General features: G+C 44.9%; 51 protein-coding genes and 1 tRNA gene (2 of these 52 cut by a window edge). 30 read left to right on the forward strand and 22 right to left on the reverse strand.

From position 1 onward, the window contains the following. Together B2P60_RS04450 and B2P60_RS04455 are read right to left on the reverse strand one after the other, a co-directional pair. Window positions 1–994 carry the 5' portion of an anthranilate synthase component I family protein gene (locus B2P60_RS04450; RefSeq protein WP_286739663.1) on the reverse strand. Its footprint begins 425 nt before the window's first position, so the window shows 994 of its 1,419 coding nt (coding positions 1–994); it begins with the start codon at window positions 992–994; its stop codon lies beyond the left edge, outside the window. A 72-nt stretch (window positions 995–1,066) separates the two neighbouring features. Next, window positions 1,067–1,342: a Trp family transcriptional regulator gene (locus B2P60_RS04455; RefSeq protein WP_198333957.1), complete on the reverse strand. Its 276-nt coding sequence runs from the start codon at window positions 1,340–1,342 to the stop codon at window positions 1,067–1,069. Window positions 1,343–1,798: 456 nt separating this feature from the next. On the opposite strand from B2P60_RS04455, the gene B2P60_RS04460 reads away from it, so the two are divergent. Together B2P60_RS04460 and B2P60_RS04465 are read left to right on the forward strand one after the other, a co-directional pair. After that, window positions 1,799–3,889 (forward strand): TonB-dependent receptor domain-containing protein, encoded by a 2,091-nt coding sequence (locus B2P60_RS04460; protein ID WP_286739666.1) that lies wholly within the window; start codon window positions 1,799–1,801, stop codon window positions 3,887–3,889. A gap of 169 nt (window positions 3,890–4,058) precedes the next feature. Beyond that, on the forward strand, window positions 4,059–5,342 hold the full coding sequence (locus tag B2P60_RS04465) for a PepSY-associated TM helix domain-containing protein (RefSeq protein WP_286739667.1): 1,284 nt from the start codon (window positions 4,059–4,061) through the stop codon (window positions 5,340–5,342). A gap of 42 nt (window positions 5,343–5,384) precedes the next feature. Here B2P60_RS04465 and B2P60_RS04470 read toward each other — a convergent pair whose 3' ends face one another. The 4 genes from B2P60_RS04470 to B2P60_RS04485 all read right to left on the reverse strand — a co-directional run bounded on the left by B2P60_RS04470 (window position 5,385) and on the right by B2P60_RS04485 (window position 9,603). Next, entirely contained in the window at window positions 5,385–6,143 is a 759-nt protein-coding gene (locus B2P60_RS04470; protein ID WP_286739668.1) for an ABC transporter ATP-binding protein, read from the reverse strand. A gap of 91 nt (window positions 6,144–6,234) precedes the next feature. After that, window positions 6,235–7,299, reverse strand: a complete 1,065-nt coding sequence (locus tag B2P60_RS04475; RefSeq protein WP_286739669.1) for an iron chelate uptake ABC transporter family permease subunit — start codon at window positions 7,297–7,299, stop codon at window positions 6,235–6,237. An 80-nt stretch (window positions 7,300–7,379) separates the two neighbouring features. Beyond that, a complete protein-coding gene (locus B2P60_RS04480) occupies window positions 7,380–8,342 on the reverse strand; it encodes an ABC transporter permease (RefSeq protein WP_414706625.1) in 963 nt (320 codons plus the stop codon). A 208-nt stretch (window positions 8,343–8,550) separates the two neighbouring features. Beyond that, window positions 8,551–9,603, reverse strand: coding sequence for a siderophore ABC transporter substrate-binding protein (locus tag B2P60_RS04485; protein ID WP_198333963.1), 1,053 nt, complete (start codon window positions 9,601–9,603; stop codon window positions 8,551–8,553). A gap of 476 nt (window positions 9,604–10,079) precedes the next feature. Between B2P60_RS04485 and B2P60_RS04490 the strand changes: the two genes are divergently transcribed. From B2P60_RS04490 to B2P60_RS04500, 3 genes are all read left to right on the forward strand, one after another. After that, window positions 10,080–11,066, forward strand: a complete 987-nt coding sequence (locus B2P60_RS04490) for an energy transducer TonB (protein WP_286739674.1) — start codon at window positions 10,080–10,082, stop codon at window positions 11,064–11,066. 98 nt (window positions 11,067–11,164) lie between these two features. Beyond that, a complete protein-coding gene (locus B2P60_RS04495; RefSeq protein WP_286739675.1) occupies window positions 11,165–11,854 on the forward strand; it encodes a MotA/TolQ/ExbB proton channel family protein in 690 nt (229 codons plus the stop codon). A gap of 88 nt (window positions 11,855–11,942) precedes the next feature. Then, complete coding sequence (locus tag B2P60_RS04500) at window positions 11,943–12,344, forward strand: ExbD/TolR family protein (protein WP_198333966.1); 402 nt, start codon at window positions 11,943–11,945, stop codon at window positions 12,342–12,344. A 332-nt stretch (window positions 12,345–12,676) separates the two neighbouring features. Here B2P60_RS04500 and B2P60_RS04505 read toward each other — a convergent pair whose 3' ends face one another. Continuing rightward, window positions 12,677–13,216 (reverse strand): DUF2799 domain-containing protein, encoded by a 540-nt coding sequence (locus B2P60_RS04505; protein WP_286739677.1) that lies wholly within the window; start codon window positions 13,214–13,216, stop codon window positions 12,677–12,679. 308 nt (window positions 13,217–13,524) lie between these two features. On the opposite strand from B2P60_RS04505, the gene B2P60_RS04510 reads away from it, so the two are divergent. Together B2P60_RS04510 and topA are read left to right on the forward strand one after the other, a co-directional pair. Further along, window positions 13,525–14,127 (forward strand): hypothetical protein, encoded by a 603-nt coding sequence (locus B2P60_RS04510; RefSeq protein WP_286739678.1) that lies wholly within the window; start codon window positions 13,525–13,527, stop codon window positions 14,125–14,127. A gap of 267 nt (window positions 14,128–14,394) precedes the next feature. After that, window positions 14,395–17,061, forward strand: coding sequence for a type I DNA topoisomerase (gene topA / locus B2P60_RS04515; protein WP_286739679.1), 2,667 nt, complete (start codon window positions 14,395–14,397; stop codon window positions 17,059–17,061). Between the two features lie 191 nt (window positions 17,062–17,252). Here the strand turns inward: topA and B2P60_RS04520 are convergent, their stop codons facing one another. The 4 genes from B2P60_RS04520 to lon all read right to left on the reverse strand — a co-directional run bounded on the left by B2P60_RS04520 (window position 17,253) and on the right by lon (window position 22,981). Further along, a complete protein-coding gene (locus B2P60_RS04520) occupies window positions 17,253–17,810 on the reverse strand; it encodes a superoxide dismutase family protein (protein ID WP_193005397.1) in 558 nt (185 codons plus the stop codon). A gap of 227 nt (window positions 17,811–18,037) precedes the next feature. Then, window positions 18,038–19,096, reverse strand: coding sequence for an META domain-containing protein (locus B2P60_RS04525; RefSeq protein ID WP_198333970.1), 1,059 nt, complete (start codon window positions 19,094–19,096; stop codon window positions 18,038–18,040). Between the two features lie 37 nt (window positions 19,097–19,133). Then, window positions 19,134–20,252 carry an META domain-containing protein gene (locus B2P60_RS04530; RefSeq protein WP_286739681.1) on the reverse strand — a complete coding sequence of 373 codons (1,119 nt, stop codon included), beginning with the start codon at window positions 20,250–20,252 and terminating at the stop codon, window positions 19,134–19,136. Between the two features lie 143 nt (window positions 20,253–20,395). Further along, complete coding sequence (gene lon, locus B2P60_RS04535; RefSeq protein WP_286739682.1) at window positions 20,396–22,981, reverse strand: endopeptidase La; 2,586 nt, start codon at window positions 22,979–22,981, stop codon at window positions 20,396–20,398. Window positions 22,982–23,500: 519 nt separating this feature from the next. Between lon and B2P60_RS04540 the strand changes: the two genes are divergently transcribed. Next, window positions 23,501–24,862 (forward strand): Na+/H+ antiporter family protein, encoded by a 1,362-nt coding sequence (locus B2P60_RS04540; protein WP_286739684.1) that lies wholly within the window; start codon window positions 23,501–23,503, stop codon window positions 24,860–24,862. A 111-nt stretch (window positions 24,863–24,973) separates the two neighbouring features. Here the strand turns inward: B2P60_RS04540 and B2P60_RS04545 are convergent, their stop codons facing one another. Continuing rightward, window positions 24,974–25,228 (reverse strand): hypothetical protein, encoded by a 255-nt coding sequence (locus tag B2P60_RS04545; protein ID WP_193005395.1) that lies wholly within the window; start codon window positions 25,226–25,228, stop codon window positions 24,974–24,976. Next, a complete protein-coding gene (locus B2P60_RS04550) occupies window positions 25,228–25,887 on the reverse strand; it encodes a 5-formyltetrahydrofolate cyclo-ligase (RefSeq protein ID WP_286739685.1) in 660 nt (219 codons plus the stop codon). The genes B2P60_RS04545 and B2P60_RS04550 overlap by 1 nt, the downstream gene beginning before the upstream one ends. A gap of 195 nt (window positions 25,888–26,082) precedes the next feature. Here B2P60_RS04550 and fumC point away from each other — a divergent pair, with 195 nt between their 5' ends. The 3 genes from fumC to B2P60_RS04565 all read left to right on the forward strand — a co-directional run bounded on the left by fumC (window position 26,083) and on the right by B2P60_RS04565 (window position 28,400). Beyond that, window positions 26,083–27,486, forward strand: coding sequence for a class II fumarate hydratase (gene fumC / locus B2P60_RS04555; protein ID WP_286739687.1), 1,404 nt, complete (start codon window positions 26,083–26,085; stop codon window positions 27,484–27,486). 210 nt (window positions 27,487–27,696) lie between these two features. Next, the gene (locus B2P60_RS04560) at window positions 27,697–27,930 is read left to right on the forward strand and encodes a hypothetical protein (protein WP_286739689.1); all 234 of its coding nucleotides are present in this window, start codon (window positions 27,697–27,699) and stop codon (window positions 27,928–27,930) included. After that, window positions 27,927–28,400, forward strand: coding sequence for a hypothetical protein (locus tag B2P60_RS04565; protein WP_286739690.1), 474 nt, complete (start codon window positions 27,927–27,929; stop codon window positions 28,398–28,400). Before B2P60_RS04560 ends, B2P60_RS04565 begins: the two co-directional genes overlap by 4 nt. 208 nt (window positions 28,401–28,608) lie before the next feature. Here B2P60_RS04565 and B2P60_RS04570 read toward each other — a convergent pair whose 3' ends face one another. The 4 genes from B2P60_RS04570 to B2P60_RS04585 form a co-directional block, all read right to left on the reverse strand. Then, complete coding sequence (locus B2P60_RS04570) at window positions 28,609–29,418, reverse strand: MipA/OmpV family protein (protein ID WP_286739691.1); 810 nt, start codon at window positions 29,416–29,418, stop codon at window positions 28,609–28,611. Window positions 29,419–29,541: 123 nt separating this feature from the next. After that, window positions 29,542–30,510, reverse strand: a complete 969-nt coding sequence (locus B2P60_RS04575; protein WP_286739692.1) for a rhomboid family intramembrane serine protease — start codon at window positions 30,508–30,510, stop codon at window positions 29,542–29,544. A 100-nt stretch (window positions 30,511–30,610) separates the two neighbouring features. Then, the gene (locus B2P60_RS04580) at window positions 30,611–31,798 is read right to left on the reverse strand and encodes an alpha-hydroxy acid oxidase (protein ID WP_230710748.1); all 1,188 of its coding nucleotides are present in this window, start codon (window positions 31,796–31,798) and stop codon (window positions 30,611–30,613) included. Between the two features lie 38 nt (window positions 31,799–31,836). After that, window positions 31,837–32,163 (reverse strand): glutaredoxin family protein, encoded by a 327-nt coding sequence (locus tag B2P60_RS04585; protein WP_286739694.1) that lies wholly within the window; start codon window positions 32,161–32,163, stop codon window positions 31,837–31,839. Between the two features lie 232 nt (window positions 32,164–32,395). On the opposite strand from B2P60_RS04585, the gene mtgA reads away from it, so the two are divergent. The 6 genes from mtgA to B2P60_RS04615 all read left to right on the forward strand — a co-directional run bounded on the left by mtgA (window position 32,396) and on the right by B2P60_RS04615 (window position 37,070). Continuing rightward, complete coding sequence (mtgA, locus tag B2P60_RS04590) at window positions 32,396–33,082, forward strand: monofunctional biosynthetic peptidoglycan transglycosylase (protein WP_193006095.1); 687 nt, start codon at window positions 32,396–32,398, stop codon at window positions 33,080–33,082. A 208-nt stretch (window positions 33,083–33,290) separates the two neighbouring features. Beyond that, window positions 33,291–35,441 carry a polyphosphate kinase 1 gene (gene ppk1 / locus B2P60_RS04595; protein WP_286739722.1) on the forward strand — a complete coding sequence of 717 codons (2,151 nt, stop codon included), beginning with the start codon at window positions 33,291–33,293 and terminating at the stop codon, window positions 35,439–35,441. 393 nt (window positions 35,442–35,834) lie between these two features. After that, window positions 35,835–36,005 (forward strand): hypothetical protein, encoded by a 171-nt coding sequence (locus B2P60_RS04600; RefSeq protein ID WP_193006096.1) that lies wholly within the window; start codon window positions 35,835–35,837, stop codon window positions 36,003–36,005. An 80-nt stretch (window positions 36,006–36,085) separates the two neighbouring features. Beyond that, window positions 36,086–36,352, forward strand: coding sequence for a hypothetical protein (locus B2P60_RS04605; protein ID WP_198333982.1), 267 nt, complete (start codon window positions 36,086–36,088; stop codon window positions 36,350–36,352). 75 nt (window positions 36,353–36,427) lie between these two features. Continuing rightward, complete coding sequence (locus tag B2P60_RS04610; RefSeq protein ID WP_286739695.1) at window positions 36,428–36,808, forward strand: hypothetical protein; 381 nt, start codon at window positions 36,428–36,430, stop codon at window positions 36,806–36,808. A gap of 58 nt (window positions 36,809–36,866) precedes the next feature. Then, a complete protein-coding gene (locus tag B2P60_RS04615) occupies window positions 36,867–37,070 on the forward strand; it encodes a hypothetical protein (RefSeq protein WP_193006099.1) in 204 nt (67 codons plus the stop codon). 168 nt (window positions 37,071–37,238) lie between these two features. On the opposite strand, the gene B2P60_RS04620 is transcribed toward B2P60_RS04615, so the two are convergent. Beyond that, window positions 37,239–37,889 carry a tRNA-(ms[2]io[6]A)-hydroxylase gene (locus B2P60_RS04620; RefSeq protein WP_286739723.1) on the reverse strand — a complete coding sequence of 217 codons (651 nt, stop codon included), beginning with the start codon at window positions 37,887–37,889 and terminating at the stop codon, window positions 37,239–37,241. A 747-nt stretch (window positions 37,890–38,636) separates the two neighbouring features. Between B2P60_RS04620 and B2P60_RS04625 the strand changes: the two genes are divergently transcribed. The 12 genes from B2P60_RS04625 (at window position 38,637) to B2P60_RS04680 (ending at window position 54,086) form a co-directional block, all read left to right on the forward strand. Beyond that, window positions 38,637–40,835: a malate synthase G gene (locus tag B2P60_RS04625; RefSeq protein ID WP_286739696.1), complete on the forward strand. Its 2,199-nt coding sequence runs from the start codon at window positions 38,637–38,639 to the stop codon at window positions 40,833–40,835. Window positions 40,836–41,423: 588 nt separating this feature from the next. Then, complete coding sequence (locus B2P60_RS04630; protein WP_230710523.1) at window positions 41,424–42,533, forward strand: porin; 1,110 nt, start codon at window positions 41,424–41,426, stop codon at window positions 42,531–42,533. 301 nt (window positions 42,534–42,834) lie between these two features. Continuing rightward, a complete protein-coding gene (locus tag B2P60_RS04635; protein WP_068036869.1) occupies window positions 42,835–43,971 on the forward strand; it encodes a porin in 1,137 nt (378 codons plus the stop codon). Between the two features lie 230 nt (window positions 43,972–44,201). Beyond that, window positions 44,202–45,836 (forward strand): CTP synthase, encoded by a 1,635-nt coding sequence (locus tag B2P60_RS04640; RefSeq protein WP_286739699.1) that lies wholly within the window; start codon window positions 44,202–44,204, stop codon window positions 45,834–45,836. 232 nt (window positions 45,837–46,068) lie between these two features. Then, window positions 46,069–46,944: a 3-deoxy-8-phosphooctulonate synthase gene (kdsA, locus tag B2P60_RS04645; RefSeq protein WP_286739700.1), complete on the forward strand. Its 876-nt coding sequence runs from the start codon at window positions 46,069–46,071 to the stop codon at window positions 46,942–46,944. 37 nt (window positions 46,945–46,981) lie between these two features. After that, entirely contained in the window at window positions 46,982–47,236 is a 255-nt protein-coding gene (locus B2P60_RS04650) for a heavy-metal-associated domain-containing protein (RefSeq protein ID WP_286739702.1), read from the forward strand. 167 nt (window positions 47,237–47,403) lie between these two features. Next, window positions 47,404–47,628: a heavy-metal-associated domain-containing protein gene (locus tag B2P60_RS04655; protein WP_193006105.1), complete on the forward strand. Its 225-nt coding sequence runs from the start codon at window positions 47,404–47,406 to the stop codon at window positions 47,626–47,628. Window positions 47,629–47,849: 221 nt separating this feature from the next. Further along, on the forward strand, window positions 47,850–50,210 hold the full coding sequence (locus tag B2P60_RS04660) for a heavy metal translocating P-type ATPase (protein WP_286739703.1): 2,361 nt from the start codon (window positions 47,850–47,852) through the stop codon (window positions 50,208–50,210). Between the two features lie 333 nt (window positions 50,211–50,543). Then, on the forward strand, window positions 50,544–51,860 hold the full coding sequence (gene eno / locus B2P60_RS04665; protein ID WP_286739704.1) for a phosphopyruvate hydratase: 1,317 nt from the start codon (window positions 50,544–50,546) through the stop codon (window positions 51,858–51,860). Window positions 51,861–51,966: 106 nt separating this feature from the next. Beyond that, complete coding sequence (locus B2P60_RS04670) at window positions 51,967–52,275, forward strand: FtsB family cell division protein (RefSeq protein ID WP_193006129.1); 309 nt, start codon at window positions 51,967–51,969, stop codon at window positions 52,273–52,275. Window positions 52,276–52,398: 123 nt separating this feature from the next. Beyond that, window positions 52,399–53,172, forward strand: a complete 774-nt coding sequence (gene ispD / locus B2P60_RS04675) for a 2-C-methyl-D-erythritol 4-phosphate cytidylyltransferase (RefSeq protein WP_286739705.1) — start codon at window positions 52,399–52,401, stop codon at window positions 53,170–53,172. A gap of 305 nt (window positions 53,173–53,477) precedes the next feature. After that, on the forward strand, window positions 53,478–54,086 hold the full coding sequence (locus B2P60_RS04680; RefSeq protein WP_286739707.1) for a BLUF domain-containing protein: 609 nt from the start codon (window positions 53,478–53,480) through the stop codon (window positions 54,084–54,086). A gap of 290 nt (window positions 54,087–54,376) precedes the next feature. Here the strand turns inward: B2P60_RS04680 and B2P60_RS04685 are convergent. The 4 genes from B2P60_RS04685 to pyrC form a co-directional block, all read right to left on the reverse strand. Next, window positions 54,377–54,452, reverse strand: a tRNA-Glu gene (locus tag B2P60_RS04685). A 52-nt stretch (window positions 54,453–54,504) separates the two neighbouring features. After that, window positions 54,505–54,702: a hypothetical protein gene (locus B2P60_RS04690; protein WP_193006109.1), complete on the reverse strand. Its 198-nt coding sequence runs from the start codon at window positions 54,700–54,702 to the stop codon at window positions 54,505–54,507. A 308-nt stretch (window positions 54,703–55,010) separates the two neighbouring features. After that, window positions 55,011–55,802, reverse strand: a complete 792-nt coding sequence (rnt, locus tag B2P60_RS04695; RefSeq protein ID WP_414706623.1) for a ribonuclease T — start codon at window positions 55,800–55,802, stop codon at window positions 55,011–55,013. A 139-nt stretch (window positions 55,803–55,941) separates the two neighbouring features. Beyond that, on the reverse strand, window positions 55,942–57,012 hold the full coding sequence (gene pyrC / locus B2P60_RS04700) for a dihydroorotase (RefSeq protein WP_286739710.1): 1,071 nt from the start codon (window positions 57,010–57,012) through the stop codon (window positions 55,942–55,944). A 327-nt stretch (window positions 57,013–57,339) separates the two neighbouring features. Here pyrC and B2P60_RS04705 point away from each other — a divergent pair, with 327 nt between their 5' ends. After that, window positions 57,340–57,671: the start of an argininosuccinate synthase gene (locus B2P60_RS04705; RefSeq protein WP_193006111.1), read on the forward strand. 907 nt of this gene lie beyond the right edge of the window; 332 of the gene's 1,239 nt are visible here — the first part of the coding sequence; its start codon is at window positions 57,340–57,342; its stop codon lies beyond the right edge, outside the window.

Genomic DNA, 57,671 nt, shown 5'->3' on the forward strand with positions numbered 1-57,671 from the left:
CGCGGCCAATATCGTTGCGATGCAGGTCGACCAACATATTGTGCTCAGCAATCTCTTTAGCATCATTAAGTAAGGCGCGGGCGAGCTGACGATCTTCGACCACATCAACGCCGCGCTTGGCAGTACCAGCTAGGGGATAGGTTTCCATCTCACCTTGACGCAAGCGAAAAAGCAGCTCAGGGGAGGCTCCGATGATGCACTGCTGGGCAAATTTCATAAAGTACATATGCGGTGATGGATTGACCGTTCGCAGTTTTTCATAAATGGGCATCTTGTCACCAGTAATACGGTATTTAGATTTAAAACCCACCTCGCATTGAAATATACGTCCAGAGATAATGTCTTCTTTTACTTGCATGACGGCCCGGGCATGCTCCTCTTGACTCATGCCATCACCCAAAAATTCAACCATGGGTGGCTCATAGTTTGGTGTTGGCGCATCAAGTAAGGCTTTGATTTGCTCGATACGGTTGTCTTGCTGAGCGGTGGGATAATAAAAATAGAAAATCTCACCGGTCATCTTATCAAGCGTTAAGCCATCCAAATACACGCCAAATTTAAATGGCTCAAAGTCATCGCTGGCTTTGGCATTGAGACTCGGCTCAAAAAAATTCACACTGTCGTAACCCAAATAACCGACCAGACCGCCACTTTGGTCACGAGCAATGACGTGCTGCGGCGTAATCTTGCGCAGTAATTGATAAGGATTTTCGGTTTGATAGTGGCGTGTTTCAGCCGTTTTATTGTCAGTGATGGCAAGGGTGGTGCGATCTAGAGCGGCAACGGTCATGACAGGATCAAAACCAATGGCGTGGTGACGTGATATGTGACTCTCTTCGCCTAGTGATTCGAGCAAATAACACGTCTCAAAAGCCCGCTCAATACGTTTAAACAAAGCAAAAAAATCAATGTCTTGCGTGAGTTTAATGCGCTTCGGTTTGCTGGGAATATCAATAGGCGCAGGTTGGCTGTGCTGGGGCGTCGTAGAAATCATAACAAAATCCGAAATCATGTAAATGGGTGTCAGCTAAAAAGAAGAAAAATGTAGACAGAGTGCTTGCGTGCTTCAAGAGCCTTGCCTATGGGTCGCGAGCAAGGCACTGACGTCATGACTTTGCATGGCTTTAGCGCCTCGCGAGACCGTGGCAATACCGACGCCTAACTGCTCAGCTATATCACGCTGGGTTGCACCGCACTCTAACAAGTCAAAAATACGGATACGATTGGCAATCTCGTGTTGCTCTTTGTCCGTCAATAGCGCCCTGAATAGCACTTCGATATCGGTGCTGTCATGACAATTTGCTAAATGTTTTAATAAACTGTGATAGGGGTTAGTACTCATAATAGGTGTTCTTCATAAAAGAAAAAAATAGAGCGCTAGTCATTAGCTTGTTTCAGTATTCTAGTACAATAGTACATAAAAAACAAGTCATGAAAAAGGACACTCGTAATCTACCATAATAAAACCGCTTATCCCTCACAAATGAGTGCCACTCTACAGCTTCAAAAACAAAAATCATCACGCCCCTAACGCTAACTAGCTTCTGCATCCGTGCTTCTATCTTTATCGTCTTAAGAGTTAAGTAAGACAAGGTAGGAAATTTCTCACATTAATTATTGCCATATTGTTAATACTTCGTTATTATGCCTCTCTTTATTGAATGCTAACAATTATCATTAACATTGCTATTTGTGTGCAAAGTTTGGTTGTTATCAAGACGCCAAACTGTCTAAAAGACAGTTCTCAAAAATAAACAGACCTCAAAAATTCTAATCCTGATAATAAAGCGAGTGTGTGATGCGTGAAGTAAAGCTAGCTAATCAATTGACGGTATTGTCCATGGGCGTGGCAGCGGTACTATGGTCACAAGCAGCCAGTGCCGCCACGGTAGAAAACCTACCAAATACCACCTTACAGACCATCACCGTGACTGCCAATAGCTCGGTACGTGACAATGTGCAAGAGGGCTCTGTTTACATAGATGATTACACTCCAGCTGCTCAAGCAAGCCATTTGAGTGATTTTTTAGAGGTAGTGCCAGGCGTTAGTGTCGGTGGCACGTCGTCGGTTAACCAGCGTATACGGGTGCGCGGACTTGATGACACCAATCTAAAAGTAACGATTGATGGCGCTCGTCAAGAGGGTGCTTTGTTTTATCATATGGGCGATGTCACGATTGATCCAGATTTGTTAAAACAAGCCGAGGTCGCGGTTGGTAATAACTCAGTGACACTTGGTAACGATGCCATCGGTGGTGCCGTGGCTTTTGAGACAGTGGATGCCGCAGACTTGCTTAAGCCGGGTCAAAAAATTGGCGCCAAATTGCACGCAGGCTATGGCAGTAACAATGATGAGCTATTGACCTCTGCCACCGTCTATGGTGCACCAGCAGAGAACGTCGATTTACTCGCGTATTATGGTAAGCGTGATGCCGAGGCGGGCGAAGACGGTGAAGGTCGCAAGATTCAAACCGAAGACAGTGAAGGCGAAAACATCCTATTAAAAGCTGGTGCTCATATTGCCAATGATCATCGTGTTGGTGCTAGCTTTAGCCGTACTGAGAACAAAGGAAAGTTCCCCCTACGTCCTGATTTTCCTGCCGGTGGTTGGAACCCCATTATTCCGCAAGAAGTCAAGCGTGATACTTATGCACTCGATTATACCTATAACCCAAGTAATCGCTTAATCGATGTTGATACCAATGTGTATCAGTCAAAGACTCAGATTTTACGTGATTCTGATTATCTGAAAAATCCTGGCTTTGAGTTTGATGCACAGGTGAAAACCACAGGCGCTAAGGTACAAAACACCAGTGTGATAGACAGCAGTATTATTGATGGTATCACTGGTACACATAAGCTGATTGCTGGTATCGAGCACTATAAAAAAGAGTCTGACATGTCTCGAGATTTTGTCAAAAGCGGTAGTGATGAGGCAACTAACACGTCAGTGTATCTAGAAGATCAATGGCAGGTGGGCAAACTGAGCCTAACGCCGGGCGTGCGTTATGACCGCTATGAGTCACCAGAGTTTGTCTCTGGCGGTAAGACTTATGACAATGTCGTCGGCGCGCTCGCTGCCAGTTACGAAATTGCGCCCCGTACACAAGTTTTTGCCAGCTATACCGAGCTGTTTAATGGCCCAGACTTAAGCCAAGCTATTTTTAACTCAAATGGTGCCGGCACCTATGTCAACAGTGACCTAAAAGCAGAAGAAGGCGCTAACGCGGAAGTGGGTGTCACCACGACGCTACGCGACTTGACCATCGCTGATGACGCGCTCCAACTAAGTGCTAAGTACTTTGAGACCGATATTGAAAATTATATTGAGTTTGTGCGCGCAGGGGACGGTAGAGTTGGTTTAGATTGTGCGACAGGTCAATTAAACGGTAGCTGCCAAGGCGTCATCAATAAAGACGAAGATTATAAGATTAAGGGCGTAGAGCTTGCTGCTGACTATAGAACAAATAATTTTAGCATGGGTCTAAGCTATGAACGTGCCCGTAGTGAAGGTGAAGATACGGGTTATAGCATCTCCTCAGTAAGCGGTAGCAGCTCTGAATCAGGTGACAAATACATGGTCAACCTTGGTTACGCACCAACAGACACGACAGAGCTTGGCTGGCGCAGTACCTATGTTGCTTCATTGACGCCTAACACTGGTGGTGATGATATTAAAAAACCCAACTATGATGTGCATGACATTTTTATGAGTTATTCCCCAAAACAAGTTGAGGGCTTAAAAGCGACGGTTGGGGTGTATAACCTCTTTGATGAAACCTATGCCAGCCATGCATCACGCATCGTTAAGCCTCGGGAAGATGGGGCTTTAAGAACTGACTTTGAGATGGGTCGTAACATCAAAACCTCTTTAACGTATCAGTTTTAGTACTACGGTAACCTAATGGTAGTTAAAAAGTCAGCTGTCTTTATAGGAGAGCTGGCTTTTTTATTGCCAGTGAGTTTTTAACGAGGGGATAGCCGTTATAAAAACCATTTTTAACAGCCCATTAAAATAATCACTTAATAAAGAACCAAGATCAATGATTTCATTTCATATGCGCCAAAGCTGCCTTTGGATTCATCGTTATACCGGGCTTGCTATGGCAGCCTTTTTAATTGTCACTGGTATCACAGGTACGCTCTTGGCATTTCATGACGAGCTGGATGAGGTGTTTAATCATAAGCTTGCTCACATCGAAGCGCAGCCAAAGCCGCTGCTACCGATAGCTGTACTGCATGATGGTGTGATCAGCGCCTATCCAGACTATAAGTTTTCTAGCATGCCAACCTCACTATCGACCACCCAATCAGCAGTGTTTTCGGTAGATAGGATGCGAGGGCAGGCCGCCAAAAACACTGCTAAAGCGCCATTTCAGGAAGTGTATGTCAATCCTTACGACGGCCATATCATTGGTACACGTAATAAGGATGAGTGGGCATGGCAAAACACCATGTGGAAAGTGTTTTGGTTGCATCGGGACTTATTGCTTGGCGATATTGGCAAATTGGTACTGGGTATTGTGGCACTGGTTTGGACAATTAACTGTTTTATCGGCTTTTATCTCACCTTTCCAAGAGCGGTTAAATCACATAAGTCCAAGCAAGATGCGCGTCAGACTTTATCTGGCAAAAAGCGTGCTTCTTTACTGAAGCGCTGGCTGCCTGCATGGAAAATCCGGCGTAAGACCAATACCTTTAAGCTAAATTATGATTTGCATCATGCGTTTGGTTTATGGCTGTGGCTCATGCTATTTGTCATCGCTTGGTCGAGCGTTGGTTTTAACTTAAAGTCGGTGTATCAGCCAGTCATGCAAGCAGTGGTAGGACTAGAGGGGAGAGAAGGGAGAGCACCCCAACCAAGCGCCCCCGTACCAACAGTCAAGTCGCCCAGCAGGGCGATGGTCGCTGGTACGAATGTGGTGAGCAAGGCCGATAGTATCGCGTATCTCAGTGCCCAGGCTGAGATTGCCGCTCACCGTCATGGGGCCCGCGTACAAGAACTACTGGGTATACGCTGGATGGAAGAAGACAACCAGTGGCAGATGCGTTTTAAAACGGATAAAGACATCGGTACGCACGGCGGGGCCTCATCAATTACGGTGAATGCAGCAACCGGTAAGGTTGAGCGCGTTCATTTTGGTAATCAAAGCGCATTTGGCAATAAAGTAGACCAATGGTTAGGGGCGCTGCACATGGGCCACATTGGTCAAGGGTGGGGACACCGATTGTATCAAGTGTTTTTAGCGATGATAGGTTTGGCCGTGACGGTGTTATCAGGTACTGGGGTTTATCTGTGGTGGAAAGGTCGACAGCAACGGGCAAAGCGTTGCAAAAGGTGACGAGATAAATGCAAACAGGGCTGGTGCCAGATACGCCAGTCCTTACACGGTATCGACAATCACCGGACGATCTTGATGACTCAATACAGTCACATCGACGTTATACAGCGCTTTCATGGTTTCTTTGGTCAGGACATCGGCGGGCTTACCAACCGCCATCACTTGACCGTCTTTCATAGTAACGACGGTATCCGCGAATTGCGCGGCTTGATTGATATCATGTAGGACGATCACAACAGTTTTTTGTTGACTGTGGCTCAACTCGCGTAGCTCACGCATCAGACGGCCAGCATGGTACATGTCCAAGTTATTTAGCGGTTCATCGAGCAATAGATAAGGCGTGTCTTGACAGACAATCATCGCAATCAATACCCGTTGGCGTTGCCCACCCGACAAAGTCGATAAAAACCGCTCGGCTAGGGGCTCAAGCTCAAAGCGTTCGATCACTTCCTGTACTTTTTGCTGATCCTCACTTGTTGGTTGTCCTTGATGATAAGGATATCGCCCAAACATCAATAGTTCATGCACCCGCAAGCGTCCTTGTACTTGGTTGTCTTGTCCGAGCATGGCGACGGTTTTAGCCAACACTCTTGCATGACAGCTTGCAATATCATGCTCACCGAAACTCACTTGTCCCGTCTGTAGTGGTTGCAAGCGTGACATGACTGAAAATAAGGTAGATTTTCCCGCACCGTTGGGGCCGATTAGGGCAATGATTTGGGCACTTGGTAAAGATAACGTCACGTTATGTAGGATTTGCTGTTTACCAATGTGGTGCGAGATATTATCTATTTTAATCATAACGTTTCTTGTGTTTATCGAATGGTAAATGGTCTTATTTTTAAGGCAGTCACTAAAGACGAGCGGCGCTGTTTATTAACGAGGCTGTTTATTAATGACGCTGAGTCATAAAAATCAATAATAAAAATACTATCCCGCCTGCTAACTCAATGACGACCGATAGTACCCCGGCCATGCTCAGTACTTGCTCAAATACAGTCTGACCGAGCACTAAGCATATCATTGCCACCAAGCTGACCAATATCAGGCGCTCACTATGATACATATGGCGAGCGATACGGTTGGTCAACGCGCAGACTAATAAACCAAAAAAGGTCACAGGTCCGACCAGTGCGGTGGCAGTGGCGACCAACACCGCGATGACGGTTAGTAGCCCAAATGCTAAGCGTTGATAGTTGATGCCAAGGTTGGTGGCTTGTGCCTTACCTAACATCAATACATCGCACTGATAGCGCCAACGCCAAATAAACCACCCACTAATGAGACAAATAAATAGGCTGATCCCAAGCAGTTGTGGATTCACCGTATTAAATTGGGCGTAACTGGCAGACTGTACCACGACGAAATCATCGGGATTAATCAATCGCGCAATCAAGGCCGATAAGCTGCGAAATAACACCCCAAAGATCACGCCTACCAATATCAATCGGGTCAAATCTTGACTGCTTTTGGCAAACAACAACTGAAACAACAGCAATGACGCGCCAAACATCAGGACAATTTCAAGCGTAAATTTGGCAATGGGATTGATACTGGTAAAGCTAATCGCACCCAAAAAGAAAACCAACAAGCTTTGCAGCAAAACATACAGCGAGTCAAAACCCAATAAAGAGGGGGTTAAGATGGGGTTGTGCGTCAAGGTTTGAAACAGTAATGTTGAGACGCCAATCGCATATCCGACCACCATCAATGCCAGTAGTTTTTTGCCTCGAAGCGGCAGAGCAAAGTCCCAATGCCCATTGACATTGAGCGTTAAAAATAGCGTCATTGAGATAAGCAGTATAACGGCTGCAATTGATTTTGGATGGTTGGCGATAAATGCCCAAAACTGGGTTAAGTGACTTTGTCCAGTAGCCGATGAGTATTGATCATTTATCGCTGGGCTGGTATGGGTAGAGTCAGACTTTGTAGAGCTAGGCCTAGACGGTGAAAGCATGTTAAATCCTATGGTGCCAAGCTTATCTAATCAAACAAAATAACGATAAAATAAAAAACATAATAAGCGGTAATAAGTGCTTATCGTTCAGAGGGGGCGCGCAGCAATAGCCATAAGAACAGCACCGTACCGACCACACCAAAAACGGTGGCGACAGGCACTTCAAATGGATAGCGAATAGTACGCCCAATAATATCGCACAATAAGACTGCCGATGCCCCTAACAGCGCAACTGCTGGCAGGCTACGGCGTAATTTATCCCCCATCACGCGGCTAACGATATTGGGAACGACCAAGCCAATAAAAGGGATCATACCAACCGTCACGACCACCACAGCGCTCATCATCGCCACCATGCCGACCCCAAGCCACGTGACCTGTCTTTTGCTAATGCCTAAGTTTAGCGCGATATTATCACCCAGACCTACGATGGTCAGCTTGTCAGCAATAATGTAAGCTAGGATGCACAGTCCGCCCGTCAGCCACAAAAGCTCGTAACGCCCTGCCAAGACCCCAGAAAAATCACCAAATTGCCAAACACTGAGCATCTGTAACGACTCGGTTTGATAAGCGATAAACGTGGTTACCGCCTCAATGATACCGCCAAAGACAATACCAATCAGTGGGATCATCAAAAAATCAGTCGGTGGAATACGGTGAATCAGCAGCATAAATAACATCATGCCAAACACGGCTGCGATGGTGGCCACGCCCATTTTTATAATGAGTGCGCTGGCTGGGAACAGCAAACTGACCACCAACAGTCCAAGCGCCGCGCTTTGGGTCGCACCGACCATCGATGGTTCAACGAAGCGGTTTTTTAGTACCACTTGAATGATCATGCCTGCCACTGCCATAGCGACACCAGTCAAGATAATGGCAATGGTACGTGGCATGCGGCTGACAAGCATGAGTGAGCTATCAGAGTTCGCACTATGGCTGATAACGCTTTGCAACATACCTGCCCACGAAAAATCCGCCACACCAATAGACAAACTTAATAACACCAAAAGCCCCATAATAATGAGGCTACCCGTGTTCATTAACCACGGCGGTATCGCCGCACGTCGATGTGTAAGGCTCAGGCCGTTACTCGCTCTTTTTTGCCAACTTGATGAGGCTGTTGCCAAAGAAGAGCTCTCTTTAACGCTGGTATGAGCACGATGTGAAAATAACGACATAGTGGCTACTGGCTTAGAAAGTGAAATTTATAACGGAAGTTCAGAGCAGTGGCTCGAACAGTGACAGTCTTTATTTAGCGCCAGCAAACGCGTTCTTAATAGTGGTCAAGTCTTGTATCCACTGATAATAGCCACCGAATGCTAGGTAAGAGTCTGGGCTAAGGTATACCACTTGATCTTTACTCCAAGCATTGGTTTGTGCGACCAGTGGATTGTCTAACACCGCTTTGGCACCGACGCCATCTTCGCCAATTGCCGCACTACGATCGAGGACAAATAACCAGTCTGGATTGGTCTTTTGTATATACTCAAAAGAGACGGGTTGACCGTGGCGGGCGTCTTTAATTTGATCATCGGCCATGGGGACACCAAGGACAGAATGGATAAAGCCATAGCGTGATTTATCACCATACGCCGACATTTTATTGCCATTGACCATAATGACCAAACCTGTACCTTTGTTTTTGGTCACGGTTTTAGTGTCGTCAATAAGGGTATCAATATTCCCTTGCAGTTTTGCCGCTTGATCACTTTTACCAAATAGCGCCCCCAAATCATGTAAGCGCTGCTTGCTTGATTCATAAATGTTCGCTGTATCAATCGTCATATCTAGCGTTGGCGCGATATTCGATAACTCATCATATTTTTCTGCCATACGTGAGCCGATCAAGATAGCTTGTGGCTGCATCGCATTTAGGGCTTCAAGATCTGGCTCAAACACGGTGCCAACGCCTTTTGGTTCAGGCTGAGTTTTTGCATGTAAGTTGTCTAACACCAGATTACTTGGGGCGCCATCGACAGCCACATCAAGTGCGGCCAAATCTTGCATCAAAGTCATGTCATAAACGACTAGCGGCGAGGGATTGATTGCTAAATCAACATCCCCTTTCACCGTATTGACCGCGATGGTCTCAGCAGAGACGGCGTCATTGTTGGCAACATTTGAGGCGGCATCAGCGGTTTGGTTTTCAGCCTTGCTTTCTGCTGGCTCAGAGTCGTTCGACTCAGGCGAGCTACAGCCTGTCACACTAATGGTGGCCACAAGCGCTGTCATGATTGCAGTCAAGAGCGGGCGTTTAAAGAGAGGGGCAGTAGAGCGATTAGAAAATAAAGTCGTAGACATAAATAACTCGGTACATTAGATGATTAGGAGAGATGTGAATAAAACAGTGACCATGTAAAATAAAAAGCGTTTGCTTGGTGCAGCTGTCCACACCATGGAGAGCTTGTTGTTACAGTATTAAAAACTCTCCACTTTAAAAACTATCCACTTTTATGACTTGGTTTTTTTGTACTTATGTTTTTGGCGCTTGTGTTTTTATCACCGTAAGAATTTTTAACATTATAAGATGAGTATCCAAGAGGCGTTTATGATAAATTAATTGAGACTCATTATCAATACAAATGATAATGATTTTTATTAACGCTGTTGTTGCATCGAAAGTGAGTCAATACAAAAAAGCTGCGCGCACTTGTATTAGCAGTCATTGGCTTTATGACACTGGCTAAACAAAATTTTTATAATTTATTATTGATAATAATTATCGTTTGCATTATTATCTACGCCATTCTATTTCAGTTAATTAATATTAGGGTGTTATGAGTTCAACGGATTTAGGGGCGCCACCACTTAGACTGATACTTACGGCTATTATTATAGTTGTGGGGTTGCACTTATTGACGGCAATAGCACTAGTGGCGATCAAAACACCTGAACTAAAAATCGAGTCAGAAAAGAGCCCGTCGCCTATCGAGATAGAGCTGGTCACGTTGCCTACTAAAGAGGCCACCTCTGAGGTGGAGGTGAAAGAGGTAACTCCTATAGAGGAGCCCGCCCCTCAGGTTATAGAGCCAAAACCAAAGACCGTACCAGAAGTAAAACCCCAACCAAAAAAACCAGTCGTGCCAGTAGTAAAAGAAGAGAAAGTTAAGCCTAAAACACCACCGGTAGTGCCAGTAAAAAAACCAAAGGCTGAAGAGCGGCCAAAAGAAACCTTGGTAGAACCCAAAGCTGATGCGAATGAACAACGTAAAATCATAGCAGCACAGGCTAAAGCGGCGCAAGAAGCGCAAGCTAGGGCCGCACAAGAAGCGCAAGCGAGAGCTGCTCAAGAAGCACAAGCCAGAGCCGCTCAAGAAGCGGCAGCCAAAGCGGCTCGTGACGCTCAAGCCGCCGCTGATGCCAAAGCAGCAAGAGAAGCCGCCGAGTCGGCTGCTCGAGCCAAAGCAGCAAAAGAGGCCCAAGCGGCTGCTCAAGCAAAAACCCAAGCGGCTGCCGCTGCCAGTAATACGCCTGTGAATTTTACAGCGAGCGCCGCAAATTGGGCCTCTGCGCCAAACTTTAGCTTTCCGGATCGCGCTGCCCGTAGAGCTCGATCAGGCGATGTGTTAGAGGTGGTGCTGGTATTAAGAGTGAATAAGCAGGGCGGTATTGATAGCGTACGTGTGGCTCAATCCTCAGGCAATACTCTGTTAGACAAAGAAGCCCAGCGTCAGGTCCGTTCTGGTACATTTAGACCTTTTACAAAAAATGGTGCACCCGTTGTGGGCAATGTCACCTTACCTATCGCTTATAAGGTGCCGTAATACATAGCTGCATTACTTTAAGTAATGCCACTTTAAATAACGTCACCGCGATAGACAATCAAGTAACAGCAATGAAATAACAACTCAAGGAGTCTGACATGGACTTTACAGCGTATTGGCAATACAGCGACATGGTGACCAAAAGCCTGTTCTTTGTACTTTTGGCCCTATCCGTCATTTCATGGGTAACTGGCATCATTCGTGTGTTGCAAAGCCGCAAATTGGCTGCCAATGTTGCAGACGATTTGAGTCAGCAGATTCAGCCAAAACAAGCCGAGCTCACAGAGTCGGACGCTGCTACGCGGCGTTTGGTCACTGAGCAGACCTTGCTCAAGCACATTGGTCGCTACCGTTTTGCCAGTGAGCGCGGGCTGCCTATCCTTGGTACAACAGCAGCGATTGCGCCATTTATTGGTTTGTTTGGCACGGTGTGGGGTATTTTTCACGCACTGCACAATATTGGTATGAGTGGACAGGCAGGATTGGGACAGGTGGCAGCACCAGTAGGTGAGGCACTTATTATGACTGGGCTTGGTATCGCGGTTGCTATTCCAGCTGTGGTGTTTTACAACCTTGCGGTACGCATCAATCGCCGTGTGATGTACCACGCCAACGACAGAGCGCACGATCTATTAGCAAACTCTGCAAAATTGGCCGCTAGCCCCCAGTCTCGAGCAAACAGTACGCCCGTCGCTACTCAAACTCAGTCAGCCAAAGGTCAGCATATAATGGCAGAGGCAGAGAGTGTGCAGCAAGCCGGACACTATAGTCGCTCAGCTTCATCATAATCATGGCAAGAAGCGATTGATCAGGTTGTCAGTCAAGAGAGAAAACAGCTAGCAGTATTGTGAATAACGAATTGTATTGAGAGTAACTATGGCATTTCAATTGGGTGATGATGACGTACAAAGTATGAATGAGATGAACCTCATTCCGCTTATCGATATCATGCTGGTATTGATGATTATATTTCTACTGACTGCGACCGTACTAAATCCGACGGTGCCATTAGACTTGCCGAAGACCAGTGCGGCGGTGAATGAGACCCCACCAGAAGCCATTCAAATTAGTATTGATAAGGACGCAGGAATATTTTGGGACAGCGATCCGATTAGTATGGAGGAGCTAGAAGCACGGCTACAAGAGCAAAGTGTGGCTGGTAAAGACCCCTCTGTACAACTGCGAGCTGACAAAGAGAGTAAATACGATACCGTCGCTCAGGTGTTGGCAGCCACCAGCCAAGCTGGACTTACCAAAGTAGCCTTTGTCAACGAGTAGCTGTCATAAAGCCGTGTAGGCAACTACATAGCAATGGTTTTATGGCAAAAGTTTCATGACAAAGATTTTATGGCAAAAGTTTCATGACAAAGATTTTATGGCAATGGTCTAATAACGCCAGTCAGGCCATCTATATCAGTAAGCTGGCTAACAAAATCAGTAAGCTGATTAAGAGAAAAATCAATAAAACAATAAGAAGAACCATTAAAATAATAAATTTCTCCTTCAACCTCGTTTGGGTAACCTTGCGAGGTTTCCTTTGTTTTTTAAGGTGTTTCTGGTTTTTAGAGAAAGCCGGTAGTCCCAGTGCATCCATATCTAGAGTCTAGCATTTACCAGCCGAAGCCAAATGGATGGTAGCCGTAACCAAAACGCCCAGGCCCATAGCCAAATGGGTAGGGAGAACGTAAATAATCGAGATCGCGCTGGCGGATATAATAGTAGCGTCCTTGAGCGTAAGCCTCTTCTAGCTTTTCGATCCCGTCGAGTGGGCAAACAGGCTGCCAATCATATCCTTCACGTCCGAGCTTATAAGCATTGAGTTCGGTACAGTATTTCTTGAGGCCCTGCAGGCGACCTTGCTCCCATTGTGTGCGGTTGGGCATGACGCCGCCGACACGCGCACAGCGATCGGCATAGTGTCCAAAGTAAGCTCCTGAGCGCCCCTGTAGGCCGTCCGCATAGCCGACTTCTTGCCAGTTGCTGTCCTGACACTGCTCAGGGGTTAGGCTTTGGGTCGTGGCACAGCCTGATAAGGTCAGCAATGCGGCGCTTATTAAGGGTATGGTCATACCAGATAGGCTGACGGATTTACTGGCCAATTTACTAGAAAAAGCAGCGATTGATGAGTTCAGCTCAATAAGATAATTCATAATAAACCTGCGCGCGTTTAAAATTATGGTTTATCATAGCACTTTTTTATACTGACAATTTTTTATATCTTGTTATTATGTTGGTATTTAGTGGTGCTAAGTGTTTGATATATCGTTATAAATAGCAGCGGTGGTGTAAGCTGAGTGAGGGATTTTTTGAGGATTAGACAGGCACTGTGCTTGATTTTTAATGGTTCATGCTCATTATAAGTCCCTATATACCAGCGACTTCTCTTATAGACAGATAGTTAAATAATGGCAGTTGTGTGGTTAGCGTTACTTTAATTTAGTCAAAAGGTCAGACTATCATGGGAATATTGATTGGCGTTGTCATTGTACTATTCGTATTAGGGAGTATGATGGCGCTCAAACCTAACGGTATCGATCAGCGTTTGGATAAGCTGCGTATGACCGCGCGTCGACTACAGCTAAATCCAAAGCTCGTTGCGTGCCCTGACTGGATAAAGGGCCGGGACAATGAGTATGGTCGCGGCATGATGGGGCAATATTGTTTGGTTCTAGAAAATACGCAGTTGCCGCACACACGTTATCAAGTAATCGATGGACAATGGCGACCAGACAGCAGTTTTGTTGATACCACTAAAGAGGATGTCAGGCTCAATATTCCAAGTGCCATTCGTTCGACTCAAGGCCATACCAATACGGTACTCAAGAAGACCAATTTTAGTCTGGACAAAACACCGCTGGACTTACCAGTCAGTGTTGAGCCGTTCGTCAAGGGCTTATTGACTAAGGCAAATAGCATCATTATTTATTGGGAAGATATTGCCTACGTGCGGCCCTCAACCAACCCCGCTTATCAGCAAAAATTGATTGAAGCAGACTTGTTGGTGCTGAAGCAAAACCTTGAAAATTGGGCGCTACAGATGCAGAAAAAGACTGCGGAGTAATAAAGTGTTTTTAATCTCCAATAATAAGCAATATGCAAGCACTTTTGGCAAACGCCCAGTCATTTACAGTTGACAGTTTAACGCTTAGCAGTGTAACGTCTTTATAACTCACTCTTTAACTTATGGTTATTGTTTGTTTTTTAACCGTTTTTATGAGTCACTATTATTACAATAATTCGCTGAGCTGTTATAACTAACGATTATAAATTGCCATGCTGCTGAATTTATCCTTACTTTTAATCTACTTATATTATGGTGTCGTCACATATGGCAAAAACCACAACCAAAAAAAGTCCAGCCACGGCTGCTGACAGCCCAAAGGGTAGGTCTTTGGTGATTGTAGAATCACCGGCCAAGGCAAAAACGATCAACAAATACCTTGGTGATGACTTTATCGTACGTTCCAGTATCGGCCATGTCCGTGATTTACCGGTCAGTGCCAGTAAAAGCGCTAAAAAAACAGCCACTACTAAAAAAGATGACAGTCTGAGCAAAGAAGAAAAAGCACAGCAAGCATTGGTGCGGCGCATGGGGATAGACCCAGAGCATGATTGGGCGGCCGTCTATGAAGTACTGCCAAACAAAACCAAAGTCATCAAAGAGCTCAAAGCCTTAGCCAAAGACGCTGACAAGATATATCTCGCAACGGATATGGACAGAGAAGGGGAAGCGATTGCTTGGCATCTAAAAGAAGTCATTGGTGGTCCTGATAGCAAGTATCAACGTGTGGTCTTCAATGAGATTACCAAATCGGCGATTCAAAGTGCCTTTAAGCAGCCATCAAAGCTCGATATCGACCGTGTTAACGCACAGCAAGCGCGGCGTTTTTTAGATCGAGTGGTTGGCTTTATGGTCTCGCCACTCTTATGGCAAAAGATTGCTCGTGGTCTGTCGGCAGGGCGTGTACAGTCGGTTGCCATGCGTTTGGTGGTTGAGCGTGAGCATGAGATTCGCGCCTTTATTCCAGAAGAGTATTGGCAGATTCATGCCGATACCCATATTGCTGATAGCAAAGCCAAAAACACCAAAGACGCTGAGCAAATCGGTATTCGTTTGGAGGCGACCAAGCAAGGTGGTAAAACGCTTAAGCTCGTTAATAAAGAGCAGACCGATAAAGTATTGGAAGTGCTTAAAGCAAGCGACTTTATCGTCAAAGAACGCGAAGAGAAACCAACGCAGTCACGTCCAAGCGCGCCGTTTATCACCTCGACTTTGCAGCAAGCCGCCAGTACACGATTGGGTTTTTCTGTTAAAAAGACTATGATTTTGGCTCAGCGTCTATACGAAGCGGGTCACATTACCTACATGCGTACTGACTCGACTTTTCTGTCTGGAGATGCGCTAGCGGCCGTGCGTGGTCATATCGAAGACAGCTATGGCGCTAAGTATGTGCCAGAAAAGCCTAACTTTTATGGCAATAAACAAGGGGCCCAAGAGGCGCATGAAGCCATTCGCCCCTCTAATGTCAATATGAAGTCAACCCAGCTTAAAGGGGTTGAGCGTGACGCCATACGTTTGTATGAGCTGATATGGCGTCAGTTTGTCGCCTGTCAGATGCTACCTGCAAAATACCTATCAGTGAATTTATTTGTGGGTGCAGACGATGTTGAGCTAAAAGCGCGCGGTCGTACCATGGTATTTGATGGCTACACAAGAGTCATGCCACCAGCCAAGACCGACGATACCTTATTACCTGATGTCAAAAAAGGCGATAAATTAACGTTAGATAAGCTCGATCCGAGCCAGCACTTTACCAAGCCGCCACCGCGTTACACTGAAGCAAGCTTGGTAAAAGAGCTTGAGAAAAAAGGCATTGGCCGTCCATCGACCTATGCTTCTATCATCTCGACCATTCAAGATCGCGGTTATGTGAAGCTTGAAAATAAGCGCCTGTTTGCCGAAAAAATGGGTGATATCGTCACCGATAGACTGACGGCCAGCTTCCCAGACTTGATGGATTATACCTTTACGGCCGCATTAGAGGATAAGCTCGATCACGTGGCAGAAGGTGATAAAGACTGGAAAGATGTGCTTGATAGCTTCTATGGCGAGTTCAAAACCACGCTTGAGCATGCCAAAGAAAAAGACGGCATGCGTCCGAATGATCCAACCGATGTGCCAGATGTCCATTGCGATATTTGCGACCGTCCGATGCAGCTGCGTACGGGCTCAACGGGAGTATTTTTAGGGTGTACGGGCTATAACCTTCCGCCAAAAGAGCGCTGCAAAGGCACCAAGAATTTAATGCCAGTCGAGGCTTTTGCCAATCTTGATGAAGGCGACGCGGCCGATGAGACAGCCGAAGTCAAAGACTTAATGGAGAAAAAGCGCTGTCCGAAATGTGGAACGGCGATGAATGGTTATATCGTCGATGGCGGTCTCAAGTTGCACGTCTGTGGTAACAACCCTGATTGCGACGGTTATATCTTAGAAGAAGGCAAGTTCGAAGTGCCGGGATCAGACGCACCGACCATCGACTGTAACAAATGTGATGGGCAGATGGAGCTAAAGACGGGACGTTTTGGTCCTTATTTTGCTTGTCAGAAGTGTGATAACACTCGTAAAGTCCTCAAAACAGGCGAAGCAGCACCGCCGCGTATGGATCCCATTCATATGCCGGAGCTAAAGTCGACCAAGCATGATGATTACTTCATTTTGCGGGAAGGGGCGGCTGGTATGTTTTTAGCGGCATCTAAGTTTCCAAAAGTCAGAGAAACACGTGCGCCAAAGCTTGCTGAGCTGAGAGAAATTAAAGATAAGATGGAAGATAAGTTCCAGTATCTGTTTGAAGGCCCAGATGAAGATCCGGAGGGAAATCCAACGATACTGCGCTGGTCGCGTAAGAAAAAAGAGCAGTATATTGGCTCTGAGAAAAACGGCAAGGCCACCCGTTGGGGTGTGTATTGGCGTAAAGGTGAATGGGTAGAGGAGTAATTCTCCTTTGTCTTTCGGCTTCATATCGAATGTATAGCCTGCCATATTGTTATTGTTTGAGCCACAAAAAAACCTCTTAGGATACTAAGAGGTTTTTTCTGATTAAAGTAGTAAGTAAATATACAAATTTTGCTTAATCTTAAATCACTGTGCTTAATATTAAGCCACTATATCTTAAACCATTATGAGAATTAGGTTTTTTCGATGATACCACAAGCGACGCGTTCACCAGCGTTACCAGATGGCTGGCTCTGATAGTCATCAGCGTTAGCGTGGACGATAAATGCCAAGCGATTGACGCTGTATTTGCCTACTTCAGCAGCAGAGATTTTTTTATTCACATAATTAATCGTAGCAACGCCATCTTCATTGGCAGTTAAGTTTGGCAAGTCGCCAGCATGTCCATTCATATCATCTGGATGGGCGTGTGGGTTGTTATCTGGGTTAAAGTGGCCACCTGCCGCTTTGCCCATATTGGCACAGCTACCCGTTTCATGAATGTGTAGGGCAACTGTTTTGCCCGGTTGTAAGTTCATAAGTTTGCCGTACACTTGGACACCGCCATCAACTGGGCGTAAAAATACTTGTCCAACTTCATTTTTATTACCATCAACTGCTTTGATCGTTGACTTTAACACAGGCTGGCTCAAAGGATTGCCAGTTTGCATTTGATCTGCCACTGTTTGGCAACCAGTCATCGCTAAGGCTGAACCACATAGTAACGCACTTGCAAGCATTGTCTTATTCATTGTTATCTCCATTTATCGTTAATCATTATGACGAATATATTTAGCTATAATTTTATTTAAAATGTTCGAACATTCCTTATTGTCACGGATTAGTATAGCCAAGCGCTCGCTATAGTTATTCATCAAATGCGCAACAGTCGGTTAATAAATGTAAGTAACGTATGGGTTTGAAAATTGTTTTAGAAAAGAGGTATCAGCATCACCTACTCATATTACGACCACCATTTTTATTTAGTATCGTAAACTCTCTTTGGTAGTTCTTGGTTTTGCCAGACTAAGGTTTCACCTGATTCCATCGTTTGCAATAAATTATAGCTAGGCATGTCTGTTTGGTTTTTTGATGATGTTGACATTTCCTCTGAGGATTGCAGACTTAAGCTAAGCTGGCTACTGCTATCACGCATTAGATTAAAAAGAGCAGTTTCAATGCGATTGCCCGTCTCACCGCAGCCCATCATCGTGCTGATAATCATGCCAATTTTTAGCGTATTATCGTCCAGTAGAAAATAAGGGGCACCAGAGCCGTTACAGCCAGAATTAAATGATACGTATGTTTGGTCAGAATCGTCTCTAAAGGTAACAGAAATAGGCCAGTCAGAATGATAGAAATTACCTATAGGTTTTCTAGAAACAAGCTGCCCTTTGTCATCGTAATGATTATCGACAGCACTGACCAAATGCCAGTCATAGCGCTTTAATAGTTCAGCATTTATCGGTAAACTCGTAGGTGCAGGTAGCGTTTTTGCCATCCCTGTAAAGACAAGTTGATTGCCGTTTTCCATGATAAGTGCAAGGCGCTTTGGCGCAGCAAACGTATTACCTTGTGAGGTTGATGGTACTGTAGGTAGCAACTTAATCCCAAAAAGATACGTGCCGTAGTCCTGAAACAGCGTGCGGATATTGTGGTCATCAGGCCTACTTGTCGTGCAGGTCGCTGGTAACTGTACAATATAGCTGGCATAACTGTATGGAGGCGCGCCAGTAAATAGATCGATTTTATCGTGATTGCAACCTTGATAAAAATGCAGGCTACCTGGGTCAATAGCCAAACGGATAGGATCTGTACCGTGGATAGTGATGGGCTGACCGTCATATCGCGTTACCTCTGACAGTTGCCAGTTGTAGCCACTGCTCCATTGCATCACTTTATTCTCTGGAATCTCGACTGTATCGGTTTGTGCAATACTGTCTGACATAGATAATGATGTGTTACTCATCGATTGGCAACCTGATAGTGCAAGCAATGTACTACAAAACATTACGCTGGCAAGTATTACTTTTTTCATTATAGAATCCTTTTTATTTTTCTTAATGATCTATCCATTATTTAGAGGTATTTTTCCAAATGAGTGTCTCGCCAGAATCTAGCTGTTGAGTCAGTAAGTAGCTTGGCTCTGATTGCTCAGTAGCACTAGTTGGTGCATTATCTGCGTGCGTTAAGATCAGTTGACTCGTGCTATGGGTCATCATACGTCGAAGCCGTGATTCGATATCATCAAGAGCATCGCCACAGCTCATCATGGTGGAAGGAGAGCTGCCAGTAAGTAAACTTTGATTGACAGAGAGGGCATAAGGCCCACCAACGCCGTTGCAGCCCACAGACACACCAAAGTTTTGACCATATATACCTGACTTAAAGCCATTTTGTTTGTCACTTTCATCGCCACTATAGTTATTCAAACCATAGGAAAGTATAATAGGCTTTTCTGTTTGCGTAAATTCGCTCATGACTGCGCCTGCTTTGTTCGTCACTTGTACCAGCTGCCAGCGATAGCTCTCTAATAATTCATTGGTGAGTGGTATGCCAGCTCCCAAGTGTTTAGGTTTTGGTGTGCCCGTAAAGACAAGGGTTTTGCCCTTATCCGTCTTCAAAGCCAGCTGTTTTTCTACGGTTTTGGTAGCACGTACTGACTGAGGCCGCGCGGGGTCAAATGTAAAATCTGTTCCTGCATAGGGCTTAAAAGTCGTGTTTAACAGATGTGCTGTATCGCTAGGGATGATTTTATTACCGCGCCAGTCTTGGGTGGTTGCTTGATATATCGCAGTGCAGTCAGCAGCCGTGACTGGTGATTTGGCCATATCTTGTATTGATGCCTGTGTATAAGGGTAAGGTAGAGGCAGCCACATATCAAAGGACACAAGGTATCGGTAACAGCCATCATCAAAGGTTAATAGGTCTGGGCGAACGTCCATCGTTAGGGGTGGCTGAAGGTTGGCGCGTATGAGCTTGTCTTTATCGTTACTGACGTGGGTCAATTGCCAGTTATAGCTTGTGATGTTCTGAAACAGCCTAGGCTTTAGGGTAGCGGCTGACCAGTTTTTATTGTCAATGACGGTACCGGTTTGTGCTGAATTATTAACACTATTGGACTGACAACCCAATAAAGCGATTGGTAGTAATGTGCTTATTACAACTAGAGACGCCCTTAAACGGTTTAACATTATATATTCCTACTTAATGGACATTTGTTTGAAATATATCATAATATTTTAAGGACATTGTTTTTTATTATTGCCAAAAAAAATCCGCCCACCATAACAGTGAGCGGATTTTTACTTTTAAGACTTAACTAATGACTCATCAATTAGTTGTGTAGCGCTTTGCCAGAGGTTTTATCAACGGTTACTTTGGCTGGCTTAAGTGGAATTGGCATACTGACCAAAGCCACTTTTAATATCTCATCAATCGTCGCCACTGGTTGAATGGTCAAACCTGCTTTGACATTGTCAGGGATATCAGCCAAGTCACGCTCATTAGATGCTGGAATCAAGACGTGTTTGATACCACCGCGATGGGCCGCGAGTAACTTCTCTTTGAGACCGCCGATGCGCAGGATTTTACCGCGTAAGGTGATCTCACCTGTCATGGCAATGTCTGGACGAATGGCGATACCCGTCAAGGCAGAGACCAGTGCGGTTGTCAGAGCGCCACCGGCAGATGGACCATCTTTTGGTGTTGCACCTTCTGGCATGTGCACGTGGACGTCAGTTGTTTTGACCGTTTCATAGTCAATGCCTAGGCTGTCACCGCGGGCACGCACCACACTCATGGCAGCGCGAATAGACTCTTTCATCACATCACCGAGTGAGCCCGTAAAGCTAAGCTCACCTTTGCCTTTCATCGCAACTGCTTCGATGGTTAAGAGCTCACCACCGACTTGTGTCCATGCAAGCCCCGTAATACGACCAATCTCAGGCTCTTCTTCCGCCAGACCGTAGTCATACTGATGCACCCCTAGATAGTCATCGATGTTTTTGTCATCGACCACGACCAGTTCGCGTTCTGCTTTTTTCGGAGCGCGAGCGCCATGCGTCTCAACCGAACCGCGAACCACTTTGCGGCAGATTTTATTCACTTCACGCTCAAGGTTACGCACACCAGCTTCACGCGTGTAGCTGCGTACGATGCTATGCAATGCCGCTTCAACAATCTCAATTTCGCCTTCTTTGAGACCATTTTGCTTAATGGCTTTGGGCACCAGATACTTCTGCGCGATATTGACTTTCTCTTCTTCGGTATAGCCCGGCAGACGAATGACTTCCATGCGGTCAAGAAGGGCGGGCGGGATGTCCATACTATTGGCCGTACAGATGAACATCACTTGTGATAAGTCTAGGTCCATATCTAAATAATGGTCATTAAACGTATCGTTCTGTGATGGATCTAATACTTCAAGCAAGGCTGACGCTGGGTCACCGCGGAAGTCTTGCGCCATTTTATCGATTTCATCCAACAAGAACAGCGGGTTTTTGACTTCAGCTTTTGCCAGTGATTGCACGATTTTACCTGGCATGGCACCGATATAAGTACGGCGATGACCACGAATCTCTGCTTCATCACGTACGCCGCCCAATGCCATACGGACAAACTTACGGCCAGTTGCGCGAGCGATCGACTCACCCAGTGAGGTTTTACCCACCCCTGGCGGCCCGACGAGACAAAGAATCGGACCACGCAGTTTTTTCACGCGTGACTGAACGGCGAGATACTCTAAGATGCGATCTTTCACATCTTGCAAGCCGTAATGGTCTTCATCTAAGACGGTTTTGGCTTTGTCTAGATTGATAGAGACTTTGGTCGTCGCATTCCACGGCGTATCCAAAATCCATTCGATATAGTTGCGTACCACTGACGATTCACTCGACGCAGGCGGCATCATTTTGAGTTTTTTAAACTCTTGCTCGGCTTTTTTGCGCACATCATCTGGCAAGTCCGCCTCTTCTAAACGCTGCTCAAGCTCAGCCACATCGTCTTCACCATCGAACGCGCCGTCATTCATATCTGACAGCTCATTTTTAATGGCTTTCATCTTCTCATTTAAGAAGTATTCGCGCTGATTGTCTTCCATTTGCTGACGCACGGCATCTTGGATATCTTGTTCGATGTTTTGTTCAGCACTTTGCTTGACCAAGTACTCAGTCAAGGTGTTGATATGCGTTTTGATATCGTCTTGTTCTAAGAAAGACTGCTTTACGTCAAGGTCCATCGAGACACGGGTTGAGATGAAATAGACCAGCTCAAGTAAGTCGTCAATACGCTTCGCCACACGCGTCAACTCACGCGCATTACGCAGACGCGCATCTGCATAGCTTTCAAACAACGTGGTCAAAGCTTGGATGGTGTTTTTTTGTTGGCTCTCATCCATGCTGACATCAAGGTCGGCCCGCTCAAAGCTCGCCATTAACAAATCGTCGTGATTTTCAATACTATCGACGCGTGCACGGTACTGACCTTCGATCAATACTTTGATGCAGCTCTCATCGCTATCATGCGGCATGGTGCTGACGATACGGCACACCGTACCATATTGATATAAGTTGTCTTGATCGATGTCTTCGGTCAGTGAGTCTTTTTGCGCCACAACCAGTACCTTGTTGCCGTACTCGGCTTGGGCCAATTCGACGGCTTTCACCGATGGCGCACGTCCCACAAATAGGGCAATTTGCATGTGTGGATAAACGACAACGTCTCGCAGTGCCAATAATGGTAAATAGTCTTCAGTACCATCGTTTTTAACCGTACTGTCATGACTATCATTGTCTGTAACAGTATTCGAGGTTGCATCTAACTCGTTATCAGACGAGCTTTCTAGCGTGCTGTCTTCTGCGGCAGTAGATGAAACGTCGATATCGATGTCGATATTGTCTTGGGCAATTTTATGTTCACTCATATATTCTTCCTCGTTCACCAGACTTGTAAAGTCAAGTTCGTGGTTCATGTTTAGATAAATGGTGCTCACAGATAAAATTGCAAGGCTTATTGGTCAAGTCACCTGCTTATATTCGTTAAATTGTTGTACGTGTCTAAATATTAAAATGAAGAACGTAATAAGTTGAATGCGTTACCGCACCTCCACCTTAAAATCGTTACTCTGCGACTGGTATAAATCTTCCTTGCTTGCTACTGTCACAGAGGCTACGAAAAATTCACCCCAGTCGCCTATAGCGATGAACGTATCGATTTTATTTGTAACTGACTATAGCATGCAGCTAATGCCTATTGGGTTCTATACATAGGTTTTATAGGCAAAATAAGGTAAACTGACGCGCGCCAATATTAGCGTCTCACTTTTATTTTATAACGACCATAGAAGTCGTTTGTGACGCTAAGGCCGTATTCACAGGTTTTAAGTTATTCATAGGTCGCAATCAGACCAAACAGAGCGATCAGACCGAACAAAGGACAACACATGGCAATCAATGCAGTACTGCTGGCAGTCATCATCATGCTGGGGCTGTCACTTTCGCGAGTGCACGTGGTGCTCAGTTTACTAATTGGGGCGCTGGCGGGCGGCCTGCTGGCGGGTCTTGGCATCACAGATACTTTAGAGGCCTTTCAAGAAGGTATTCGTAATGGTGCGCAAATCGCGCTCTCATATGCGTTACTTGGCGCCTTTGCGGTTGCGATTGCGCATTCGGGCTTGCCGCAGTCTTTGGCAGGGGCGGTCATCAAGCGCATTGACGCCGCTGGCACGAGTGGCATGATTAAGTACATGCTGTTTGCCGGCTTAATCACCATGAGCTGCTTTAGTCAAAATTTAATTCCTATTCACATTGCGTTTATCCCGCTGCTTGTGCCGCCATTGTTGTTGGCGTTTAATCGAATGCACATTGATAGACGTCTGATTGCTTGTCTGATTACTTTCGGGCTGGTCACCACCTATATGTTTATTCCGTATGGCTTCGGTGATATTTATCTCAACCAAATCATGCTCAAAAACGTGGGTGAAGCGGGTATTGATGTTGCCAATCTCTCTGTGGTGACAGCCATGGCTATTCCTGCATTGGGTATGCTGATTGGTTTGCTAATAGCGGTATTTATTAGTTATCGTAAGCCGCGAGAGTATAAGCAAGTGGCGATAGACAAAGAAGCACGCGACGCAGTGGTAGAGGGGGATGCGCTTAGTAAAACGGCCGCTGGTGCCCAGTCGCAAAGCAAGCTTAAAACGCTGGTGGCACTAGCTGCCATTGTCACCGCTTTTGTTGTCCAGCTTTACACGGACTCGCTACTACTGGGCTCGATGTTTGGTTTTGGTGTTTTTATGGCAACAGGAGTGGTCAAGTGGCGTGATGCGGATGGTGTCTTTAATGACGGTATCAAGCTGATGGCGATGATTGGTTTTATTATGATTACCGCGCAGGGCTTTGCAGAAGTCATGAAAGCGACCGAGCAGATTCAGCCATTGGTTGATGGTGCCGCGTCGCTGTTCGCTGGTAACAAAGCCATGGCGGCATTTATTATGCTACTCATTGGTTTGATTGTGACCATGGGTATTGGTTCGTCGTTTTCGACCATTCCTATTTTGGCCGCGATTTATGTACCGCTGTGTATCTCTCTAGGGTTTTCACCACTCGCGACGGTTGCAATTATTGGTACGGCTGGCGCGCTCGGTGACGCGGGATCGCCTGCGTCAGACTCAACCCTTGGGCCAACCTCTGGTCTAAACATCGACGGTCAGCATGACCATATCAAAGACAGTGTGGTACCGACATTTTTGCACTACAACATACCACTACTGGTGTTTGGCTGGATTGCGGCGATGGTGCTTTAGCAAATGACTTGAATGGTTGGGTTTGATATAAAAGGCGGGTATAGCAACTATTATAAATAGTAACTATACTCGCCTTTTTCACTTTTACTCATTGCTTAATCGATGTATTTCTTAGTATTCATCATCAAAATCATTGATCTCATCATTTAAACTACTCAAAAAATCATCACTTTGCGCGAGCAACTCATTTAAGCGTTCTTCATTGACGAGCCTTGTCATCTCCTCAGAGCTAAATGGCTGCTCTTGACTGTAGTAACGTTGCTCTCTAGCATCTTCATTGCCTAACGTTTGCAAATATTCATCCACCCTGTCTGCACTGGAATCAGCAGCGTTAGCGTCTTTTTCAGACTTTTTATTATCTTTCATCAAAACCACCTTATCCCATTTGGCGTAATCAAACCGTCTAACGGCACATCCCAAGGTTGCCGTTGCAAGGTGTCAACCACTTGAAAATCATAACACCAGCCAATTTTAAGGGGTTTTTTAGCCCCTGACTGATAGATTTTACCAAGCGTGGTGTCATAAAATCCGCCACCCATGCCCATACGATTACCGTGTTTATCGACCGCGACTAACGGACAGATAATCACGTCTAGTTCTGACGCCCATAGCAGAGCGCGACTGTGATTTTGCTTCATGCCGAGCTGATGAATGCGAGTGGGGACATTGATTAGTTTTGAATGATAAATTGGTACAAAACGCAATCGCTTATCGTCATTGCCATTGCTAGTACGACCAAGTGAACCGACCACAGGCAAATAAGGTAAATAGCCTAAGCGCTTGCACCAATCCAGTAGTGGCTGAGTGGGCAGCTCGCCAAAACCATCATAATATAGACCAATACGCGCATTGATTGGCAACCGCTGCTGTAATTTGGTTAAATGCAAGCTTGCGGACTGAGCATATTGTCTACGCTCACCATCACTTAACTGACGACGCTGACGCGTAAACAAACGTCTGGGTGGGTTACTGGCTTTAGACGCCTTCAATTCAGGTAACTTAGGATTGTTTGGTTCAGGAGGCATAGAGACACTATCCGATCATGTATTAAGTTGATGAGGGCTGGTGCTTTTAGACGCTAGCAAAGCTTATTTGTGAATATTCAACACGGCCTAGTCATGCTATCATAACGCCACTTTACATCGTATTCTTCTTTATGTGCAGCAGATGTTGCACTTTTTACGGCTCAGCCATACATCAAATCATCAAAGAGGGTAGTTATGTCGACACAGAATCAGGCAACTCGTACGGAAAAAGATACCATGGGCAACGTGGAAGTCCCAGCTGATGCTTATTGGGGCGCGCAAACTCAGCGTAGCCGCGAAAACTTCAAAATCGGTGGCGAGACATTGCCGCGTCCGATGATCGAAGCGATGGCAATGGTTAAAAAGGCTGCTGCGATTACCAACGCCAGTCTTGAGCGTATCGAAGGGGACAAGCGTGACTTAATCGTACAGGCTGCTGACGAAATCATCAACGGTGGTCTAACGGATCAGTTTCCCCTCGTCGTATGGCAGACGGGTTCTGGTACACAGTCAAACATGAACATGAACGAAGTACTTGCCAACCGTGCCAACGAAATCGCTGGTTCTGAGCGTGGCAGCTATACGCCAATTCACCCGAATGACCATGTAAACCACGCGCAATCTACCAATGACAGCTTCCCAACGGCGATTCGTGTGGCTGCGGCTCGTCAGATCAACAGCTTGTTGATTCCTGCGGTTACCGCACTACGCGATACGTTGGACAAAAAAGCCAAAGAATTCGATAGCATCGTAAAAATCGGTCGTACCCATTTGCAAGACGCCACGCCTTTGACCCTAGGCCAAGAGTTCAGCGGCTATGTCAGCCAACTGGACCACTCATTGACTCGTATTGACAATGCACTACAAGGTCTATATGAGTTGCCACTAGGCGGTACAGCGGTTGGTACTGGTCTAAATGCCCATCCTGACTACGCAGTAAAAGCTGCTGAGCAATTAGCAACATTGACTGGCTTGCCATTTGTGACGTCACCAAATAAATTTGAAGCACTAGCGGCTCGTGATGCCGAAGTATTTGCGTCAGGCGCCCTAAAGACGTTGGCAGGTAGCTTAAATAAAATCGCGAACGACGTACGCTGGTTGGCATCTGGCCCTCGTTGCGGTCTGGGCGAGTTGACGATTCCTGAGAACGAGCCAGGCTCTTCTATCATGCCAGGCAAAGTAAACCCAACTCAGTCAGAAGCTATGACGATGGCTGTGGCGCAAGTCATGGGTAATGACACGACGATCAGCATGGCTGGCGCGTCAGGTAACTTTGAGCTAAACGTGTATAAGCCAGTGATCGCATTCAACTTGTTGCAATCAATTAAACTGCTTGGTGATGCGTGCAACAGCTTTAACGAAAACTGTGCGGTGGGTATCGAGCCCGTAAAAGATAAAATCGATGACTTCTTGCACAACTCATTGATGCTAGTCACCGCGTTGAACCGCCATGTTGGTTATGAAAACGCGGCAAAAATCGCTAAGACGGCTTATAAAGAAAACAAAACCTTGAAGCAAGTTGCGGTTGAGCTGGAGCTATTAACTGAAGCGCAGTTTGATGAGTGGGTAACGCCTGCGGATATGGTACATCCTAAGTAAGTTATTTAATACTTTCTTAGCATAAAAAAAGACCTTGTCACGTCATGTGGCAAGGTCTTTTTATTTACGCTTTTGAGGTCAATTCTATGTTTTTCTTGTACTTACTAATCTATGTGAGTCTACTACCCGTTTAATGTTTTTAAATACGTGATGTAAGTGCTAGTATCCTAGAAAGACTGATTATTATGCTTACGCTAACAAGGAATTAATATGACTAAAACTGATCGTATAAAAATACAATGTCCTCAATGTGGTCATAATGAGTTTGAGCATCCAGAGAACTTACAAGACAATGATTTTGTTAAGTGTGATAAATGTAACTTTGAAATCATGCTAGCTGATTTAAAAGAAGTAGGGTTTGCGCAAGCGAAAGATGTAGCCATACCTGAAGTGAAAGCAGAAGCCGAAAAACTAGTTAAAAATTTATTTAAGGGCTTCAAATGAGCAAATTTGAAGTTTTAAGTCTAATAATCTCTATTTTAGCAGCAATAATTTCAACTATTTCTTTAGTTCGTACAAGAGAGCTAGCTAAGGAACAATTAGAACTTGAAAAGGTAACAGCAGAGTTATCTCGACTTCAAATAGAAAGTATTACTGAGCAAAAAACAGAAAAAACGAAGCCTAAGTTTAATGTGAGCCTGACTAAGTTAGGGAAGACTTATAATTTCTATATTTCTAATACAGGACAAGGTAGTGCATATAATGTTAATTTTGAATTGATTGACTGCGAAGACAGTCCTCTATTTGATTCCGAGTTATCAGAAATGTTCCCTTACCAAGAAATGAAGCCAAGTTCAAGAATTAAGCTCTTAGCCTCCCTACATATGAATAGTCCTAGCAAATACCAGTCTATGGTAAGTTGGGAAAACGAAAGTGGCAAAAAGTATGAAGAGATATTTTGGACTTCTCTGTAATAAGTACGATCATGTACTTATTTTAAATTAATTTTCTTTGCATATAAGTTCGAATCAGAACATAATTTAGAATAAGGAATAGGCACATGTTTCAAGAGTATATATTTTATCAGCATCGCTAGATGCGATTGTATCTACATCTAAAGCTAAAAAAGACCTTGCCGCGTTATGTGGTAAGGTCTTTTTCATATCAACAGTTTAGGCTTAATTAGAACTTATAAAGCAAACCAAGCGTCGTCGTCGCCTCAGTACGTGAGTCTACCATTGGGCTGTCATATTGCTCATTCGACAAATAACTTAAGCTTTGATTGGCAAACCCTGCCCATTTATCATTGAAATCATAGTTGGCGCTGATATTGATATAAGGGTTCAAGCTTGAGTTAGATTTATAAGCGGCAACGCCAGTTTCTGCTGATTCTTCCTCACTGACGCCATAATAGTATTCGTTGTAGTCAGCATCATGATATTCAAAGCCAAAGCTTGGATAGACTGTTAGCTTGTCCTTGCTATATCTGGCAAGGTAGGTCAAGCGCCCAGTGTTACCACCACTATTATCTAACACATCCGCCCCAAACTGAGCACGGAAACCGCCGATAGCCGTACGGCGCTGATAGCTCAGGCCCGCCTCTACTGATGATTTACGTTTATCAAGATCTTGAAGGGCGCCATTGGCGTCGTCAGGCTCAAACTCAGAACCCGCAAGCTTGGCATAGGCGGACAGCTGATTGGCCCCATCATTGATCAGATATGCCCCAGCTTGGGCACCGCGGATATAGAACTTATTATTATCATAAAACGCCCCTGGCAGCACCCGCACCTCGGTACTGTCTTCTAGATCATAGGCTGATTTGACCGCCATGACGTTTACCCCAACGCTCAAGACGGCATCTTGGTCAGCAGGGAGGTTTTTAAAAGGGGCGGCACTGGACATGCTAGCCATACTGCATAACGCAGTAGCCGTGAATGCGCCCAATAAGTTGCGCGTAGATAGGTGAGGTAGCGCTGCAAGTTTAAACATAATTGAGTCTCGTGTGTGGGCATGGTTGAGTAGAGTAATCTGGTCGGCGTCATGGCGTAGCGCAAGTGACGTGAGTACGCTGTTTTTATCAGCTATTTAGCCATGATAAATAAGTACCGTGGTTTACTCAATGGTTTTTAATACTTGTACTATTTGATAATGAATATCTTGCCACCACCAAACAAAGCCAATACTGATCAATAACATCATTACCCATGGCAGCAGTGTCCAGATAAGCGAGGGTGTCGCAGGCGTTTTTTGTTCTGTCACACTGGTATGAGCCGTAGGGATATTGATATTTGAATCTATGCCAGTACGGTTATCAAACTCGGCATGGTGACTGGCCGAGTAAGTATCAAGGCTCGAGGGCTGATCGATATAGCGGGCTTGATAGTCAGTTTGATAATGGCTCTGGTCGTTATTTTGATAAGGGCGATGAGCGACAGGCGTATTTTGCACCGTGACTGCCATACGCTGACGGTAGGCAATCGCAAAAGCCAGTGCAATCACCAGCCCTGTGATCGCGCCGCCGATATGACCCGCATTATCGATACCGGGTACCGCGAACCCATACACAAGGTTGATACCCATGATAAACACCAAGCTTTTAAGATTGAGCACCATGCCATTGACCGATATCTTAAACAGCGCCGCTATCAATAATGCCGCCCCGATACCCATGATACCACCAGACGCTCCCGCTGATAGCCCCGGTTGTCCTGTACCCTCTAAGATGCTCTGCCAAGTGACATGATTGTTAAGCAGGTTGCCGCCGATTGCCGCCAATAAAAACAATGCCAAAAACTTGGCTGAGCCAAACATGGGCTCGGCCACTTGTCCAAAAAAGTACATGGCAAAGCCATTGAACAATAGATGCATGAGGCCGATATGCAAAAACGCACTGCTGACCAATCGCCACGGCTCATCACCCATCGTAAAAGGTAAGGCATTGGCGCCCCATTTTAGCAGCGCCTCAGTCGAGGGGTTGTTGGCGTCGACACCTGTCAGCACTTGCAGGACAAACAGCCCAATAAAGCTGATCAGTAGCAAAGTGGTGACGGGCGCTGTTTTTAATAATTGTTGAATGGTCATAAAAGCTAACGGTTACTAAAAGTTGGTCAGTAAAGTATACAGGGTATGGCCAGACCACGTCATCCATAAGCGTGCCGCCATTGTTTAAAGGGTGTCAGTGTTAAAAATGGCTAACTTTAAGATTCTCATAAGTCCCTTTTACTAAAATATCTTCTGTGACTTTATTGATGTCTGTATGACCACAAAATGCCATGGATACATCACACTCTTTATAAATCAGCTCCAGCGCACGGCGCACGCCATCCTCACCATACGCGCCCAGCCCATACAGAAAGGCGCGGCCGATCATCGTGCCTTTGGCACCCAAAGAGATGGCCTTTAACACATCTTGACCAGAACGAATGCCACTGTCGAGCCACACCTCGATATTGCTATTTTCAGCATGGACAGCCTGTACAATGTCGGTGAGGGCAGAGATAGAGGAGAGCGCACCATCTAATTGACGTCCACCATGGTTTGACACCACCAGCGCATCCGCTCCGCTCCGAGCAGCCATGATGGCATCTTCAGGCTCCATGATGCCTTTGATGATCAGCTTGCCGCCCCACATGTCTTTGATACGGGCGACATCGTCCCAGCTTAGCGCAGGATCAAACTGTTCTGCCGTCCAAGCGGATAAAGATGAGAGATCCTCCACGTCTTTTGCATGACCGACGATATTGCCAAACGTGCGTCTTTTCGTACCGAGCATGTTCAGGCACCACTGCGGCTTGGTCATGAGATTGAGAATATTGGTCAATGTCGGTTTGGGCGGCGCGGATAACCCATTTTTAATATCTTTGTGGCGTTGGCCGAGTACTTGCAAGTCGGCCGTTAAGATAAGTGCAGAGCAATTTGCCTCCTTGGCACGGCGTATCAGATTGGCCATAAAGGCTTGATCGCGCATCACGTACAGCTGAAACCAAAACGGCTTGCTGGTATGGGCGGCGATGTCCTCGATAGAGCAAATACTCATGGTTGATAAAGAGAAGGGTACACCGAAGTTTTCTGCTGCTTTTGCCGCATGAATCTCTCCATCCGCCCACATCATACCCGTAAATCCAGTTGGCGCGATGGCGACTGGCATTTTGACTGGCTCACCCAGCATGTGCGTGGCCAGACTGCGATTGTCCATATTGACCAATACGCGCTGACGCAGCTTAATACGGTCAAAATCGCTTTCATTATTACGGTAAGTGGTCTCAGTCCATGAGCCTGAATCGACATAATCATAAAACATACGCGGTACTTTACGTTCGGCCACTCGCCGTAGATCTTCAATGTCTGTCACTTTTTCTAAGTTCTTCATGATTTTCTCGCTGCAGAGAGGTGATTAATCGCTTAAGACTATGGAGTGAGCAGTTGCTGTAAATCCATGACCGAAAACGGATAGTCTAAGCGTTTGGTGGGTGTCAAAATGACAGGAATGGTGGTCGCAAATGTCATCATCAGTGACTCATCCAAGTCAGCGATATCGACATGTTCGTAAGCAATGGGCTGTACCGCTTGAAACTGAGTGATGAGTTGGTCAGCGAGTTCACATAAATGACAGCCAGAGGTGCCAAGTAGCCACCATTTATCAAGGTTTTGCGCCGTACCAAGGGGAGGGATCTCCTCAATTATTCGTGCCCTTAATATGTTTATATTGTCATCGTCTATATGGTTGTCGTGCATGTTTATTCCCTTGTCTTCACACGGTGCTCGTTTAGAGGTTTCATCAAAACTGTGAATATTGTTTGGCCTTTATGACATGATAAAGAAGTGGGGTAAATAATGACAGCGATTGTGAGATTAGGTAAGATGACCTGCTGTTTTTAATTAGTGCGTCATCGTTATTGGCTTCTCGTTTTTGACGAATAGCGTCTTACTTTATCTTATTATCTTTTCAATCACTTGGGTATCTCGCATGGCAAGTTTTAGCAAATTTATTAAACGACTATTATTAGCAATCATGTTGTTAGTGGTCGCATTCCATGTGTTGGTCGCAGGTCTGCTGTTAATTTGGAAAACGCAGCCTATTAATAACAGCATGTTTATGCTGACCCATCGTTTAACAGGTGGGGATGTCACGCAAACATGGACAGAGTACGATGCGATTGCAAAATCTGCCAAGCAAGCCGCGATAGTGAGTGAAGACTCGACGTTTAGCCAGCATAGTGGCTTTGATTTTAAAGGTATCGAGGCTGCCCGTAAGAAAAACGAAGAGACAGGTAAGATGTCAGCGGGTGGCTCAACGATTACGCAGCAGTTGGCAAAAAATTTGTTTTTGACCTCCCATCGCTCGTACGTTCGTAAAGCCGAAGAAGCAGTGATCACATTAATGATTGAGACGTTGTGGGATAAGACGCGTATCTTGACCGCTTATCTCAATGTGGCAGAGTTTGGCAATGGTATTTATGGTATCGAAGCGGCGGCGCAGCACTACTTTGATAAGTCAGCGGCCAACCTGAATCGCGATGAATCAGCCTTGCTTATCGCTATGCTGACTAACCCAAAGTACTATGAAGACAACCAAGGTGACAGAAGCCTGCGCAATAAACAGCGTATTATCAAAAAACGTATGAAAAATGCAGCGTTACCTCAATCAGCTTAAGGTACTATTTGTGTGAGATGGAAGTTGAGTAGTGGTAAGATGTTTTTCATCAATCGCTGTGCTAAATAAAGGTAGGACAAAACGGTTTTAACGATTAGTATAAAAAATGATGGCGTATCGATCAGGCAAAAGGAGTAGTGACGTGGTGGATGTGAATGACAAACAAGACAATGGTGGTGAGGTCAATAACGTCATTGATGTTGATAATATGGGTGTGAGTGTCAATGCCCAAACCAGCAGAGGCGATGAGAATCTGGCCGAGGTGGCATGGCAACGCTCAGAAGATGGCAGCTATTCACCCAGCAGTTATATCAATCGCGACTTGTCTTTATTACAGTTCCATCTACGTGTCTTAGCACAGGCCGCCAGTCCTCGGCATCCGCTACTTGAGCGTTTATTTTTCTTGATTATTTTTTCATCAAACATCGATGAGTTTTTTGAGATTCGTGTCGCCGGTATCATGCAAAAGCTCAATATTGGCGATGTATCGACCAGTGCGCATGGTATGCGTCCTAGTGAAGTACTTAACGAGATCTCGACAGTAACGCACGATGCGATCAATGAGCAATATCGTATTCTTAATGAAGATATCTTACCTGCCCTTGCCAAGGAAGACATTCGTTACCTAAAACGTGATGAGCTAAATGCTGAGCAATCTGCTTGGATGAAGCGCTATTTTACGGAGCAAGTATCCCCAGTATTGACGCCGATTAGCATTGATCCTGCCCATCCGTTTCCGCGTCTGGTCAATAAGAGCTTAAACTTTATTGCAACATTAGAAGGCAAAGATGCTTTTGGTCGTGATATCAATTTGGCGATTGTGCCAGCGCCGCGCAGTTTGCCGCGTGTGATTCGTCTGCCTGATGAGTTAACTGGTGGCAAAGAGCATCATGTCATGCTATCTGCCATCATTCATGAGCATATCGGTGAGCTATTTCCTGGGATGAATGTGACGGGTTGTCATCAGTTCAGACTCACACGCAATGCTGATTTAGACTTGGCCGATGATGTCGAGGATATTGCCAAAGCGCTGGAGGGCGAGCTGGAAAACCGCCGTTTTGGTGATAAAGTACGTCTTGAGGTCACCACCGACTGTCCAACACACATCAGTGAGTATTTGCTCAATGAGTTTGAGCTGCACGACAATCAGTTATACCGTGTCAATGGCCCCGTCAATTTAACGCGTCTGCTGTTTGATTTTAATATCCCAGCACTGCGTTATCAGCCTTTTACGCAGGTGATACCAAAAGAGTTCCGCCGTGAAATGGATAAACTGGACAAAGCGACCAGTATGTTTGCAGCGATGCGCAAAAGTGATGTGCTGGTACACCATCCTTTTCATGCGTTCTCGCCTATTGTTAGCCTATTGTGGCAGGCTGCGAGCGACCCAAAAGTGCTAGCGATCAAGCAAACCTTATACCGCTCAGGCACCAATTCAGAGATCGTCAAGGCGCTTGCCGCTGCTGCCCGTAATGGCAAAGAAGTGACGGCCGTCATTGAGCTACGTGCCCGCTTTGATGAAGCCTCTAATATTGCGGTTGCCAACTACTTACAAGAAGCTGGCGCGGTCGTGGTCTATGGTATCGTCGGCTACAAAACCCATGCCAAGCTGATGCTGATCGTACGCCGTGAGGATGACCGGATTCGCCGCTATGTGCATTTAGGAACGGGTAATTATCACGCGGCCAACGCCAAAGTTTATACGGATTATGGCTTATTTAGCGCAGATCCTGATATTTCAGAAGACGTGCACAATATCTTTCAAGAGCTGACAGGGATGGGCAAGCCTGCCAACCTCAAAAAGCTCTTGCATGCGCCATTTACCTTGCATGATAAATTGATGAGCTTTATTGATGATGAAATCGCTCATGCAAAAGCAGGAAAGCGCGCCCACATTATTGTTAAGGTCAACGCCCTAACTGAACGTCGCCTGATCGGTAAATTGTATGATGCCTCGCAAGCAGGGGTAAAAATTGAGCTGATTTTACGCTCTATGTGCTGCCTGCGCCCACAAGTAAAAGGGTTGTCTGAAAACATCACCGTGCGCTCTGTTATTGGTCGTTTTTTGGAGCACACGCGTGTTTATTATTTCTATAATAACGGTGATGAGCGCTTGTATTGCGGTAGTGCTGACTGGATGGATCGTAACTTGTTCCATCGCGTGGAAGTGGCATTTCCAATTGAAGACAAAAAGTTATTTAAGCAAGTTTATCAAGATGGGCTACTCAATTATCTAAAAGACAATACGCAAGCATGGACGTTAGATGGTAATGGCGTCTGGCAACAGCTGCAGCCAGCAGACAGCGAAACCCCGCACAGCGCCCAAGAATACTTGCTAAAAGTCATTAATAACGTATAAGTCGCCGTTTCGTCTATTCAAAGAGATCATGTAGTGTTAAAAGGATAGCTAATTGTGTGGTGAAGGGAGCGTAGTTAAGAGACGCCGAGAACCAAGCACTGACACACCTCAGTGCTTGGTTTTTTTGTGCTGGTTATTCCAAAGGCTATCCCAAAGTTACAAACTGTCTTGTAACCTCACATTTATTCACATATTGATACGGCAGTACACTGGTAGCTTTTGCAACATGCTCCTTATACTGAAAGGTAGTGATGACACATCTATAGCAGCGATTACCACTTTCGAATCTAGAAGGTGAGCTTATAAGAAAATGGATAGCTGTTATACAGTACTATAAATATATAGACCTATAAAAAATAAGTAATTAACCTACTATAAAAACAGGAACTTGCCATGAGTAATACAAATAATGATACCTCCGATGTGAAAAAAGCCGCTGAACAAGCGGATAAGCAACAAATTGAAAAAAACCTTGAAGAGAGCAAAAAAGTAGATGCGCCTGAACAGCTAGATGGAACAGAGCAAACGCCTTTTATCGAAGACGACTTGCGTACAGATAAGTAATTTTTATCTACGCTTGTCTGAGCAGTCATAGCCGCAGTCTTTTAACTGACTTTTCTAACCACCACGGTGAGGTGTCCATTATGTCAAACCCTATCCCCCCAAAGAATACGCAACCCAATGACGAGGAAGCCGTCCCTATCCAAGATCCTGCTACAGGGCAACCGGCCAATCCAAAAAACAGTTATGAAGGCCGAAAATACGAACCGGATATAGATGGGCCTCAGCAAGCCTCAGAAGAGACGGATGAAGTCTACGTGGATCCGCGTAAAGAAGAAAATCTGCCAGCAGGTGGTAAAAACGTTGCAAATTTAAACGCTCATGATTTAAGCCAAGATGGCAATGAGTAGCTACTAGCTACTAGCTACTGTTAGTAGTGCTTTAGCTGTCTAAAAGAGACACATAATAATTATAAGGAACCAACCATGGAAACCAAAGATCCAGCCTTAAGTAAAACTCGAATCACAGAAACCGATAACCATCAAACATTGGGCGAGGCGCAGACGGTGAACATGCGTCCTGATAATCATGACGAGCTTGAAGAGAATATCACTGAAAATAAAGGGACGGATACTTTTGAAGAAGGGATAGTCGACTCAGAACACGTCAATGATGACGATAATCCAGCACGCCAGCCTGATCGCCGCGATCAAAAAGGCAACGGCTTTGACGATAATATTAATGAAAAAACCGTGGGTAGTGAGTCGCCTGATAGCCAAAAGATCAATGATATGAATCGCTATGCCAATATAGATAATGCTCAGACCCGCGTGCTGAATCCTGACGAGAAGGACAGTATCCGATAGATGAAATGGGTATTTTGAAAAAGACGTATCAACAAGGAATATATCTTAAGGAATAAAAATGAGCATACCAGATGACAAACAAATTATTAATGAAGATCGCAAGCTAAGAGACGCGGATGACAATAATGGTATCGTGCCTGACGATGCCCTACAAAAGGCCAATCCCGCTGCTGCAGAAAGAGCAACTGATGATCATGATCCGCATAATATTGCCAAAGATAATAAACAGTATGATAGTCCGTTAATGGAAAATGATAAGTAATAGGTCATTGTCCAAATTTTTTATGTTGCAGAAGTCAATACAATAGAAGCCAGTTTTATTCCTCTGTCAAGAAGAGAGATGGAGGGGCAAGCACTTGCTCAGTGCTTGCCTCTTTTTTTATATGTATAAGATTTTTGTACGTTTAAGAAAGGGGACAACAAGCTGATATTAAGCAGGAGTGCCGCTGTGAAAGCGCAGTTCAGCATCTGGACTGGAAATCAACTCGGCTTCTACTGCTTTAAAAAATCCCACTCTCTCATCAATATTGTCTTCAGACAGCGATTGCGCCAGTGCTAAATAGTCCTCAAAATGGCGGCTCTCTGACTTCAATAAATAGCGATAGTATTTTGCTAAGCGCGCATCGTTGATAACTTCTGCTAATGCCGCAAACCGCTCGCAAGAACGCGCTTCAATAAATGCCCCAATGATCAGCACATCTACCATTGCCGCTGGCTCGTAAGTGCGCTTGTGTTTTAACATACCTTTGGCATAACGGCCTGCACTTAAGTATTGCCAGTCCTGTCCACGATCATTCATGATACCCAGCACTTGCTCATAATGGAGCATCTCCTCACGAATTAGCTGCGCCAATTTACGCTGCAAATCATAAGAAAACTCATAACGAAATATCAAATTCATGGCAGTACCGGCTGCTTTTTTTTCACAGTTGGCGTGGTCTTGGATAATAGTAGGCAAATTTGCCATCGCTGCATTGACCCAAGACTCTGTGGTTCTAGCTCCCAAAAAATTATAAACAGGGGAGAGGTCTACTTTTATAGGTGTTCGCAATTGGGCGATATCGACGCTATCTTCTGCCATATTGTGGTCATCAGTACCGTGATCACTCATATTGTCACTAATAATGCTGTCGCTCATACTGTCGTTTCCTATATAGGTAGTGTCTTTATTCGTAGATTCTTTATTCATGTTTTCTTTATTCATAGATTCTTTATATATGGTCTCTGTCATGGTCGGGTGTTTAAGACGTTTTGATCGCACATAAAAAATTAAATAGATAACGCTTACGTATCAATCACTGTGCTAATGATTACTTATCGTTTGTCTGTATGATCCCTCTGTGTCATTAGTGAGAGGTATGAAAGTGCTATAACACTGATGGCGTATAGGTTATCATTATTAGACAACCCCAATATTTATTTAGTAAATGAGGTTTTCTTGTTTATTTCTTTATTTGATAGTAGGATGAGATTTTGCTTAAGCGGCTTTTTGTCTTACTATTAAATGTCGCTTGATGGTAAATGGCAAGCATATAGCAACTGCTGATACGAAATAAACCAGCAGTCATCTAGCTACCGTCTCTTCAAAACCGTTTAATTAGTATGGCCGAGCATATTTTATGACAAGGTAGAACGAGCATAAATGTTTTGGCTGTTTAAACGCTTGAGTCGCTATTCACGGTTAGCTTATATGATAACTTAATCAGTAAGTTTGCTTAATAGGTCATTTAAATTGGGAATAGATGCCTAAGCCTACGAACGACAGTGTCCAATCACTGCGGTAGCAACTTCGTCTTTACACACCTCACGAACAGATAAGGATAACAATATGAGCCAGTCTTCTAACGCCAATCGTATTCAAAAAGGCATTCTTGCCATCGACCAGCAGTTGTACGACTTTATTGAAAACGAAGTGCTGCCAAAAGTCGGTGTTGATTCAGAGAGTTATTGGTCAGGGTTTGAAAAAGTCATCAAAGAGTTCACGCCGCGTAATAAAGCGCTACTAGAAACCCGTGACAAAATCCAAGCACAGATCGATCAGTGGCACCTAGACCACCCTGCCAAAGACGGCGAGATTGATTACTCCGCTTATAAGACATTTTTACAAGAGATTGGGTATCTGTTGCCAGAAGGCGACGACTTTACCGTCAGCACAGAAAATGTCGATGACGAAATTGCCCACATCGCAGGGCCACAGTTGGTCGTGCCAGTCCGCAATGCTCGCTATGCGCTGAATGCAACCAACGCACGTTGGGGCAGTCTGTATGATGCCTTGTATGGTACTGATGTAATCAGTGATGAAAATGGTCAAGAAGCCAAAGGCGGGTATAACCCAACTCGCGGCGCTGCGGTTGTGGCTTACGCCAAAAAATTCCTAGATGAAAACTTTGCGTTAGCGTCAGGCTCGTACAATGATGCGACCGGCTTTAAAGTGGAGGATGGTAAGCTGGTAGTGATCCAAGGTGATGACAGTACTCAGCTAAAAGACACCGCTCAGTTTGCTGGTTTTGTTGGCGATGCAGAACAGCCAACCGGTATCTTGTTAAAACACAACGGTTTGCATGCAGAGATTCAGATAGATGCCAGCCATCCCGTTGGTAAGGACGATCCTGCAAATATTAAAGACGTACTTCTTGAGTCGGCGATTACGGCGATTCAAGACTGTGAAGACTCCATTGCTGCCGTCGACGCAGAAGAAAAAGTGGAAGTTTATCGTAACTGGCTCGGTTTGATGAATGGCGACTTGCAAGAAACCTTTGAAAAAGGTGGCAAGACGCGCACTCGCAAACAAAACCCAGACCGTGAGTACAACACGCCAGAAGGTGGCAAGCTGACGTTGCCAGGTCGCTCGCTATTGCTCATCCGTAATGTGGGCCACTTGATGCAAAACCCTGCGATCTTAGTTGATTTGGGCGATGGTCAAGAAGAGATTTTCGAAGGGCTGATGGACGGTTTGATTACGCCTTTATTGTCACTCAATGATCTAAAAGGCAAAAATGAGCTGTCAAACTCGCGTAAAGGCTCAATGTACATCGTTAAGCCAAAAATGCATGGTCCTGAAGAAGTCAAAATGGCCAATGACTTGTTTGATGCCTCAGAAGACTTATTAGGCTTAGAACGCAACACCCTCAAAATTGGCATCATGGATGAAGAGCGCCGCATGACGGTCAATCTAAAAGAAGCCATTCGCCAAGCCAAAGAGCGCGTTATCTTTATTAACACAGGCTTCTTAGACCGTACTGGGGATGAGATGCATACCAGCATGAATGCTGGTCCATTCGTGCCAAAAGGTGAAATGAAGTCACAAGCATGGCAGCCCGCTTACGAGCAGTGGAACGTCGATATCGGTCTAGAGACCGGACTACAAGGTCGTGCACAGATTGGTAAAGGCATGTGGGCCAAACCTGATGAAATGAAAGAGATGATGGATACTAAGGCGGCGCATCCCAAGTCTGGTGCTACGACTGCATGGGTCCCATCACCAACAGGGGCAACCTTGCACAGCATGCACTATCATCAAGTGAGCGTCGCTGACGTACAAGACAGCCTAAAGTCACGCAAACGTGCCAGCTTGGATGATATTTTGACCATTCCATTGGCAAAAGACACCAATTGGACAGAAGAACAAAAGCAGCAAGAGCTTGAGAACAATGCTCAGGGCATCTTAGGTTATGTGGTACGTTGGGTAAACCAAGGGGTGGGTTGCTCTAAGGTACCTGATATCAATGATGTTGGGCTCATGGAAGATCGTGCAACGTTGCGTATTTCAAGCCAGCACATTGCCAACTGGCTGCACCATGATGTGGTTAGCGAACAGCAAGTGATGGATACCATGAAACGCATGGCAAAAGTGGTTGATGAGCAAAACGCGGGCGATAGTGACTATCAACCGATGGCAAATGACTTTGATCAGTCTTACGCATTTAAAGCCGCCTGTGACCTCGTATTTAAAGGACGCGAGCAACCAAGTGGTTATACCGAGCCATTATTACATCAAGCACGCCTTGATCTAAAAGCAAACTTCTAAGTCTATATTTGTATGCTGATTGTTAGACAAATCTAGCAAGGCTAGTACGTTAGCTTTAGCGCTATTTATTTAATGATAAGTAGCGCTTTATTTTTGTCAGATAGCCGCTGCTTATGAATGCTAGTTTTAGAGTTTTATTAATGATAATTGCATAGTTTTATTATTGATATTTACTAACGAACACTTTATTTTTTTAAAGAAATACAGCGTTTTTTTTGGTTACCTATTAACTCAGGTTAAGTCTTATATTAGCTGTAATCTCCAAAAATTATCTTCACTAAAATATAAAAATATGTTGCAAATTATGTCAAAGTTGTTATGCTTGTATTCGAAGTATGAGTTTGGTAACGGATGTTACGCAACGGAGCGATAAAGACCAAAGTTTACATGGCAGTTACGTTTTTAATCCCAGTTATGTAAGTCATGGTTTTTTTCATCTTACGGTAATAGAACTTCGCCACACTTGTTTCTGACTAATCTCGGTAGCCAGTTACACATTATATCTTTGAGGATTTGTGACGATACCATTTTGGGCACCGGCTAATAATAGCTCGCTCATTACTAAAATTGTAAAGTGGAGATACCCCCATGAAAAAACTACTTTTAGCTACAGCCGTTGCTGCTCTATCTGTTTCTGCAGCCAATGCCGCTCCAACTGTCTATGGTAAAGTATTCGTTACTACTGATTACGTTAATGCTGAAATTGATGGTCAGAATATGGATAATAATAACAGAATTAATGAAGACAACGGTTCATTACAAGTTAATTCTAATCTTTCACGTTTAGGCTTCAGAGGCTCTGAAGCGATAACGGCCAACACTGACGTAATTTACCAATTAGAGTACGGCGTTAAAGTTGATGATAGTGGTAGCGATAACATTGGCTTCAAAAGTCGTGATACTTATTTAGGTTTAAAAAATAAAGACTTCGGTGAATTCCGCTTTGGTCGTAACTACACAGTCATTGACTATATCAATAACGTATCAGTTAATGAAGGTTATTGGGATAATCTTGGCTCTAGTACTCTGAACAACAACGACAGCTTTGCTAATATTTTGACCCCGACCGTTGGTAACCGTATCAATAATTCAATCGTTTGGAAAGCGCCTAAATACAATGACCTACCATTAGCGCTTGCGCTGATGTATGGTGCTGATGAAGACTTTATATCTGAGAGTGATCGTGACGCAGGCTATGGTGCCTCATTGATGTTTGATCCAGGTACAGGCATTACCGCTGGTATTGCTTATGAGCAAGACATGAGTGTTAGTGGTGATATTATCCGTGGCAGTGCTAGCGTCGATTTAGGTAAATATATCGCAGCTCCTGTAAAGTTAGGCGTTCTATATCAAGAAGCTGACTATGCCGGTACTACTACTGCAACAGAGGACGGTTTAGTGGTGAGTGCTGAAATGGGTCTTTCGAATTTTGCCCGTCCAGCCTCTGTTTATATTCAGTATGACAAAACCGACAATATCAGTGGTCTTGAGAATAATGACTCAAATCAAGTCGTTGTAGGTGGCAAATATGCGTTTAAAAATAATATGATCGCTCATGCCTATGCTGGTCTAAATTCAGCGGAATTAAACAATGGTCGTTTTGGTTCGAGAGACGAAGACGGCAATGTTAATGAAATCGACTTACGTGGTGATATTGATGTACTCGCTATCGGTGGCGGTCTAGAATACTTATTCTAATCTAACCATTAGAAACGTATTATAAAAAACTCATCCTTCGGGGTGGGTTTTTTTGTTTTGTAATCAATACTGTGTCTTGAACAACAGCGTGTCTTAAATAACAGAATCCGTAAAATTAATAATAACATTTGTGTAAATTTTGGTTTTTTCACCTTACTGTAATATTTGGTTGGTAAAGTTGTGTCTAAGTAATGCTTCTAGCTCATATATATAAATGTTCTATAGGGTAGTCACCCTGCTATTATATATATCGGCCAATCTTAGCCAATTTATCAAAAAAATTGTAAAGTGGAGATGTCTTTTGAAAAAACTATTTTTAGCCTCATCAGTCGCAATGCTATTAGTATCTACAGCTCAAGCGGCACCGACTGTTTATGGCAAAGCATTTGTTACCGCCAACTATGTCAATGCTTCATTCGAACGAGAAGCTATGGACGATAGTAGTATAAGCATTAATGAAGACAACAGTTCAGTAGAAATCGCATCAAAATCTTCACGTATTGGTTTCAAAGGTTCTGAAGCCATGACTGCCAATACTGATGTGATCTACCAATTAGAGTATGGAATCAAGGTTGATGATAGTGGCAGCAGTAACATCGGTTTTAAAAGCCGTGATACTTATCTGGGTCTAAAGAATAAAGACCTTGGCGAATTCCGCTTTGGTCGTAACTACTCAGTCGTTGATTATATCGATAATGTCACGGTCAATGAAGGTTACTGGGACAATGTGGGTGCTAGTAGTTTAAGCAAAAATACACTAGCCAATGCTTTAACCTTAGCTGATGGTTACCGAGTTAATAACTCTATCGTCTGGAAAGCGCCTAAATACAATGAGTTACCATTAGAGCTTGCGTTGCAGTATGGTGCTGATGAAGACTTTATATCTGACGATAATAGTCGTGACAGCGGCTATGGTGCCTCATTACTATTTAATCCAGGCAATGGCTTTACGGCTGGTGTTGCTTATCAGAGTGATCTGGCTACTAAAAATCCCAGTAGTACTAATACGGGCGGCGATATGATCCGTGGGACGGCTACTGTCGATCTAAGTAATTATGTTGCTTATCCAGTAAAAGTGGGCGCTCTATACCAACAAGCTGATTTTGATGATACTAATGAAACTGAAAAAGGATTGATATTAAGTGCTGAGATGGGTCTAAGTAACCTCGCTCGTCCAGCCTCAATATATGCACAGTACAATAAAACGGATAACTTAAGAGGCATTAATGAAAATAATTCAGATCAAATCGTCGTAGGCGGTAAATATAGCTTTAGAAAGAATATAATTGCACATGCTTATGTCGGTAATAACACTGCAGACTTAAAAAATGATCTTTTCATTGCTGGTCAAGATGACGGTGATAAAGATATTCTTGTCAGAGCGCGTGGTGATGCTAGCGTCTTCGTGGTCGGTGCTGGTCTAGAATACAAATTCTAATCTAAACATTAGAAAACGTATTATAAAAAACTCATCCTTCGGGGTGAGTTTTTTTGTTGTGACCTTTTTAAAGCCGCAGTGGGTTATAATAGCTACGTATTTACGATGATTACGCACTTATGACAATTAAGCGTTAAAAACTGAGTGTTTTAAAGAGTTTGCGCTTTTGCCCTATATTTTGTGGCGTATTTTTAGTAAAATCCTTCTTTACCAATTACCGACAGAGTACTATGACCAAGTTTATATTTGTGACCGGTGGGGTAGTGTCCTCACTAGGAAAAGGTATTACCGCAGCCTCTCTTGCAGCAGTGCTTGAAGCACGCGGCGTGAGCGTGACGATGACCAAAATGGATCCGTATATCAACGTCGATCCAGGTACGATGAGCCCATTTCAACATGGCGAAGTGTTCGTCACCGAAGATGGCGCTGAGACCGATTTGGATTTAGGCTACTATGAGCGCTTCTTACGCCACTCTAAGATGAGTAAGAGCAATAACTTTACCAGTGGCCGTATCTATCAGAACGTTTTGAATAAAGAGCGCCGCGGTGAATATTTGGGCGGTACGGTACAGGTGATTCCGCATATCACTGATGAGATCAAAAGCAAAATTTTGGCCAGTGGCGAAGGTTACGACATCGCTATTATCGAGATTGGCGGCACGGTTGGTGATATCGAATCCCTTCCTTTTATGGAAGCAGTGCGTCAGATGCAAGTAGAGCTTGGCCGCAATAGAGCCATGCTCATGCATTTGACGCTAGTGCCTTACATCGCGAGTGCGGGTGAGACCAAAACCAAACCAACACAGCATTCGGTAAAAGAGCTGCGGTCTATCGGTTTGCAGCCTGATATTTTAATCTGCCGCTCTGATCATCATATCTCACAAGACAATCGTCGTAAGATTGCGCTGTTCACCAACGTTGAAGAGCGTGCGGTCATTATGTGTGAAGATGCGCAAAGCATTTATCAAATACCCCGTACGCTGCATGAGCAAGACCTTGATGATTTGATCTGTGAGCGTTTTGGCCTTGATGTGCCAGAAGCCGATTTGAGTGATTGGGACAAAGTGGTGGAAGCTCAGCTTAATCCTGAAGCAACGCTTACTGTTGCGATGGTCGGTAAGTATGTCGAGCTGCCTGACGCCTATAAGTCTATCAATGAAGCGTTGCTGCATGCAGGTATCACGCATAAAGCCGACGTCAAAATCGACTACATTGATGCCGAGCTTTTAGAAAGCGATAAGCAGTTATTTGCCCGTCTGAGCGATGCCGATGCGATTTTAGTGCCGGGCGGTTTTGGTGAGCGCGGCACTAATGGCAAAATAAAAGCCATTACTTATGCGCGTGAAAACCATGTGCCGTATTTGGGTATCTGCCTTGGTATGCAGCTGGCCGTGATTGAGTACGCGCGTAACGTACTTCAAATTAATGCCAACTCTTCTGAGTTTGATCGCAAAACGGCAGAGCCTATCATTGGCCTCATCACTGAATGGTTAGATGAGCGCGGTGAGCTACAGATTCGTAGTGATGACTCTGACCTTGGCGGTACCATGCGTCTAGGTGCACAGCAAGCCGAATTGGTCGCTGGTAGCAAGCTTGCCCAGATCTATGGCGCAGTTAATATTACTGAGCGTCATCGCCATCGTTATGAGATGAATAACCGCTATATCGAGCCATTAGAGCAAGCAGGTATGGCGATATCTGGTTATTCTGCTAAGCAGCATCTGGTAGAGTCGGTTGAGATTAGCGCGCATCCATGGTTTATTGCAGTACAGTTCCATCCTGAATTTACTAGCTCTCCACGCGGTGGTCACCCACTGTTTAATAGCTTTGTAAAAGCGGCGAAAAACTTTAGCGAAGCCAAGTAGTCATTGAAATAATATCATTCTGTCTATCCTAAAAAAGACTGATCTTCGGATCGGTCTTTTTTTTAGCCCGTATTTAGGGTGGGGTACGGTCGTTCACGTGTGGTAACGCTTGTGATTGATCGCTTTATAGCCACTGACGGTAGGGAATTACGCTTGAACACTTTTTTTAACGGCGCTATCGGTTACAATATAAGATAGAACCATTGATAACAATAAAGAGGAAAACGGCTGAATGGAAAACTTATTGACAGCACAGTCACACATTGCGCTTAAGACGCCTGATCATAAAATCATCAACATTGGTAATGATCAGCCATTTGTGTTGTTCGGCGGTATGAATGTCTTAGAGTCCAAAGAGCTCGCGTTCGAGATTGCCGAGCAATACGTTGAGATATGTCAACGCTTGGGTATCGGTTATGTGTTTAAAGCCAGCTTTGACAAGGCCAATCGCTCAAGCTTGCACTCTTATCGTGGCCCTGGACTCGCGCAAGGTATCGATTGGCTCGGACAAGTCAAAGAGAAATACCAAGTACCGATTATTACAGACGTACATGAGCCTCATCAAGCAGCACCAGTCGCTGAAGTTGCCGATATTATCCAGCTGCCTGCGTTTTTATCCCGTCAGACGGATTTGGTGCATGCGATGGCTAAGACGGATGCGATTATTAATATCAAAAAAGCCCAGTTCTTAGCGCCACATGAGATGCGCCATATCGTCAATAAATGCCTTGAAGGTGGTAACGATAAACTCATACTTTGTGAGCGCGGTAGTGCCTTTGGCTATAATAACCTTGTGGTGGATATGCTTGGCTTTGATACGATGAAGCAAATGAATATCCCTGTCTTCTTTGATGTGACGCATAGCCTGCAGCAACCAGGGGCACGTAGTGATAGTGCGGGGGGACGCCGAGAGCAAATTACCACGCTGGCACGTGCGGGTATGGCAACTGGATTGGCCGGACTGTTTTTAGAGGCGCATCCAAATCCAGAAGCGGCAAAATGCGATGGTCCCTGTGCCTTGAGAATGAGCCAGTTAGAGCCGTTTTTGCGTCAGCTTAAGCAGATAGATGATTTGGTCAAGGGTTTTGAGGTACTCGATACTCATTAATACCGTTCATGATACTAAATGATACTAGGAGAAAACGATGGCGATGCGAATGGCGCAGGTAAGTATCGAAAACATTGATGATGCCGAAGGGATCGATAGCATCATGACGGCGTTGAAAAATATCTCAGGCGTGACGGCTATTGAGCTAGATAAAGCGAGTAATATCGCTACCGTAAGCTATGATGATACAGATACCAGTATTCATGCTTTGACGGCGGCGATTAGTATGGTTGATTATGTGACCCAACCGTTTCCTATCGATGCCCCGCAAAACCCACGTTATGATAATTAAATAGGGTTGTCAGAGTCTGCTAAGTTGGGTTTTCTTAATAAATGAACAACCAAATAGCCTTGTTGTTGATGGCAATTCGGCTTATGCTAGTTTAGTGCTTTTTTAATAGGTCTGTAAAAGCCTATTATAAAAGCAGTTTATGTATTCATAAAAATAAGGAGCCTGACATGGCAAGCCAAACACGTATTATTCAAATTGACGGCATGACTTGCGGGGGCTGTGTGGCAAGCGTCCATACTGCTACTGCTGATATTGACGGCATAGACACGATCACGGTTGATCTGGCTGATAAGCTAGCGACAGTGACTTTCGATGATAGCAAGACCAGTATAGAGGCCATTGCTTCTGCAATCGATGACGCTGGATTTGATGCCACAGTGGCTAATTCGTAGATTGTGTCGTTCACTTAAAAAACCAGCTATCATGGCTGGTTTTTTAGTGGTTAAAAATTAGTAACAATTAGCGTTGTCTGCTTGTGACTGCTCAACTCGGCCTACATAATTAAAAAAACAAACACTAAATTTAGCGTGAGCCACTTGTTGATTTAGACTCCTCCATCCACTGATATTTTTATATCCATACCAATTTATAAATGCTATGGCGAGTGCTCTTTATGAATGATTCTACCCGTACCGACAACCCTAACCCCTACGATGTCGACACTGATATTCAATCCAGTACGCAACTGACACCGCAGCGAGCGCATCTACAGCTGGCGATCGATGGTATGAGCTGTCAAGCTTGTGCGTCACGTATTGAGAAGGTACTTAATAAAAAGCCTTCAGTGTATGACGTGAATGTGAACTTTGCAGGAGAGACCGCCAATGTGGACTATGATCCGGCGCAGACGACACCAGAGCAGATCACAGAATGGGTGAACAAAACGGGTTTTGTTGCCAATTTGCAGGCAGCCGATAGTCTGTTTTCACAGACGGATGAAGACACAGCCACCCAATACCCATGGCGATTGATTGGTTTGTGGATTTGTTTACTGCCATTTTTAGTCGGTATGGCGGGCATGCTTATCGGTCAGGGTATGGCGTGGATGCCGCCTATTTGGATACAGTTTGTCTTAGCGACGATTGTACAGTTTGGCTTTGCCTTGCCGTTCTATAAAAGCGCTTGGGCGTCCATCAAAGGCGGCCTTGCCAATATGGATGTGCTGGTCGTCATTGGCACGGTGACGATTTGGGCTTATTCAACCTACTTGTGGCTGACTCATGGCGATGGCAGCTTAAACAGTTTGCTGCAAAACAGTCATGCTGGCGGTCATGGGGTGAGTAACAGCCCAGCTGTGTATTTTGAAGCAGGTGTGATGGTCATTGCTTTTGTGCGCACTGGTAAATATCTGGAAGAACGCACCAAAAAGCACAGTTTAAACAGCATTGATTTGCTGTTGTCATTGACCCCCGATGAGGTTGAGCAGCAGCAACCAAACGGTGACTTTCATAATGTTGCCCTTAAAGATGTACAAGTGGGTGATATTTTGCGCGCAAAGCAAGGCAGCCGTGTTGCAACCGATGGGACAGTGATTGACGGTAGCGGCTGGTGCGTGGAGAGTCATTTAACGGGTGAGTCCGTGCCACTAAAAAAAGAAGGGGGCGATGGCTTGTTGGCAGGGGCTTTGGTAGAAAATGGCAGCCTATTATACCGTGTCAGTGCCAAAGGTAGCGATACCAAGCTTGGTGATATGGTACAAGCGCTGAGTGACGCTCAAGGCTCAAAAGCGAATTTGGCACGTCTTGCGGATAGAGTAACGGCTGTCTTTGTCCCCGTGGTCGTTGCCATTGCTCTGGTGACTTTTGCCGTGACATGGTGGCTGACAGGCATGGTTGATACCGCCTTGATGCATGCAGTGTCTGTACTGGTCATTGCTTGTCCATGTGCGCTTGGTTTGGCCACGCCAGCGGCGATCATGGCTGGTATGGGTGTGGCGGCGCGCCATGGCGTTTGGTTTAAGGACGCGCAAAGTCTTGAAGCCGCAGGTAACATCGATACGGTCGTACTTGATAAAACAGGTACTTTGACTGTCGGTAAACCCTCTATTGTCGATCATGTCATGGTTGATAAGTCCTTGGCGGTCGATGATGTTTTACAGATTGCCGCCAGTGTCGAGGCGCACGCCAGCCATCCACTAGCCACTGCGCTCATCAATGCGGCCGCAGAGCGTCACTTGCCGCTGTTAAACGTGAGCGACATTAGCGTGGTGAAAGGCGCGGGTATTCAAGCAAATATAGAAGGGCTGGGGCTGATAAAAGTCGGTACAGCAGAGTTTGCTAACTTGATCTTGCCAAAGTTTATGCCAAAAGTATGGCAAATTGCCAGTACCGTTGCGATTAGCGTGAATGATGAAGCGCTGGGTGCGTTTGCTCTGGCTGATGATTTAAAGGCGGATACGCCGCAAGCCATTACCGCCCTACAAGAGGCTGGTATAAAGGTCATTTTAATGAGCGGTGACAAACAGTCGGTCGTCGACCATGTGGCAGGACAGCTAGGGATCAAACAAGCGTATGGAAAAATGAGTCCGCGGGATAAAGCCAGTCAAATTGCTTTATTACAAACGGCAGGTCATAAAGTGGCGATGGCAGGAGACGGGGTTAATGATGCGCCAGCGATGGCAACCGCAGACGCCAGCTTTGCAATGTTCGAAGGCACTGATGTGGCACAGCACAGTGCTTCTGCTCGCTTGATGGGTGAGTCACTAATGCATATCGATGCGGCGCAAAAAATTGCGCAAGCAACCCTACGCAACATCAAACAAAATCTGTTTTTTGCCTTTATTTATAACTGCCTTGGTATTCCGCTTGCCGCCTTGGGCTTTTTAAATCCTATGATTGCCGCCGCTGCGATGGCGCTCAGCTCCATTTCAGTATTGATGAATGCCCTGCGTTTAACGCGGTTTAAGACAGAGGTGGCGTTAGACAATACCGTAACGGCCTCTCATATTAATACTGACCGTACTTCCAAAGTATAATGCTCATCGCTTTTAAGATCAGTGCGACCTAAAACGAGACGATAGCGACTATTATTGCGCTTTGTCGTTGATGATTATGTTTGAAATTATGGCCGCAAGTCAGAGTAAGATAAGGGCAGTTTGACAAAAAATATGCTATGATGCCAAGCATTATAGCGAGCTGTCAATATACGAAATAGACCTCCCATGGTGCGCAAAATTCGCCCATTTTACAAATGTAAAAAGCGGTTTTGGGCACAGGTGTTATACGATAGTTTGCTTTATCTTTTTTGTATTCTAGTTGCCGTTATTTATCCCACAAACTTGGCATGACCAAAGGAATTAACAGACATTATGTACGCTGAAGAAACCAACAACGTCACCGCAATTAAAGACATCCGCGCTCGTGAGATTCTCGACTCGCGCGGTAACCCAACGATCGAAGCCGATGTTATCCTCGCTGATGGCACGATTGGCCGTGCTGCTGCACCAAGTGGCGCGTCAACTGGCTCACGTGAGGCGCTTGAGCTACGTGATGGCGATAAAGATCGCTACATGGGTAAAGGGGTCAAAAAAGCCGTTGCCAATGTTAATAGCCAGATTCGCAGTGCGCTCATGGACAAAGACGTCACTGAGCAGCAAGGCATCGATGACGCTATGATTGCACTTGATGGAACAGAGAATAAAGACAGCCTTGGCGCTAATGCCATGCTAGCGGTGTCTCTCGCGACTGCCAAAGCTGCTGCTAAATCACAGAGTTTGCCCCTACATCAGTACATTGCTAACTTGCGCAACCAAACGTCGCTGACGATGCCTGTGCCAATGATGAACATTTTAAACGGTGGCGAGCACGCGGATAATACGGTTGATATCCAAGAATTCATGATTGAACCCGTGGGCTTCACAAGCTTTTCAGAAGCCCTAAGAGCGGGCACGGAGATTTTCCACAGCTTAAAGTCTGTTTTAAAATCACAAGGCTTGAACACAGCAGTGGGGGATGAAGGTGGCTTTGCACCAAACCTACGCAGCAACGAAGAAGCGATCACCGTCATCATGCAAGCGATTGAGCAAGTCGGTTACAAAGCAGGCGAAGATATCCATTTGGCGTTAGATTGTGCGGCGAGCGAATTTTACAAAAACGGTCAGTATGTGTTGGCAGGCGAAGGCAATAAAGCGTTTGATAGCCAAGGGTTCTCAGATTATTTGGTAGGTTTGGCGCGTCAATATCCTATTATTTCTATCGAAGATGGTCTTGATGAATCAGACTGGGATGGCTGGAAGTATTTGACCGAGCAGATTGGTGATAAAGTCCAATTGGTCGGCGATGATTTATTTGTAACCAATCCTACGATCTTGCAAGAAGGGATTGATAAGCACATTGCCAATGCGATTTTGATTAAATTCAATCAGATTGGCACCCTGTCAGAAACGCTAGATGCGATTTATCTTGCGAAGAAAAATGGTTATGCGACCATTATCTCGCATCGTTCAGGCGAAACTGAAGACAGCACCATTGCAGACTTGGCGGTTGGTACTGCGGCCGGTCAGATTAAAACAGGCTCATTATGCCGCTCAGATCGCGTTGCAAAATACAATCAGTTGCTACGTATCGAGCAGCAAGTACGTGCCAGCTATCGTGGTCGTGAAGAGTTCATCGGTTTACGTGGTTAATAAGCGAAGCTTGTAGCCTACGCTAAGCAATATGTAAGCATTGACGTTTATGTATTGCTTAGCTGGTTTTTATTTTATTGTCTCTACCGTTTGGCGTTATCCTTTTATGAAATACTTTAGCCAATTTATACTTCTCGCTTTAGCCGTCGCTGTCCTCTTAGGACTACAGTATCAGTATTGGCTGGGTGAAAATGGGCGCTTTGAGCACAATAAATTGCTGTCTCAAATCGAAGAGCAACAACGCCTAAATGGGAACCAAGTGACCGCCAATAACTTGTTACGCACCGATGTGCATGACTTAAAAAATGGTCTTGAGGCTGTAGAAGAGCATGCCCGTTTAGACTTAGGTTTGATAAAGCCAAACGAAACTTTCGTCCAAGTGTCTACGGCTCCTACCACCCACAGTCGTTATTAACCTCTCTTTTCATGGTCATGAGCCGTTATTGATATTCATGCCTGCGCTTATCTGTAAGCTTCCATTTATTTTACCCATCATTTCTCTCCAACTAGACTATCCATATTGTCATGGGATCAAACCATGAGTATTAATGAAAATTGCCTTATGAACACCACGCCTACCGTCCATGCCATGATTGTTGCTGCTGGTCGCGGCAGTCGTTTTGGGGCGTCTATTGCCAAGCAATATACCATGCTGCAAGGGCAGACATTGCTACAGCATAGCGTGGCAAGGCTGGCTCGTAGTGCTTATATCGATCAATGCCTATTGGTCGTGGCAGCAGATGATCGTACGGCGCAGACGCTCGATTTTGCGATTCCTGTAGCGTATGCCACGGGCGGTACCGAGCGTTGGCAATCTGTACAAGCAGGAGTCGCGGCCATTAGTCGTACAGGCGCTGCTGACTCAGCTTTAGTACTGATTCATGATGCTGCGCGTCCTGCCGTGCCTAGTTGTGATATTGATCGAGTCGTTGAAGCGGCAATGACAGAACCGTATGGCGCTATCTTAGCGACACCAGTAGCTGATACCCTAAAACTCTCCTACACACCGCCCAGTCCGCAATCTGAGCTTATACATGATCATATAGAGCAGACTCCATCCTCTTATATCAAACAAACCATCGACCGCACGCACACGTGGCAAGCGCAAACGCCGCAAGTGTTCCGACTAGGACAGTTAAGACAAGTACTCATGCAAGTGGCTAAGCAGCAACTTAGTATTACCGATGAAGCCAGTGCTTTTGAACACTTAAGTCTGCCGATTCGCTTAGTGACGGGTAGTCGCCAAAACATTAAGCTGACTTATCCCGATGACGCGGTACTCCTAACAGCGATTCTTGCTGCTCAATCCTAGTTTTTCTACTGTATTGTACTTTCCCTTCACCCTATTACTGCTGCTCCAACGGTATGCCAGCTCACACATATGGCTATCTGACCGACCATTTAGTACGATTAATAAATCAATTAAGATAAACATATGTTGCTTTGATGACTGAACTAGCATATGATGTAACCAACTTAATACAATTAATATAAACATTTATAAAATCAATAATATACAAGCCAAGTTGATGTGATCAAAGGTTTTGTCTCTATGTTTTTTTCTAAAGTTAGTATGGTTGTTTTAGCTACATTTACCTAATAATAGGGAGAAGCTGATTGTCAACAATCAATGATTCTACAAACCCAGTAACGCCAGATCTCTGCCAGCTTGTGTATCTGAGCCATATTACTTCGACTGGTCTTTCAAATTCCAGCACGCTTAACGACATCGCAGAAGTCGCCATTAAGCATAACAAAGTGGATAATATTACTGGTATTCTTTGCTACGGCAATGGCTACTTCTTACAATGTGTGGAAGGTACTGAGCAAGCGTTGACCAATCTTAAGAATCGCTTGTTGGTAGATGATCGACACAAGGACTTACAAATATTAGATTTTTCAGCACTGGCAGAACGCCGTTTTGCCGGTTGGTCACTACGCTCTATTACGCTTGAACGTTGGATGATTAATGAGCCTAAGCTTAAATCATTTATGCCATTTAAGCCCGATCGTTGGGACACTAATGAATGTCAGCAGTTTTTAGACATTTTGCAAGGCTATTACGAAGAACAAGTCAGAAGCGGAGATACGGATACGCAGCCTATAAAGTACAATACGTTAGGTATAACGTTGGGTAAGGTAGTAGGGCAACATCAGGCCTTCTTCTTAATACAGACCATACTCGGTGGCTTAATTGTATTAGCGTTACTCTGGTTGCTGCTATAAAGTAAAAATGGTTGTTGTATAAATCGTATTCGATCGTAAAAGTCAGCAATCTGTGCTGGCTTTTTTATTTGGATAACTACAGTTACGTCATCTTAGGGGTGATGTATAGTAAACCGTTAGACGCTAGAGCTACTAAGGCCGGCGGTGCTAAGAGAGGTACTGAGAGAGTAGAAACAAACAGGCATAAAAAAGCCCAATCACGCTACGTTGTGATTGGGCTTTTTGGTGGTACGCTTATTAGTCTTATTGAATGCTTTGCTGCAAACTTGCTAATAAGTGACGCCAAATAGTGGCGTCCCCAGGGGGATTCGAACCCCCGTTACCGCCGTGAAAGGGCGGTGTCCTAGGCCTCTAGACGATGGGGACTAGTAACAACACTTCAACTGCTTTCACCATTTATGCTGAAGTGGTGCGTATTCTAATAGCGTCCACGTTTTCTGTCAAGCCTTTTTCTTCTTCTTTTTAAAATTAAATATCTTTTTTTGATGGCACGGCGAGGATGCAAGTCATTACGCTTTAAATGGTGCCGAATCCATAAAGAAGTACAAGCGCTAATGGTCAACGCAAGCAGCATATAACCGAGAATAGTACCCCATAATTTGAGCTGTGGATCCATGATAAAGTCCCTCCTATTCAGCCTCGATAGCATAAGAGCTTTCGCTATCAAGGCAGTGTGGGCAACTGAAACCATCTGTAGGGTACAACGACATCGTTTTAACGTAGATTTTTACTGGTCAACCACTCGTCCTGACCTTTGAGCTATTGGTCCAAATCGCTTATTCAACGCTTGGACAAGAGGCTTACCTGCTTATGCTGACGTCAATCATATCCCTATTGATTGCAACACTAAGATGTTAAAGTCATCAAGTATTACAAATAGCACTATTATGAAAGGTTAGCAACATATGATGTGTGATAAGTGACTTATTTACTCTCACTATCGACCGTTTCTTCTTTGGTTTGCTCAGCATGCATCGCATTCGTTAGCATAGGGTAGTGATTTAAAATGTGACAAAACAGTTCGGCAGTTTTTTGCGTGTCATACAGAGCAGAATGGGCATCTTTACCATCGAAATCTAGCCCCGCTGCCTTACAAGCACGTGCCAACACTGTCTGGCCAAACGCTAATGCTGATAAGGTCACGGTATCAAATACTGAAAAATTATGAAAAGGGTTGTGGTTTTTGCTGTTGGTACGTAGCACCGCCGCATTTAAAAATGCCAAATCAAAATGGGCATTGTGTCCAATTAAAACGCACTGACGGCAGTCTTCAGCACGGCGCACTTCTTTTAAGCCCTTAAAAATACGGCGTAGGGCTGTTTTTTCATCTTCGGCAATCGCTTTACGCAGTGGGTTTTTAGGATCGATACCCGTAAAGGCAAGCGCGCTTGGTTCTAAATTTGCGCCTTCAAAAGGCTCTATATGCGCATTAAAGGCCTCACCTGGATAAAAGACACCTTGCTCATTAAGGAGCACCGGAATACAAGCGATTTCTAATAGGGCATCCGTTTGCGCATTAAAACCTGCCGTCTCAACATCCACGACGACAGGCAAAAACTTACGAAAACGGTCTTTTAAGCTCATTGGCACTTGTTCTGCTGCTGCCGTCTCTTCTGTATGACTGCTTGCAGCAACCTTGAGACTATTGTCTAAGGGGTTGTCTAAATTACTTGCTGAGTTATCGTCAGATAGGGTGGCGTCATTTTGAATGGTCATATCAGGTTAAATCGCTTTTATCAGTCGTACTGTTATATTGAATTACATAAGAATCATCCTATGATGTAAGTCACACCGTTTGCTATCAGGCGTCATTTATATCATAGGATTAAGTGTGGGCAGTCTTACTTAGTCAGCGTTACGCTTTAAGAGACCAAGGCAACATCTCACCAGCCATCAGCGGTGTGAGTCGTCCACCATCAAAATAAGGATAGTCTGCTGGCACGTGCATAGGCGTGTTGACCAGAGTAATCGTACTCTCATTGACTGGTAGGCCATAAAACTGGGCGCCGAAACGGCTGGCAAAGCCCTCTAGTTTGTCTATTTTGCCGACACTATCAAAAGCGGTGGCGTATAGTGGTAAGGCAGTGGCAGCGCTATAGCAGCCTGCACAGCCGCAAGCCGCTTCTTTTTTATCCGTCGCATGCGGAGCAGAGTCAGTGCCTAAGAAGAACTTTGGGTTGCCACTGGTCGCGACGTCTAATAACACTCTTTGATGGCTTTCACGCTTTAAGATAGGTAAGCAATAAAAATGTGGTTTGATGCCACCGACCAATAGATGGTTGCGGTTAAACATGAGATGTTGCGGCGTAATGGTGGCTGCAATTTGGTTGCCTTGGGCCAAGACAAAATCTGCTGCATCACTGGTGGTAATGTGTTCCATGACGATTTTTAACGTTGGGAATTTGACAATAATTTGTGCCAATACCTCATCTAAAAAACGTTTCTCACGGTCGAAAATATCTACATGATCTTGAGTGACTTCGCCATGGAGTAATAAGGGCAAATTGTATTTTTCTAGCGCTTCAAAAACATCGACGCAAGCATTGATATCGGTGACGCCATCAGCAGAGTTGGTGGTTGCTCCCGCAGGATAGAGCTTGACTGCTTGGACGATACCTGACCGCGCGGCCATTTCAATATCTTGTACGCTGGTGTGGTCTGTTAAATATAAGGTCATACGCGGATCAAAGGCGGCTTTTCGCTCAGCACTCAGATCACTGGCCTGTAGCTGTTCTACGATACGGGCACGATAGGCAAGCGCGTCATCGACATGCTTAACTGGTGGCACTAAGTTTGGCATGCAAATGACACGGTTAAAGCTGCTTGCAGCGTGAGGTACGGTCGTGCTCAACGCTTTGCCGTCACGCAGATGAATGTGCCAATCGTCTGGCTGAAGGAGGGTCAATTCTCTAATCGAATCAGTCATAATGTCGTAGCGCTCTGTGTCGTCATATATGGGGATAAAGGGGAGGGGTGGTGTGTGCTTATCATAACAGATTTGCCTACTTGACTAAATATGCCGCTCACTATCGACACATAATTCATAAATGACTTTTTTAACTTTATTGCATTAAACAGCCCTTAAAGACAGATGGTTATAGTGCGCTAACGCAAAAGTTAGGCCAAAAGCTCGCGCCTTATAGCAGTGGCACTTTTGCCTATAGTAAATATGATGTACACTGAGCAAGTAATTTATCTTTTGTTTGAATCTTAGCGCTTTCACTAAAACTACATTTCATAATAGGAGTTATTCATGGCTCAACTTGATCCAAAAAATATTAATAAAATCGTATTGGCATATTCAGGTGGCCTCGATACCTCCATCATTGCTAAATGGCTGCAAGAAACCTACGATGCAGAAGTGATTACCTTTACCGCGGACATCGGTCAGGGTGAAGAAGTTGAGCCAGCACGCGCGAAGGCTAAGGCCATGGGTATTAAAAATATCTACATCGAAGACTTACGTGAAGAATTTGCGCGTGATTACGTATTTCCCATGTTCCGTGCCAATGCCATCTATGAAGGTGAGTATTTACTAGGCACTTCTATCGCGCGGCCGTTGATTGCTAAGCGTTTGGTTGAGAT

The organism is Psychrobacter sp. UBA3068 (genome assembly GCF_002366815.1).
GTDB classification, from domain to species: Bacteria; Pseudomonadota; Gammaproteobacteria; order Pseudomonadales; family Moraxellaceae; genus Psychrobacter; species Psychrobacter namhaensis.

Bases quoted from the DNA above. Each gene is read 5' to 3' on its own strand.
- fumC (WP_286739687.1), top strand. From the start codon at position 26,083: ATGTCGACACAGAATCAGGCAACTCGTACGGAAAAAGATACCATGGGC.
- B2P60_RS04575 (WP_286739692.1), bottom strand. From the start codon at position 30,510: ATGACCATTCAACAATTATTAAAAACAGCGCCCGTCACCACTTTGCTA.
- B2P60_RS04620 (WP_286739723.1), bottom strand. From the start codon at position 37,889: ATGGCAGAAGATAGCGTCGATATCGCCCAATTGCGAACACCTATAAAA.
- lon (WP_286739682.1), bottom strand. From the start codon at position 22,981: ATGAGTGAACATAAAATTGCCCAAGACAATATCGACATCGATATCGAC.
- B2P60_RS04525 (WP_198333970.1), bottom strand. From the start codon at position 19,096: ATGAAAAAAGTAATACTTGCCAGCGTAATGTTTTGTAGTACATTGCTT.
- B2P60_RS04605 (WP_198333982.1), top strand. From the start codon at position 36,086: ATGTCAAACCCTATCCCCCCAAAGAATACGCAACCCAATGACGAGGAA.
- B2P60_RS04460 (WP_286739666.1), top strand. From the start codon at position 1,799: ATGCGTGAAGTAAAGCTAGCTAATCAATTGACGGTATTGTCCATGGGC.
- kdsA (WP_286739700.1), top strand. From the start codon at position 46,069: ATGGAAAACTTATTGACAGCACAGTCACACATTGCGCTTAAGACGCCT.
- B2P60_RS04485 (WP_198333963.1), bottom strand. From the start codon at position 9,603: ATGTCTACGACTTTATTTTCTAATCGCTCTACTGCCCCTCTCTTTAAA.
- B2P60_RS04455 (WP_198333957.1), bottom strand. From the start codon at position 1,342: ATGAGTACTAACCCCTATCACAGTTTATTAAAACATTTAGCAAATTGT.
- B2P60_RS04640 (WP_286739699.1), top strand. From the start codon at position 44,202: ATGACCAAGTTTATATTTGTGACCGGTGGGGTAGTGTCCTCACTAGGA.
- B2P60_RS04500 (WP_198333966.1), top strand. From the start codon at position 11,943: ATGGCATTTCAATTGGGTGATGATGACGTACAAAGTATGAATGAGATG.
- B2P60_RS04490 (WP_286739674.1), top strand. From the start codon at position 10,080: ATGAGTTCAACGGATTTAGGGGCGCCACCACTTAGACTGATACTTACG.
- B2P60_RS04495 (WP_286739675.1), top strand. From the start codon at position 11,165: ATGGACTTTACAGCGTATTGGCAATACAGCGACATGGTGACCAAAAGC.
- ispD (WP_286739705.1), top strand. From the start codon at position 52,399: ATGAGTATTAATGAAAATTGCCTTATGAACACCACGCCTACCGTCCAT.
- B2P60_RS04580 (WP_230710748.1), bottom strand. From the start codon at position 31,798: ATGAAGAACTTAGAAAAAGTGACAGACATTGAAGATCTACGGCGAGTG.
- B2P60_RS04570 (WP_286739691.1), bottom strand. From the start codon at position 29,418: ATGTTTAAACTTGCAGCGCTACCTCACCTATCTACGCGCAACTTATTG.
- pyrC (WP_286739710.1), bottom strand. From the start codon at position 57,012: ATGACTGATTCGATTAGAGAATTGACCCTCCTTCAGCCAGACGATTGG.
- B2P60_RS04470 (WP_286739668.1), bottom strand. From the start codon at position 6,143: ATGATTAAAATAGATAATATCTCGCACCACATTGGTAAACAGCAAATC.
- B2P60_RS04585 (WP_286739694.1), bottom strand. From the start codon at position 32,163: ATGCACGACAACCATATAGACGATGACAATATAAACATATTAAGGGCA.
- B2P60_RS04480 (WP_414706625.1), bottom strand. From the start codon at position 8,342: ATGAACACGGGTAGCCTCATTATTATGGGGCTTTTGGTGTTATTAAGT.
- B2P60_RS04545 (WP_193005395.1), bottom strand. From the start codon at position 25,228: ATGAAAGATAATAAAAAGTCTGAAAAAGACGCTAACGCTGCTGATTCC.
- B2P60_RS04655 (WP_193006105.1), top strand. From the start codon at position 47,404: ATGGCAAGCCAAACACGTATTATTCAAATTGACGGCATGACTTGCGGG.
- topA (WP_286739679.1), top strand. From the start codon at position 14,395: ATGGCAAAAACCACAACCAAAAAAAGTCCAGCCACGGCTGCTGACAGC.
- B2P60_RS04475 (WP_286739669.1), bottom strand. From the start codon at position 7,299: ATGCTTTCACCGTCTAGGCCTAGCTCTACAAAGTCTGACTCTACCCAT.
- B2P60_RS04650 (WP_286739702.1), top strand. From the start codon at position 46,982: ATGGCGATGCGAATGGCGCAGGTAAGTATCGAAAACATTGATGATGCC.
- B2P60_RS04660 (WP_286739703.1), top strand. From the start codon at position 47,850: ATGAATGATTCTACCCGTACCGACAACCCTAACCCCTACGATGTCGAC.
- ppk1 (WP_286739722.1), top strand. From the start codon at position 33,291: ATGGGTGTGAGTGTCAATGCCCAAACCAGCAGAGGCGATGAGAATCTG.
- B2P60_RS04625 (WP_286739696.1), top strand. From the start codon at position 38,637: ATGAGCCAGTCTTCTAACGCCAATCGTATTCAAAAAGGCATTCTTGCC.
- eno (WP_286739704.1), top strand. From the start codon at position 50,544: ATGTACGCTGAAGAAACCAACAACGTCACCGCAATTAAAGACATCCGC.
- B2P60_RS04565 (WP_286739690.1), top strand. From the start codon at position 27,927: ATGAGCAAATTTGAAGTTTTAAGTCTAATAATCTCTATTTTAGCAGCA.
- B2P60_RS04630 (WP_230710523.1), top strand. From the start codon at position 41,424: ATGAAAAAACTACTTTTAGCTACAGCCGTTGCTGCTCTATCTGTTTCT.
- B2P60_RS04505 (WP_286739677.1), bottom strand. From the start codon at position 13,216: ATGAATTATCTTATTGAGCTGAACTCATCAATCGCTGCTTTTTCTAGT.
- B2P60_RS04520 (WP_193005397.1), bottom strand. From the start codon at position 17,810: ATGAATAAGACAATGCTTGCAAGTGCGTTACTATGTGGTTCAGCCTTA.
- B2P60_RS04615 (WP_193006099.1), top strand. From the start codon at position 36,867: ATGAGCATACCAGATGACAAACAAATTATTAATGAAGATCGCAAGCTA.
- mtgA (WP_193006095.1), top strand. From the start codon at position 32,396: ATGGCAAGTTTTAGCAAATTTATTAAACGACTATTATTAGCAATCATG.
- B2P60_RS04550 (WP_286739685.1), bottom strand. From the start codon at position 25,887: ATGCCTCCTGAACCAAACAATCCTAAGTTACCTGAATTGAAGGCGTCT.
- B2P60_RS04560 (WP_286739689.1), top strand. From the start codon at position 27,697: ATGACTAAAACTGATCGTATAAAAATACAATGTCCTCAATGTGGTCAT.
- B2P60_RS04670 (WP_193006129.1), top strand. From the start codon at position 51,967: ATGAAATACTTTAGCCAATTTATACTTCTCGCTTTAGCCGTCGCTGTC.
- B2P60_RS04600 (WP_193006096.1), top strand. From the start codon at position 35,835: ATGAGTAATACAAATAATGATACCTCCGATGTGAAAAAAGCCGCTGAA.
- rnt (WP_414706623.1), bottom strand. From the start codon at position 55,802: ATGACCATTCAAAATGACGCCACCCTATCTGACGATAACTCAGCAAGT.
- B2P60_RS04530 (WP_286739681.1), bottom strand. From the start codon at position 20,252: ATGTTAAACCGTTTAAGGGCGTCTCTAGTTGTAATAAGCACATTACTA.
- B2P60_RS04540 (WP_286739684.1), top strand. From the start codon at position 23,501: ATGGCAATCAATGCAGTACTGCTGGCAGTCATCATCATGCTGGGGCTG.
- B2P60_RS04465 (WP_286739667.1), top strand. From the start codon at position 4,059: ATGCGCCAAAGCTGCCTTTGGATTCATCGTTATACCGGGCTTGCTATG.
- B2P60_RS04690 (WP_193006109.1), bottom strand. From the start codon at position 54,702: ATGGATCCACAGCTCAAATTATGGGGTACTATTCTCGGTTATATGCTG.
- B2P60_RS04610 (WP_286739695.1), top strand. From the start codon at position 36,428: ATGGAAACCAAAGATCCAGCCTTAAGTAAAACTCGAATCACAGAAACC.
- B2P60_RS04510 (WP_286739678.1), top strand. From the start codon at position 13,525: ATGGGAATATTGATTGGCGTTGTCATTGTACTATTCGTATTAGGGAGT.